Below are 57,671 nucleotides of genomic sequence, written 5' to 3'. Positions count from 1 at the left end.
TCGCCCGACCACGATGACACATACGCGGCCCCGAGTCCCATGGTCAGCATGCCGTGCGCGATCACGTCGGGCAGGCCGGCCAGCTTCGCGCTCGTCTCGTCCCAGTGGATGGGATTGGCATCGCCGGCGACACCGCCGTAGTTGACCAGGTCGCCGCGGGACAGCCGGATGTTGTGCAGCGGGAGTTCGTCGCCGACGCTCAGCTCGTCGAAGTTCCGGGCCCCCGGCGTGCGTCCGGTGTCCTCGGCGGTCCGGACGTCGGCGTCGGGACGTACCGTCTTCACGTATCGGTCCGCGGCTTCGTCATGACTGAAGATGTTGACGTCGTGCATCATCACCTTGCGGACGGCGTTGCTCAGTTCGGGATCGACATCCTCGGCGGTCACACCGACGACGGTCGTGTGCATCGTGTGCACTCGTTCGCCTGCCGCGTCCGTCATGGTGTTGGTCACGGTGATCAGGTCTTTGCCCGCGATGCGGCGGACACTCGTCAGCTCGACATCGGTCGTCAACTCGTCTCCGGCGACGATCGGACGGTGCTGCTCGAAGACCTGCTCGGTCTGCACGTAGGTGTCGTATCCGACGATGACCGATTCGAAGAGCTCCCGGTTTGCCGCCATGGCCGGGATGGAGGTGAAGGTGAGCGGTGTGACGAGACCTGAATAGCCCAGTGCCTCAGCGGATTCGGGTTCCCAGTGGGCGCCATGGTAGTCCTGCACGGCACGTGCGTACTCGCGCACCTTCTCGCGCCCGACCTGGTACGAGCCGTCGAGGACGTAGTAATGACCGACGCGGGATTCGATCCCGGCGGGCTCGTCGGTGGCCGTGGCGGTGGTCGTCGGAGTTTGCGTCACCCCGAACACGCTAACGGTGTGCGCATTCGAGTCCAACTCCGGAGTAACTTTCGGCGGCGATGTCAGCGTCGCAGCCCCTTGTCGTGGGCGTACTCGGCGGGTCGCCCGGAGGTCTGCCAGTCGTGCCAGTTCTCCCGGTGGCGGCACATCGTCTTCTCGTGCAGTCGGCGAAAGCGGGGAGAGAGGCGACGCACGGTCTCGACGATCATCACCGCGGGGAGGCGGAGGACGATGACGAGGACTCCCGGAACCGGACTGGGCATCCGGTAGCGCAATCTCGTCATGGGCAGCATGTAGATGCTCGAATACGCCGCATACATCGCCGCGTTGTATCTGCCGCGCAGCCGCTCGAGGCCCGTGGACCCGCTCTTCGCGAAGGCTGCGGGGAACGACTCGATGAGCTCGGCGCCGTCGTCGCCCGCGTCGTGGCTGCGGGTGGAGGTGACGAATGCCAGTAGCCGAAGCGAATCGGCAATCGTCTCCGGGTACCACTGCGTCCGGACGCCGAGTAGGTGACCGAGATAGCGCTGGTAGTGCAGGAGGACGCGGATCTCGCGGGGCGTCGTCTGTACTCCGGTCAGCCACAGAGCCATCGCCGGCACCACGCTGCCGCCCAGCAAGGTCAGCAGTTGATAGGACTGACTGATCGGATCGCCCCAGCGCTGCCGGTCCCATTCGGGGTGTTCGGCGACGGTGCGTCGAACCCACACGTGCATGACGCGTACCCGCATCGCCGTCGCACGGCCCTGCGATCCCGGCGTGAGCAGCGCGCCGGGCTGCGAGACGTCGATCCAGAAGCGTGAGGTCTCCAGGAACCGGCGCAACGCGTTGTCGCCGGCGTAACCGCCGGCCAGCGAGAGGGGCTTCGCGACAGCGGCTTCGGTGTACATCTCGAGAGTGATCCCCCCGGCGACACTGAACAGGCCGGTGCCCCACCGACGCCAGATCGCCTCACCTTCGGCGATCAACTCGGGGTCGACCCACTCGGGAACGGTCTCGAACTCCTCGAACAGATCGACCAGGGCCGGTGGGGGATTCTCGACGCTGTCGAGGCCGTCGGTGAGTGCCTGATCGAGAAGTGCTCGGGCCGCGTCCCCGCCGAGAGTGCCGTAGACCTCGTCGACGAAGCGTTCGGCCACCGGATCGGTGCGGAACATGTCCTCGGCGAAGGTGCGGAGGTTCTCCTGTTCTGGGAAGAGATCTTTGTGGGTGACCTGCCGGACCAGTGCCCGGACGCGTCGCAGCCGCCGGTTCGACATCGCGGACTCATAGGCGACCGCGGCGGGAAATGCAGGAGCGTCGGATGGCAGCGAGGTGGACACATGAACTCCTGACGAGTGAGACGGATTCTCCTATGTGTATCACTCGCCCGGGAGGGGGTGTGGGGCGGTCGGCCCGTTGACTTCAAGTGAACATGAAGTTGCACCGTGGAGTGGACATGCCGCACACCCCGAGGAGACACCGATGCGCCGCATTCTGCCTGACCTGTGGGAAACGAGCTCCGACAGTCCATTTCCCGGATTGACCACACATGCCTACCTGTGGACGTCGAACCGAAACGTCCTCTTCTATTCGGTCGCGTCCGACGCCGAATTCGACGAACTGGACCGGCTCGGAGGGGTCGACCATCAGTATCTGTCGCATCAGGACGAGGCCGGGCCGCTGTTGGCCGCGATTTCCGAACGCTTCGGGTCGACGCTGCACGCCCCGGCTGCCGAGGCCGACCGGATCGGTGTTCACACGCGGATCGGGGTGATGCTCACCGACCGGCACACCGACGACAACGGTGTCGAGGTGATCCCGACGCCCGGTCATTCCCCGGGGAGCACGAGCTACGTGGTGCAAGGCGCCGACGGCGACCGCTACCTGTTCACCGGGGACACGCTCTACCGCGGCCCGTCGGGGCGATGGGCCGCCGGTTACCTACCGGGCATCAGCGATGCGGAGGAACTCACGGCGAGTCTGGACCTGCTCGCAACACTCGTACCGGATGTCGTCATCTCCAGTGCGTATGCGGGGGACTCGGCTGTGCACCGCGTCGACGCGGCGACCTGGACCGCAGACGTCGCAGAGGCCGCTCGCGGCCTGGAGTCGGCGGCCGGCCGGAACACCTAGTCGAACAGCCGGCGGAACAGATTGGTCTCGGCGAGATCGACCAGTTCATCGCCGCGACCGGACAGCACGGTGCGCAGGGCGTAGAGCGTGAAGCCCTTGGCCTGGGCGGCGGTGATCGCCGGCGGGATGGACAGCTCCTGCCGAGCGGTGACGACGTCGAGCAGTGCCGGACCGTCGTGGGCCAGGAACTCGTCGACCGCGCCGGCGAGATCGTCGGGTTGCTCAACCCGTCGGCCCCGGATGCCGACCGATTCCGCGAGCGCGGCGAAATCGGGGTTCTCCAGATCGGTTCCGAAGTTGACGAATCCGGCAGCTTTCATCTCGACCTCGACGAAGTTCAGTGACGAGTTGTCGAAGACGACGATCTTGACCGGCAACCGGTTCTGCGTGATGGTCAACAACTCGCCGAGCAGCATCGCGAGCCCGCCGTCGCCGGCGAGCGCGATGATCTGACGGTCGGGGAAGGCGGTCTGCGCCCCGATGGCCTGGGACACCGCGTTGGCCATCGAGCCGTGGGTGAACGAGCCGATCAGGCGACGGGCCCCGTTCATCTCGAGATAGCGTGCCGCCCACACCACCGGTGACCCCACGTCGGGGATGAAGACCGCGTCGGCACTCGCCTTCTCGTTGATGAGGCGGGTCAGATACTGCGGGTGGATGGGTGCACGGTTGCGGTCGTTGTCGGCCAGGTCGTCGAGGCGCCGCCGAGCTTTGGTGTAGTGGGCCAGCGAGGTCGACAGGTGTTCGGAGTCGCGCCCGCCGGTGATCGACGGCAGGAGCGCCCGGGCGGTGTCGCCGACATCGCCGACGAGCGGCAGGTCGACGGGGCAGCGTCGACCGATCTGTTCACCGCGGATGTCGACCTGGATGATCGTCGCCTTCGACGGATAGAACTGCTCGTAGGGAAAGTCGGTGCCGAGCATGAGGAGGGTGTCGCACTTCTCGATCGCGCGGTACCCCGACGAGAAGCCCAGCAGTCCGGTCATTCCCACGTCGTAGGGATTGTCGTACTCGATGAACTCCTTGCCGCGCAACGCATGCACGACGGGGGCCTGGAGAACCCGGGCGAGCTCGACGACCTCGTCGTGCGAACCCTGCACGCCGGCGCCGGCGAGTATCGTCACTCGCTCGGCGGCGTTGAGAGTGTCTGCGGCACGAGCGATCTCGGCGTCGGTGGGACGTGTGACGCGAGGGATGCGGCGGATGGGTGCGCCCGCCCGTCGTTTCGGGCACGGCGCCAGGAAGGTCTCGCCCGGGATCACCAGGACCGCGACGTCCTGCTTCTCGACGGCGGTGCGCAATGCGATGTCGAGTAGTCGCGGCATCTGTTCGGGGGTGCTGACCATCTCGCAGAACGCACTGCACTCCCGGAACAGCTGCTCGGGATGGGTCTCCTGGAAATAGCCGGTGCCGATCTCCGTCGCCGGGATGTGGGCGGCGATCGCGAGGACGGGGACCCGACTGCGGTGCGCGTCGAACAGTCCGTTGATCAGATGCAGGTTCCCCGGCCCGCAGCTTCCCACGCACACCGCGAGTTCGCCGGTGAGCGCGGCTTCGGCAGACGCGGCGAAGGCTGCCGACTCCTCGTGCCGGACATGCCGCCACGAGATGGAGTCGTGTTTGCGGAGGGCGTCGGTGAAACCGTTCAGCGAATCACCCGGTAACCCGTGGACACGGCGGACTCCCGCACGCTCGAGTTCCTCGACGATTCTCTCTGCGACAGTGGTCGGCATGACGATCCGTTCGGTCGGGTCCGTGTGACCCGACTATAGACGCGGGTGGACGACCGCCGACTCCTCCGGAGTTCGGCCCACACTGATTCTGCGAGGTCGCTCCGCTGCCGAGGCGATGTGAGAATCGACGGCATGCCACGACGCGGTGCCCCCCTGGAGAAGCTCGGATTCCTGACCATCGGACGCTTCGACGGCAACGATCCCCGCCCCGGTCATCTCGAAACCCTGCGGACGATCGAGCTGGCCGAACAACTCGGCTTCGACAGCGTGTGGGTGCGCAACCGTCACCTCCAGTACGGCATCTCCTCGCCCGTGGCCCTGCTGGCGGCCGCCGCGGTACGCACCAGCCGCATCGAGCTGGGCACCGCCGTGATCCCGCTCGGTCTGGAGAACCCGCTGCGACTGGCCGAGGACCTGGCAACCGTCGACATCCTCAGTGAGGGCCGACTCAATCCGGGTGTCTCCGTGGGTGTACCGATGCGCTACGACGACTACAAGACGGCGCTGTATCCCGAAACCCATGGACTGGAGAACTTTTCGAAGGGGCGGGTGGTGCGGCTCCTGAACAACCTGCGCGGCGAGCCGGTCAGCGACTTCGAGGGGACCGTCGGGATAGAGACGTTCTCCCGGCGCGTGCAGCCGCACTCGCCCGGACTGGCCGATCGGGTCTGGTACGGAGGCGGGCTGAGCTCTGCGATCTGGGCGGGTCGGCAGGGGATCAACTATCTGACCTCCTCGGTGGTGACCGTCGAGGGAACGAGGTCGCGAGATTTCGCAACCATTCAGGCCGAACACATCGACGCCTACCGCGCCCATCACGTCGATCCCGGCCGAGCGCGGGTGTCCCAAGGATTGGTGGTGATCCCCACGGACTCGGCCACCCCGGATCAGGTGCGGAAGTACCGGGCCTATGCCGACAGCCGACTGGAACGCACGTTCACCCCGCAGGGTCCGCGCGGTCTGTTGTTCTCGCCGGATCACGTCGGACCGTCCGACGAGATCGCCGAGAAGCTGTACGAGCACGCGGGATTCCAGCGCGCCACCGAGGTGGCCTTTGCGTTGCCGTTCTCCTTCGACGAACCGGACTACCTGCAGATCGTGGGCGATCTCGCCGGTCGGCTCGGTCCGGCGCTCGGATGGGCACCGGCCGGGTGAGGTAGGGGAAGTGGTAGCGAAAGTGCGTGCTACATGCCGTTTTTCGCTACGAAATCCCGGTCGTCGTCGTGGGTTCGACCGGTTGCCGCAGGAGAGTGCGGAGTTTGTCCGGCGCAACCCGGCGGAAGTCGCTGAAGTAGATCTCGTGGTGATGGCCACTCATCCGTAAACCGTTGTCGGGGATGAACTCATCGTGCATCTCGGCCAGCACCGGGCCCTCGTCGTCGAAGGAACCGTGGTGAAGTGTCTGTACGCACAGCCCCTCGGCGAGGGAGGCGGTGCGTAGATCGTCGAGCCGTGGAGGCGGCTTCTTCGCGCCGACCTGCGTGACAACAGTGTCGAGCAGTTCGTCGTCGATCCAGTCGGGGATCATCAGCATGAGAGTCCAACTCCAGCGGCCCTTGTCGCGGGCACCGGTGAACACTGTCATGTCCGCGGCCCACCAGAGCCCCTCGAGCGGCGGTACGACGTAGTCACGACCGAGTTCACGGCTGCTCGCGAACTTCAGCTTGTAGGCGACCGGGTACAGCGTCTCGATCGTCGCAGCGAATTGCGGCGAGGTGTTCGGGTCGCCCGCGCCGTCGATCATCAGATAACGCATCGTCGGCACGTCGAGGACGCGGATCGCGCCGCGTCGCGCCCGGTAGGCGTCCAGGGTCTTCTTGAAGTCGATCTTCTCGGGCACGGGACCGACCCTAACCGGGGATGCGGCGCCGCTCATAGGTTCGGAGAGCGAGGAAGTAGGAGATTCCGCCGATCACGAGACTCCAGACGATGGCGGCCACAACACTTCCGGTGGGGACCGTGGCGTCGGTGAGGGTGCCGCGCAGGACTTCGATGACGGGGGTGAACGGCTGATACTCGGCGAACTGCCTCAGACCGGCCGGCAGGGACTCGGCCGGTACGAAACCCGTACTGAGAAACGGCAGGATCGTGAGGAACATCGGTGTGTTGCTGGCGGTCTCCACGCTCTTGGCCGCCAGTCCGAGAAACACCGACAGCCAGATCAGTGCGATGGCGAACACGGTGGTCACCCCGAGCGCGCCCACCCAGTCGAGTGCGTCGGCCGACGGCCGGAATCCGATCGCGACGGCGACGGTGAGGACGACGACGATACTGAACAGCGCCTGTACGAGGCTGGCCACCACATGGCCGGTCAGGACCGCGGAGCGGGCGATGTCCATGGTGCGGAACCGATTGATGATCCCCGCTGTCATGTCCATGGCCACGACGATGGCGGTGCCCTGCACCGCCGAGGCGACGGTGACCAGCACGATTCCGGGCACGACATAGTCGAGATAGGCGGCCCGCCCGCCGGCGCCGGACTGCGTGATCATCCCGGCGCCGAGCTGGCCGCCGAACACGAAGACGAAGAGCAGCAGGAAGACGACCGGGATCCCGACCAGCATCACGGTGAGCACCGGAAACCGGATGAGCCGACGAACATTGCGGCGCACCATGACCCGCGAATCCGCCACCGCGTCGGCAATTGCCGTCATGACGCCGCTCCGGGCTGATCGGCGTCGGTGGCCTCGGGAGCGGGGTTGCCGGTGAGGGCGAAGAACACGTCGTCGAGGGTCGGGGCGTGGACACCGACGTCGGAGACCGAGATGCCGGCGGCGTCGAGCCGGTTCAGAGTGGTCCGGACCGTGGTGACGGTGTCGTCGGTCGCGATGTCGAGGCGACGGGATTCGGTGACGCGACGCGCCTCCGGGAGAAGCGAAGCCGCCGCGTGAAACGAGTCGTGGTCGGCGAAAGTCAGGCGCACCTCGGAATCGTGCACCCGGCTCTTCAACTCCGCGGCGGTTCCCTCGGCCACTATGTGCCCATGGTCGAGCACGGCGATACGGTCGGCGAGTTGGTCGGCCTCCTCGAGGTACTGCGTGGTGAGGAAGATGGTGACGCCGTCCGCAGCGAGCCGGGAGATGGTCTCCCACAGCATTCGACGGCTCCTGGGGTCGAGGCCCGTGGTCGGTTCGTCGAGAAAGATGACCCGGGGGATCGACACGAGCGTCATCGCCAGATCGAGTCGGCGTCGCATCCCACCCGAGTACGTCGACACCGGGCGGTCGGCAGCCTCGACGAGGTCGAACTGTTCGATCAATTCCTGCGTTCGTGCCCGTCCACTGCGTCGCCCCAGTCGGCGCAGGTCGGCGATGAGCGCGAGATTGTCCCGCCCGCTGAAGAGTTCGTCGACGGCAACCGACTGACCGGTGACGCCGATCATCGCCCGGACGGCCCTGGTGTGTGCCACCGTGTCGTATCCGCCGATGGTCACCGTTCCCGCGTCCGCGGTGAACAGCGTCGACGCGATGCCGACGGTCGTGGTCTTGCCGGAACCGTTGGGGCCCAACAGTGCGGTCACGCCACCCGCGGGCACGTGCAGGTCGATGCCGTCGAGAACGCGGTGCTCGGCATAGCTTTTCGTGAGTCCGCTGATCTCGATGTCGGCGGCGCCGGTCAACCGATCGGTTCCGTCGTTCGGTCGATCATTTGTCTTGGGCGTCGAGCCGGGCGGCGACGTCGGCAGGGAAGCCGCCGGTGGCCACCGGACCCCAGCTCGTCGGCGTGATGCGGATCAGCGACTTTCCCTGGGTCCGCATTGCGGCGCGGTACTCCTCCCAGTCGGGATGCTCACCGGAGATGCTGCGGAAGTAGTCGACGAGTGCGTCTTCGGCGTCGGGCATGTCGAGGACCTCGGCGTCGCCGTCGACCTGCACCCAGGCGCCGTTGAAGTCATCCGAGAGCACCACGACGCCGGCGACCGGGTTGCGCCGGAGATTCGTCGCCTTGGCCCGACCGGGGTAGGTCGAGATGACGATGCGACCCTGCTCGTCGACCCCGCCGGTGACCGGAGACATCTGCGGACTGCCGTTGGATCGGACCGTGCTCAGGATCATGTGGTGACGCGGCCGGATGAACTCGAGGAGTTCGGCACGGTCGACGCCATCGGCTTTTGCGACTGTTCTGGCCATGCCGCTGACTTTACGCCGGAGCCCGGACTCTCAGGGCCGAGCCGTTACGGCTCTGGACTCAGTCGGGCAGCGCGGCGATGAGGCTCGCCTGGACGGCGTACACCGGGGCCGTGGACTTGCCGTCGACGGTGAGGGCGTCGTCGGTGTTGACCACGATGATGATCGTGGTGTCGGAGTCGTAGTCGTGGAACAGCGAGGTGTTGTATCCGGGGAAGTCGCCGTCGTGCCCCCACCACCCGTCGCGATTGCCGATTCCGATGCCGTATCCGGAGGTGGCGGTGTTCGGCGGGGGCGAGGTGAGGATGGAGTCCCGTCGCAGCTGCTGAGTCGCGGGATCGAGGACGCCCTTCCCGGTGAACAATGCCGCACCCCAGGTCTGCAGGTCGTCGATGGTCGAGATGACGGCGCCCGCGGTGGAGGCGAACGAGGGATTCCAGCGCGTGGAATCGACCGTCTGCCCCTCGGGCTGTCCTTGATCGGTCAGTCCGTCGAGGTGCGGATCGGGGATCTCGACCGACCCGCCGGGCCAGGACGACTCGTCCATCCCCAGGGGCGTGAAGATCCGGTCGGCAAAGACCTCGCCGATGGGTTTCGCGAGCACCTTCTCGATGACCAGGCCCAGCAGGACGTAGTTGGTGTTCGAGTACTCCCAGCCCCGTCCCGGTGCGAAGCTCGGCGGTAGTGACTTCGCGGTGTCGACGAGTTCGGCAGGGCTCCACACGGTCTCGGGATCGGCGAAGAACCTGCGATCGAAGGCCTCGGACGCGGTGTACGACGGTATGCCGCTGGTCATGTCCGCGACCTGTCGCAGCGTCGCCGAGCCGTTGGGTGCGTCCGGGACGTACTTGTCGATCGGGTCGTCGAGGGACACCCGGCCCTCCTGCACGAGTTGCAGCAGGAGTGTTGCGGTCATCGTCTTTGTGAGTGATCCGATGCGCGTGTGATCGGCGGGCTCGATGGGATCGTCTCCGCCTGCCGCGCGCACACCCGATGTCCCCGTCCAGATTCCGGCCGGCGAGATGACCCGGGCGATGACGCCGGGGAGATCGCCGGCGGCCCGCGTCTCGTCGATCGCCTTCTGGAAGGCCGCCGCGGTGTCGGCCGGCACCGATGTCGACTGTCCTGAACCCGAGGTCGACGCCGAGGACCCCGCACCCGATGCCGTCTCCGAGGGCGAACACGCGGCGAGGCCGAGTGCTGCCGCCACGCCGAGGGTTGTCATACGGAGGAGGACCGTGGCGCGCACAGGCTTTCGGCTCATCTGCACACTGTATCGGCAGACCGGCGCGACGAGGCGATTTGCCACAAAGCCGTGAGGTTCCGCGACGAGTTCTCAGATGCGGTGTGCCAGCACCGGTGAGACCGGGTAGATGTCGACCGCCGTGGCGAGTTTCGCCGCGACCGCCCGTTCACGCGCAACCGCGTCGAAGCCGTGGCCGCGCGGCCGTTCCGGAACGGACGTACCGGAATCGACGACGGTCCAGTCCGAGCCGGCCTCGATGAGTGACCGGTGCTTGGTGGAGTAGTACCCCGGCATCGCCACGACCGCGACCCCGGGATCGCCCGCCGCCGCGGCCATGAGGTGCGGATGGAAACGAGTGCTGATCCAGGTGTTCCGATGTCCGGCGGGCAGCCCGTCGCTCCAGACGTCCCGGAAGTTGAGCACGGTGGCGCCGGCCAGACGCGAACCGAGGAGGTAGGGAACCTCGTTGTCGTGCCCCGGGATTCCCTCGACGACGGTGACGGCCGAACCGGGCACATCCCAGGCGTCGAGCGTCGAGCGCACGAAATCGGCCAGGGCCTCTACGCCGGTGGCCCGCGGCCCGGTGAACCTCTCGGTGAGGTCGGACTGCAGACAGAGCACGACACCGTTCTCGGCCGGCGGATCGGTCGATCGGTACAGCGGAGGCCGGGGCCGGTGCAGTGCCAGCCACGCGTCGTCACCGGAATGCCGCGCGGCGACGACACCGTCGAGTGCGTCGTACGACGCGGTGTCGCGCACGTCCACGACGTCGAACCCGGCGAAAGCCTCGGTCAGGGCGGCCCATGCCCTGCCCTGTAGGGCGGGAACGAGCCCCTGACCGGTCGAGGCAAGGCGCGCACCGGACCGCCCGGCCACGGCGGCGGCGGCGACGAAGAGCGAAACGTGGTGCGGCCACACGGTGTTGAGGTAACCACCGCCGAGCAGGTGGATGGTGGTCGCCGAGTTCAGGAGGTCGACTCCCGCGGTCAGACGCGGAGCCAGACCGGTGTCGAGAGCGGCGGCGGCGACCCACTCCCACGGCGCCTGCGGTTCGGCGTCCGCCGCGTACGTGGTCAACTGCCACAGGGTGTCGACGACCAGCATGTTCGGGTGGGCATCACGCAGCAGCGTCGTGGCCGTGCCGGGGCTGTGACAGTCGAGTACGACCGTGGCGTTGGGGCGCATCCGAGCCAGGTGTCGCAGCCACGTCCTCGCGATGAGTTCGTCGCCGTAGTTCGGATGACCGGCCGGGGCCACCAGGTAGATCACCTCGCCGGTGCCCATCTCGCGGCCGAGGCGGGAATCCACCGTGCGGTGCCGGACCGCGGTGCCGATGCGGTCGGCCAGGATGCCCGCGGTCCGGAACAGCGGGCGGGAGGTCGCCAGTCTACTGGTCACGATCCCCAAGATTACGTCGTGACCGGGCCACGGCCCCGCCCGGACGGCGGGGCCGTGGCCGGTTCGCGAGCCCTAGCGGAACGTGCCCTCGAGATAGGCGAGTGCGGCCTTGGTGTCGGTGATGGGGCCGCGGTATCCGACGTAACCGTCGGGCCGGATGACGAACACCGTCGAACCGTCCGGGAGGTAACCGTCGGCGAACAGACCATCGGTGTCGCGGAGCAGCGGCAACACGGTGCTCCCGACCTGTGCCGTCGGGGCCGCGACCACGTGGATGTCGAAGCGGCCGTGCGCCTTCGCGGAGATCTCGTCGGCGAGGGATTCGAGGACCGCGACGTCCCCGGTGCCCGCGGCCGCGTCGGCGTACAGGACGAGCGAGTGGTCGACGCCGCCCAGCACGCCGAACAGCCGCAGTGGGTGATTGACGGATTCGCGGCTGAGGCCCGCCGCATCCGGCGCGCGTTCGCCAGCCCGGGGTGCGGCCGGCGCGGTGGGTACCGCCGACCCCGCGACGATGGGACTGTCGGCGTAGGAGATCAGCAACTGGGCCTCGCGCCGCATGATGAAATCCATGTCGGTGCCATCGGCGCCGATGCCCTCGCGGGCGTCGCGGACGGTGCGTCCCACGACCTCCTCGCCGACCGGACGACGCTCGAGGTCGTAACTGGCGAGAAGTCCGTCCGAGGCGACACCGGCAACGGCGAGCGCGAGCTTCCACGCGAGGTTGTGCGCATCCTGCACCCCGGTGTTCATTCCCTGCGCACCCGTGGGCGGATGGATGTGGGCGGCGTCGCCGGCGACGAATACGCGTCCGCGACCATAGGAGTCGACGATGCGATGACTGATCCGGAACACCGATGACCATCGCAGGTCCGACACCGTCGCGGGTTCCGGTGCGAGCCGATCGATCACGGCCTGGATGTGGGACAGTTCGGGCGCCCTCGTCCCCTCGAAGCCGTGCGCCACACCGTCTCCGCCGGTGGCCGGGGCGACCGCCAGCTCGTCGGGGACGAGCATCGACATCCGGTAGCGGCCGCGGCCGGGCAGCGGGATGCACACCAGCTGGTCGTCGGTGGTGCCGTCCTCGGTCTGGTGCATCGACCGGATGGCGTATCCGCGGGGCATCGACCAGTCCACCACGACGTCTCCGAGCATGTACTGCTCGGTGAAGGCACCGCCCTCGAAGGTCAGCCCGAGTCCTTTGCGCACCACGCTGTGCGCGCCGTCGGCGCCCAGCAGATAGCCCGCACGGACGGTGGTGTCCCCGTCCGGACCCGTGAGCGTGACGGTCACCCCGTCCGCGTCCTGTTCGAATGCCGTAACGGCTGTGGCTCGCTCGATCTCCGTGCCCAGACCGGAGAGTCGCTCGCGCAGGATGCGTTCGGTCGCGTACTGGGGGAGCAGGTGGAACCGGTAGGGGACGTCGGGCGGTGTCGAGAGGTCGACGCGCGAGACCTGACTTCCGTTGACGTAGACGAGCTGTCCGCGCATCTCCAGCCCCGCGTCCAGTACCTGTTCCACGACACCCATGGTCTCTAAGACCTCGAGCGTTCGGGGCTGGATGCCGACGGCCTTGGCGTACTGAGGGGGTTCGAGAAGGGGATCGACGATCCGCACGCGGACTCCGCGCCTGCGGAGTTCGACGGCGGCGGTCAGGCCGATGGGTCCGGCACCGGCGATCAGGACATCGACTTCGGTCATGGAATCCTCCCGTGGTCGGCACTCGCCGACACTCAGAGGATTATCGGTCGATCGGGCACCGACATGGTGCGAGAACGGAGAAATCGGACGCCGAACCGCTGTCGAGCTGACCGGCGGGCTACCTCGGGATGGCGTAGGGGCCGATCGCCCGGGCTCCCAGTCGCTGTACTCGCACACGCAATTCGCGGTCGGCGGTGACCACGATGCGCTCCCGTCGCGGATCGGCATCGGCCACGACGTCGACGATCGTGTCGTCACCCGTGCCGGGTGCGTCCACGACCCGGACGTGTTCGCTCGCCTCGACTCCGCGGGCCCGACCCTCCACCACCAGAACCACCTCGAGCGGTCCCGGCACACCCTCGAGACCGGCCACCGCGACGGGCTCGAGTCGTATCCGCAGCCGGTCGGCGGCCCCGCGACGATCGCGCCACCACCCGTCGGGCACCGATCCGACGACGTTGGCGCCGTCAACGATCAGCAGTGGCCGGCTGCCGGCTCGGTGCCCGGAGGCCGGACGCGTGTCGCTCGACGATCTGGATCGGGGTCGGGGCGGGTCGGACATGGGGATCATCAGCGCATACGTCGGACCCGGACGCAAGTGTGGCCGGTGTGAACGATCATCCCCGTCAGACGTCGCCGTGGCAGAAGCGGTCCGCCGGATCGAGGGCGGCCTTGATCTCGGCGAGCCGCCGTCGGTTGGCCGGGCTGAATGCCTCGCCGGAGCGTGCCACCCGTTCGGAACCTGAGGTGAAGTTGAGATAGGCGGCTCCGGTCACGTAGGGCGCGAGCTCGGTGCGCGCCATTCGCAGCGTCGATTCGACCGCCAGGGCCACCTGCGGATCGGGAACTGCCGCAACGAGTTCGAGGAGGAACTGTCCTGCCCGGCCCCGATCGTTGGGCGCATGTTCTGCTCCCCGGGCGATCGCTCCGCCGGCGTGGCGGATCTCGCCGCACACGATCAGCGGCGCCGACGCCGGCGCGGGTCGGACCCGACCTGCGACGATGTCGACGGCCTCGTCCGGCAGTTCGTCGAACCATTCGGTGGTGACCATCACCGGCATCGGCTCGGTGGGATCCATGCTGACCGCGTCGATCGCGGCGAACGGCAGGACGTCCCACTGGTCGACGACCGGTGTGCGCCAGGCGCGCCACTCGTCGACGACCGCGCGACCGGCGTCGAGGTCCCCCGACCAGCAGCCGCGCACGACCGCGAAGCTCCGGCCGCGGAGTGGCTCCGGGACGTCATCGGTCGGCGGGAGGTTCAGGATGGCGACGGCGGACGTCAACTCCTCCGACTGCGCCGGGGCCCACTCGCGGAAGCGACGGATGATCTCCTCGGCGTCGGCGGCCGGGTAGAACAGGTTGCCCGCGTACACGGTGGACACCTCGACCAGCGCGATCTCCATGGACGTCACCACGCCGAGACCACCTGCGCCGGCACCTCTCAACGCCCAGAAGAGGTGGGGGAAGCTGGTGTCGGAGACCCGCATCGGCGTGCCGTCCGGGGTGACCAGGTCGAAGGAGAGCACGTGGTCCGACGAGAGGCCGAAGCGCCGACCGAGCCAGCCGAAGCCACCGCCGAGGGTGTAGCCGATGGCCCCGACGCCGCCGGCCGAACCCATCAGCGGCGCCAACCCGTACGGGGTCGTGGCGTCGAGAACCGTCCGCCACGTAGCCCCTGCGCCCAGCCGGGCGGTCCGGGAGACCGGGTCGACGCTCACCGAGGACAGTCGGGAGGTGTTGATCAGCAATCCGCCGTCGGCGGGCCTCCCGGTGCCGTGACCCGTCGCCTGCACGGCGACGCGAAGGTCCTCCTCGGTGGCGAACCGGACCGTCTCCACGACGTCGAAGTGGTTCGCGGGAACCACGATCACAGCCGGACGGTGTACGTCGAGCCGGTTGAACCCGGACCGCGCAGCCAGGTAGCCGACGTCACCGGGGCCGTAGACATCGCCGGCGATCCGGTCACGAAGTTGCGCGAGGACCGAGGTGCGGGTTCGGACGGTCAGGCGTTCGGTGTTCTCGGGTGGGGAGGAGGCGGGAGTCGCGGTCATCGGCAGGTCCTCGGTAGCGGCCGGATCGCTCCGGCAGGATTCGTCGGTCTCCCGGCGCACGCCGGATTCCCGACAAGGGTCACCGAGCGGCCTTGACGACGACTTGGGACGGACTTGAGCGCTCAGGCCGGTGCGGTGAGTCCCCAGGTCGACGTCAGCCCGTCGATCCTTTCGACCAGCCCGTTCGCCTCCTGCCTGAGTGCGGTGTCGCGCGCGGCGGCGAGGGTCGCACCGACCAGAGACGCCGGACGACCGTTGGCGTATTCGTAGCGTGCGCGGACGACGAGTCGGTGTGCGTCGGCGTACCGTTCGCCGGTGCGGTCGGCGAGGTCCGCGGCCCGGTCGAGGAGGGTCGCGGCGTCGGTGAGCTTGCCGGCGACCACGAGGACCTCGGCGTGCAGACCCAGCCAGTAGCCCTCACCCGTCCGCGGGTGATCCTCCATCCCGGTGTCGTCGGCCCCGAGCCGGTCGATGTGGGCGAGGGCTTCGTCGATGTCGCCGGTGAGTGCCCGCGCCCACCAGTACATCCGTTCTCCGCCGCGACGGAGGTAGGCGAGCGCACCGGCGTTCTCGGAGGTGATGGCCAGACCGGCGTCCAGAACCCATCCGGCGTCGCCGAGCATCGACGCGGCGCCGACCGCGAAGATGGCCATGCCGAGTTGCGACCGTGGATCGGGATGGGCGTCGGCCATCGTCGCGAACAGCGCGCGGCCGGAATCGGTACCGAGATGAGCGGTCGTCGCCCAGGCGCGGAAGCCGCGTGCCATGACGAGCTGATCGTCCCGAAGGCCCTCGACATCGACGTCGATCGGTGCGTAGGTCTCCAGGATTCGATATGCCGCACCGAAATTCCCGCGGTGGAACTCGTCGATACCGGCGGCGTGCATGCCCAGATGCGTGACGACCGGATCGTCGGATCGTTCGGCGCGCCGCCGCAGATCCTCCGCGAGGCGGTGACCGGTGTGCGCGTCGGCGATCTGGATGTGGGCCGCGCAGCGCGCGTAGTCCAGGGTGGCGAGCAGGCGTGTGTCGCCCAGTGTCGAGGCGAGTGCTCGGGCCCGCTCCTGCAGGTCGGGATCGGCGGCGAAATACCCGTGCGCGGCCACCTCGCCGGCCAGCTGCGTGGTGATCGCGATGAGTTCGGCCCGTTGGTCACCGGTCGCGCGGGCAAGCGTCGCAGCATCTCCGAGGTGCCTGCGAGCGCCGTCGAAATCATAGGTGCGCAGGGCGATGTTCCCCGCCGTGAGCAGAGCGGTGGTGGTGCGCTCCCGATCGGCCAGCGGTCCGGCGGACCACAGATGTCGGGCGACTCGCGTCACCGCATGCGGCGTTGAGTTGCCTGCGAGGGCGTCGGCGATCGCGAGATGCAGACGCCGAGCGCGCATCGCGGTGATCCCGTCGGCAACGGCCTCCCGGATGATGTCGTGACTGAAACCGAATCCGAACGGATCGTCCGGTCCGAGATCGATGACCCCCGCATCGCCCGCGGGCTCGAGGAGATCCAGTGCCTCGTCGACCGGCCGGTTCGCGGCGGTCGCCAGTAGAACGAGGTCCACGCGGGTCCCGATGAGCGACGCGAGTTCGAGCAGTTCGGTCGTGTCCGTGGACAATCCGACCAGTCGCTGGCGCACCACGTCCCGGACGCCGGAGGGGACCGCGCTGCCCGCGATGGATCCGCGGTCGGCCAAGATGCGGGCGAGTTCGCGGACGAAGAACGCGTTGCCTCCGGTCCGTCGCTGGATCGACGACACGGTCGCGACCTCGGGCCACTGTCGGGTCTCGCGCCGGATGAGTTCGGAGATGTCGTCGCCGCCGAGCGGGCCGACGTGGATGCGACGGTGTTCCGGGAGTCGGGCGAGCGTCGCCAGGGTGGCGGCGACGACGGGCCGGGCAGACGGCGAACGGAGCGAGGCGAAGAACGTCACGCCGGTGGTCCGCCGGGTGGCCATGTGCGCGAACAGCTCCAGCGACGCACCGTCGGCCCACTGCAGATCGTCGAGCACGATGATCAGCTTGGACGTCGCGGCCACCCCGTCGAGGAGGTCCGCGGCCTGGTCGTAGAACTGGAATCGCGCTGCCGCGTCGGGCATCTGCCGGGGAGGCGGGATCACGTTGACGCCCTCGGTCACCATCCGGCCGAGTGAACTGTCGAGGAGCCGCTCCCGGTCGGCGGGATCCAGCCGGGGCAGCACCGCACCGAGGATCTGCACCCAGGGCCACATCGACGGGGCCGCCGGGTCATCGACGCAGCGACCCCAGAGGACCCGGAGATCGGCGGCGCCCTCGGCCCGGCGGCCCGCTTCGTCGATCAGCGCGGTCTTTCCCGCACCCGGCTCACCCTCGACCACGACGACGCCACCGTGCCCCGACATCGACGCGAGGACCGCACGATGCAGTGCGGCGAGTTCGTCGGTCCGACCGACCATCGACGGCGCGTCGTCGGGTCCGCCGTCCTCGACAGCATCGTCGTCAGCCCGGCCGGTTGGGCGTGGCGGGCCAGGCGTGGGGAGGTCCGGAGCACTCGCGGGAGCGGGCGCGCGACCGGCGGTCGGCACGTCGAGATGCGGAGCGTGATCGAGGATGTCGCGTTCGAGGGTCCGGAGTCGTGGCCCGGGGTCGACGCCGATCTCGTCGGCCAGGATCCGGCGAGCAGTGGCGATCGCACCGAGCGCGTCGGACTGGCGACCGAGGCGGTAGAGCGCGGTGGCGAACAGCACCCAGAGCCCCTCGTCGAGTGGAGAACGCTCGACCTCGCTCTCCAGCTCGGTCACGAGCAGACGATGATCGCCGTCGGCCATCCGGGCCTCGAAGGACATCTCTCGCGCGGCCTGCAGCATGCGGTCGAGGTGATCGGCGGCCTCGTCCCGGAACGCAAGCCCCTCGAACTCGGGGAGCAGCGGGCGATAGTCGTCGAGCACTGTGCGCAGCAGCGGCGCGGCCCCGGCCGCGTCGCCTTCCTGCATCAGGGTGCGCGCGGCGACCACGCGGGCGGTCAGCCGGCGGACGTCGACCTGTTCGGCGGACGTGGGGAGGCTGTAGCCGGTCCCGTGGGTGAGCAGGACCGTGGAGGGAGTCCGTGGTCTCCGATGTGGTTCGAGGGCCTTGCGCAGACCGGAGATGTAGGACTGGAGTGACACTTCGGCTCGTTCGGGAGGCGAGTCTCCCCAGATGCCCTCGATCAGACTGTCGGCACGCACCGGCGCGCCCTCGGCGAGGATCAGCTGAGCGAGTGTCGCCCGCTGCTTGCGCGTGCCGAGTTCGACGGGGTCGGAACCGATCTGAGCTCCGAGGCCGCCCAAGACCGTGTAGGAGATTTCGAGCATCAGCGTGAGTGTAAGTGGTGACCGCACCTGCAGGGCGGGTAGTGGCGAACGTGGCCGGCGATCCGCGCGCGAGCAGCTCGGAGCTGTCGGTGGCCGGGAGTAGCTTGGCAGCCATGAGTCTCGCATTGGGCATGATCACCGTCGACACGCTCGCACCCGCGCCCCTGGCGACGTGGTGGGCCGAGCAGCTCGACGGCCGCATCGTCGAGGACAACGACGGGTACTTCGTCGTCGTCGCGGTCGGGGAGGGCGCACCACTGTTCGCGTTCCAGCAGGTCGAGGACCCCACACCCGGGAAGAACCGCCTCCATCTCGACCTGACGACCGACGATCTCGAGCCGGAGGTCGACCGGCTCGTGGCCGCCGGCGCAACCAAGATCGCCGATCGTGAGATGCCGGGTTTCGCGTGGGTCACTCTGGCCGACCCCGACGGCAATGAGTTCTGTGTGTCGGCCCGACACGACGCGGAGGTGGCATCCTGACACGCTGCCGCTCCGACCGGCCGTACGCCGGGTGGCTCTGATGGGATTCACCCGCGCCGAACTCCTCGGCTATCAGAATCGCACCGTCGACGACCTCGTCGGCGACGATTGCCGACTGCTGTTCGTCGGGATCAACCCGGGTCTGTGGACGGCGGCCACCGGAGCGCATTTCGCGCGTCCGGGCAATCGGTTCTACCCGGCGCTCGCCGGGGCCGGCATCGTCGACCACGTGATCGACGCATCGCGCGGGATGTCCGAGGCCGATCGGACCCTGCTGCTCGACCGCGGTGTGGGAATCACCAACGTCGTGCCGCGCGCCACCGCGACCGCCGCCGAGCTGACCGTCGACGAGTTCCGCGAAGGCGGTCGCCGTCTGCGCGAGCGGGTTCGCGACATCAGCCCCCGCGTCGTCGCCATCGCCGGGATCACCGCATATCGCAGCGCGTTCGGGCGCCGCGATGCCGTGCCGGGACGGCAGGACGAGGAATGGGACACCGGCACAGGGGCCGGCGCCGAACTGTGGGTGGTTCCCAACCCGAGTGGACTCAACGCCCATGAGACGGTGGAGTCCCTGGCTGCCGCCTACCGCCGGGCCGCGGTCGCCGCCGGGGTCGTGGAAGACCTCAGAAGTCCTCGGAACTGATGACGCGGCGCCGTACCGACAACAGCTCGACCTCGGGGTGACCGGCCGCAGATCGTTCGACGGCGTCGAGCACGTCGACGACGTGCCCGCGGTCGGCGGCCACCGCGCTGACCCCGATCACGGTTCGACGATGCATGTCGAGATGACCCACTTCGGCGGCCGACACCGTATACCGCTTACGGAGATCGGCGATGATCGGTCGTACCACCGACCGCTTCTCCTTCAGCGAGTGCACGTCACCGAGTAGATAGTCGAACTCGCAGAACCCGATCCACATCAGTGGTCGGTGCGGATCAGCGTCGCCACGTGATCGGGTACGTACTTGGACAGCGAGCGCGGGGGCCGGTGATAGTTGCCCGACTCGATGGGATGTTTGGGCAGGGACACGCGGGGACGCGGGACCTCCGCGTAGTCGATGGTGGACAACAGGTGCGAGATCATGTTGAGCCGCGCATGCTTCTTCACGTCGGACTCGACGACGAACCAGGGACTCAGGGCGGTGTCGGTGTGGACCATCATCTCGTCCTTGGCACGCGAGTAGTCCTCCCATCGATACACCGACTCGAGGTCCATCGGACTCAGCTTCCATTGCCGCACAGGGTCGTTCATGCGTGACCGGAACCGTTTGAGCTGCTCGTCGTCGGACACCGAGAACCAGTACTTGCGCAGCAGGATGCCGTCGTCGATGAGCATCTGCTCGAAGATCGGGGTCTGACGCAGGAACCGCGAGTGCTCCTCGGGCGTGCAGAACCCCATGACCTTCTCGACGCCGGCCCGGTTGTACCAGGACCGGTCGAACAACACGATCTCGCCGGGCGCGGGCAGGTGGGCGACGTAACGCTGGTAATACCACTGTCCGCGTTCACGATCCGTCGGTGCAGGCAACGCGGCGACTCGCGCGATCCGCGGGCTGAGGTACTCGGTGATGCGTTTGATCGTTCCGCCCTTGCCTGCGGCGTCGCGGCCCTCGAAGACGACCACCACGCGAGCGCCGCTCTCGCGGACCCACTCCTGGAGCTTCACGAGCTCGGTCTGCAACCGGAACATCTCGGCCTCGTAGACCTTGTTCGGGACCTTGGCCTGCTTCGGTTTGTCCTTCTTCGACATGAGCAGAAAGACTACGGGGTCGCGACGGCCTCGCGCTCGGATTGCAGCTCGGCGACCGATGCGTCTATGCGTGCGCGGGAGAAGTCGTTGATGTCGAGGCCCTCGACGATCTGCCACCGGCCGTCGACCGACCGCACCGGGAACGAGCAGACGAGTCCGTCCGGGACGCCGTACACACCCGGAGACGGCAGCGCCACCGACGTCCAGTCGTCCGCGGGTGTGCCGAGCACCCAGTCGTGCACGTGGTCGATCGTGGCGTTGGCCGCCGAGGCCGCCGACGACGATCCGCGGGCCTCGATGATCGCGGTGCCACGCCGGGCGACGGTCGGGATGAAGTCGTCGACGAGCCACTCGCGGTCGGCGGCGATGTCCGAGCCGCTGCGGCGGCCGACCCGAGCATGAAAGATGTCGGGGTATTGCGTCGCGGAGTGGTTGCCCCACACGGTGACCCGACTGATCTCGTCGACGCTCGCGCCGGTCCGCCGGGCGAGCTGCGCGATCGCACGGTTGTGGTCGAGGCGGGTCAGGGCGGTGAACCGGTCGGGCGGTACCTCGGGCGCGTGCGCGGCGGCCACTGCCGCGTTCGTGTTGGCGGGATTGCCCACGACGATCACGCGGATGTCGTCCGCGGCAACGTCGTTGATGACCGAACCCTGGGCGGCGAAGATGTCGGAGTTGGCGGCGAGAAGGTCGGCGCGCTCCATGCCCTTCGTGCGTGGACGGGCGCCGATGAGCAGGCCGAAACTCGCGCCGTCGAATGCCTTGCGCGGATCGTCGAGGACGTCGACCGACTTGAGGAGGGGGAACGCGCCATCGTCGAGTTCCATCGCGGTGCCGACCGCGCCGGAGATCGCCTGCGGCAACTCGAGCAGTCGTAGGGCGATGGGCTGGTCGTGACCGAGCATCGCGCCGGCCGCGATGCGGAAGACGCTGGCGTACCCGATGCTGCCAGCGGCTCCCGTGACGGTCACGGTCACGGGAATCCGCCGGTTCACGACGGCTTCTCCGTGAGCAGGACCTGCGCCGCGGGGCCGACGAGGACGAGGGCGTGGCCTACCGAATACCAGGTCAGCGGTTCCTTGGTGAACTCGGTGACCCAGGCATCGGCCTCGGCGCGGGGCCCGGGACAGGCCATCATCGTCGAGGCGAGCGATCCGAGACGCAACAGGGAGTTGTCGACGCGGAGATCGCCGATGTGTCTGTTGCACCCGGCCGAGAGGGCGATCCGGTTGGCGGCGGGAAAGCTGACCTCCAGCGGTCCGCCGCCGGGGATCTGCTCTCCGGTCACAGCGGTCGAGGTGTAGGTCTTGCCGACGAAGCCGGGTGCCGGCGGCGCGGCGGACGCGGAGCCGGTGCCGACGAGCGTCGTGCCGAGCGCGACGATCACCACGCTGAGCAGCAAGGCCATGCGTAAGCTTATGCGGTGTTCGCGGGCTGGGGAACGGTCGCGCGCGGGTCGACGTCCCGCCACGGGTTGACGTCTCTGCGCCGGATGACGGCGTTCGCCGGAGCTCACGTGCACAACGGTAGCCGACCGGACAGGGGTATGGATATGACGAATGTGGGTGCTTCGTGGTCCCGGTGACGTGTCGGACCGAGTACCTGACCGGTCGCCATCATCGATCGGCCACCGCGGCCTGGGTCCTCATGGTGGCCGGAATGGTCGCGCTCGTGGCGCTCAACATCGCCGGGGTCGACGGTGTGGTCACGTCGGCGGTGGTCGGCGCGGCGATCGTGGCGTCTCTGCTCGGCGCGGCCTATGGCCGGCTCGGTGAACGGGGTGCCGTCCTGCTGACCGTCGACGACGACACGGTCTACTTCGGCAACGAGGACCGCACGCTCGTCAGCTATCCGCTGGCGTCGCTGGTCACGGTCGCGGTGGGCGGACCGGCGGACGCCACCTCGGACATGATAGGCGGGCGGGCCCGGCACCTGACGGTGATCGGGCAGAAGTATCTGAAACTCACGTTCGCGACGCGAGACGGTGAGCCCGTTCCCGCTGATCGGACCCCGCGTGACCGCACGGACGAGCCCGACACCGCGCCGGAGACGGACTTCTGGCGTGTCGCCATCGTCGAGGGTGACCCGGCATCCGCGGAGATCCTGGCCCGTCTCCGGCGGCACGCGCCCGAACGGATCGCCACCACGAAGAAGACCTCGACGCCGACCGGGCGACAGTCGCGGTCTGCGGCGGCGTCGCCGGGCGAGCCGGTCGATCTGACCCGACCGTCATCGGGCGGGCCGCGGATCGTCGACGCCGGGTCCGACGAAGCGGCGCAACGGTTGTGGGAGGAGGCGGCGCGGCGCCACGACGAAGTCCTCGGCGCCTATGGCACCTACGAACTCGATCCCGCCATGCTGCTCCGGTACCCGGCGGTGACCGACGTGACCGTCGAACAGACGCAGACCTTCCATCTCGCGCTCGACGAGGCGATGGCCCTGCGCACCGACGACTACCCGGGCAACCGCTCGCGTGCGGACGCGTATCAGCAGTCGGTCGCCAGATTGCGGCGGGCCTGGATCGCCTGCGAGAAGAACGGCCGGCGGGTGGGCGCGAGCTACCTGGAGCAGACCGACCAGGACGACCTCGATCGCGCGCTCAAGCTCTACAACCACGCTGCGGCCAGCTCGACCCCCGCCGAGCAGGCCACCTACTACGGCCGGGTCCGCGACATCGTCAGCACGATGACCGATCGCGGAGTGCTGCACCCTCCGGAGGCTGCGGTGGCCGAACTGCAGGCGGTCACGCGTCGGGCGCTGGAAGCGGGTACGCCGAAGGCGTGAGTTCGGGGCGGTCCGAACGTCCCGGTCAGGCCGGCGTCAGTACCGGCCTTCCTTGATGAAGCGTCCGTCCAACGTGTAGACCGCCTCGGCGTCGTCGGTGTTGACGATCTCCATCCGGATGACGAATTGCTGATCCTCGTCGATGCGATTGCGTTCGACCTCGACGCCCACCGCGTTGCGGTCGTACTTCGGGACCGAGGCACGTCGCATCAGATCGGCTCGCACCCGGTCGAGCACGTCCGCCGAGATGCTGTCGAACCGGAAGCCCTCGCTCCGATAGCGGCCCGCGCTGGTGCTCGCCACCGGGAATTCGCCTGGGGCGACGGCGACTTCGCCGCCGCGGTCGCCGAGCCGGTACCGGACCAGGACCCCGCCCGAGTTCTGGATGACGCTGGCGGTGACCGGGGACACCCCGTCGGCGATGCCCTGGATGATGAACTCCTCGATGACAGGCGCGTTCAGCGGGACACGCGCAGCTGCCAGTTCACGGCGCGCCAACTCGACGGACCTGGCGAAGTCCGCAGGGTCGAAGAACTCGGCGACGGTGCCGTCGGGGGTCGCCTGGACGACATAGTCGTCGGAGATGTCCTCCCCGGGTTCGATGGTCCCGGTGATCAGCACGGGGCCGTCCGCTCCGCGACGTTCGATGACCATTCGCTCGAGTTCTGGTTCGGTGGAGTGGGGCCGGACCGCCGCGATCATGGGGTCGGCGAGTGAGCCGAGGAGGTCCGGGTCGATGGCGGCTGCGTCGAAGGTCTTGTTCGCCCGGTCGGAGTTGGGCACGACCGACGAGTTCGAGTACCCATCACCGATGTTGATGTTCGTTGCGCGGCCGGTGGCCGGATCGAAGACGCGTGCGTAGTCGGACGACGAGTCGACCTGATAGTTGAGTTGCAGCACGTTGCGCAAGCCTTGTGGGCCTTCGTATTCGACGATCGCGTCCAGCATCCTGCGGTGCCGGTCGGCAAGGCTCGCCTCGACCTCTTGGGGGGACATGTCGTCGCCGGAATCGAGCGCGGAGTCGAACCCGGAGAGCGAGGGTCCCTCGACGTGCCAGCCACCGGCGACCCCGAACAGCAATGCTCCGGCCACGACAAGGGTGACCGCCGGGTACACGAGCGCCCAGCGCCCGGGCTGGTCGTCGAACTCGGGGGTGTCGGGTTGATCGCGCGGCGGGAGTGCGTCCGATGGCAGCGTGGTGAACGGGGTGTCGGTCAGCGACTGGAAGTTGCCCTTGGTCATCGAGGTGATCCAGCGGGCTCGGTAGGTGGTGTCGTTCGGGGGGTTGATGGTGGCGGTGACCATCGTCGGCTGGAGGTCCTCGGCGGTGAGGCTGCTGCGGGTGAGGGCCTCGACCTCGACCTGTGGTGCATCGGGGGAGGAGGTGGCGCGCCGGAACTCGGGCAGTTCGGACACCCGGGACGCGCGCGGGCTGACCGCGATTCCGACGAAGACCAGCGGGATTCCGAAGAACAGCGCCACCCACCAGTCGTTGAACGCACCCAGACCGACCCCGGTGGCCACCAGCAATCCGGCGAGCACAGCACGTATGAGACGCCAACGAACCCTGTTCCGGCGAGTCCTGGTCATGGGCCGTCCTTAGTCCTCGAGCCGAATCGGGTGGACTGATCATAATGTCGGCGGCCTCGGTCGACCAGCGGCCGCGTACCGTTGTTGCTGACCTGACCGCCGGGAGGCGGCGGGTCGCGACGTAAACCGGGAACGATCAGGAGAAATGTTTCGGTGGGAAAGCTGAGCAACAGCATGTGGCGCCTTCTGGGTGCCCAGTCGACTCGCAACCAGTCGAAGTCGTTGGGTGTGATCAAAGACGCCGAAGCCCACACCGACTGGGCCGCCGAACTCGCCGACGACGCGTTCAGCGGGGAGGCCGAGAAGCTCGACATCGCGGAGAAGCCCGCGGACCGCGCGAAGTTCCTCGCCCTGGTTCGTGAGGCCGCCGACCGGGCCATCGACCTTCGGCCCTTCGATGTCCAGCTGCAGGGCGCCCTCCGCCTCCTCGAGGGCGACATCGTCGAGATGGCCACCGGTGAGGGCAAGACGCTCGCCGGTGCGATCGCCGCGATCGGCCATGTGCTGCAAGGACATCAGGTCCACGTGATCTCGGTCAACGACTACCTGGCGACTCGCGACGCGGAGTGGATGAAGCCGCTCTTCGACGTCTTCGGCATCGCCGTCCACGCGGTGTCGGAGAACTCGAGCCGCGAGGAACGCCGTCTCGCGTACGCCGGCGACGTCACCTACGGTTCGGTCAACGAGATCGGTTTCGACGTCCTGCGCGATCAGCTCGCACAGTCCGAATCCGATCTCGTGTCTCCCAAACCCGACGTCGCGATCATCGACGAGGCGGACTCGGTGCTCGTCGACGAGGCACTCGTCCCACTGGTGCTCGCCGGTTCGACCGAGGCGGAGGTGCCCGACGCGGCGATCCACGACGTCGTGTCGCGGATGAAGAACAAGCACTACGAGGTCGACGCCGAGGGCCGCAACGTCACCCTCACCGACGAGGGCGCGGTGTTCGTGGAGGAAGAGCTCGGCGGGATCGACCTCTACAGCGAGGAGCACGTCGGCACGACGCTCGTGCAGGTCAGCATCGCGATGCACGCCCACTATCTACTCGAACGCGACATCCACTACATCGTTCGCGACGGCGGGGTGCACCTCATCAACGCCTCGCGCGGCCGGGTGGCGCAGCTCCAGCGCTGGCCCGACGGCGTACAGGCCGCGGTCGAGCTCAAGGAAGGTCTCACCCAGACCGACTCGGGCGAGGTCATCGACACCATCACGGTGCAGGCGCTCGTCGGCCGTTACCCGAAGGTGTGCGGTATGACCGGCACCGCGCTCGCCGCAGGCGAACAGTTCCGGCAGTTCTACGAGCTGCGGGTCTCCCAGATCCCGCCGAACACACCCAACGTCCGGACCGATCTGCCCGACCGGGTCTACGACACCAAGGCCAACAAGGTCGAGGCGATCGTGGCCTACGTCAAGGAGATCCACGAGACCGGGCAACCCGTCCTGATCGGCACCCACGACGTGGCCGAGTCCGAAGAGCTCGCGTACTTCCTCGACAAGGCCGGGGTGGCGTCGGTCGTGCTCAACGCGAAGAACGACGCCGAAGAAGCGAAGATCATCGCCGAGGCGGGTGCGCGAGGCGCGGTGACCGTGTCGACCCAGATGGCCGGACGAGGCACCGACATCCGCTTGGGCGGTTCCGTGGACGACGAGGACGCGCACGACGAGGTCATCGAACTCGGTGGACTGTGCGTCGTCGGAACGGGCCGCCACGACACCGAACGTCTCGACAGCCAGCTTCGCGGCCGCGCCGGCCGCCAGGGCGATCCCGGCACGTCGGTGTTCTTCTCCAGCCTCGAGGACCCGGTGGTCACCAAGAACCTGGCGTTCAAACGGGATCCGGTGTCGCCCAACGAGGACGGTTCGATGGGCAGCAAGGGCATCGACCTCATCGAACAGGCCCAGCGGATCGCCGAGGGCGTGATGCTCGAACTCCACGCGAACACCTGGCGCTACAACAAACTGGTCAACCAGCAGCGCGACATCATCGTCGACCGTCGGATGCAGATCCTCACGACCGACGCCGCGCTCGACGAACTCGCGGATCTGGAGCCGGAACGCTACGCACAGCTGACCGGGGAGAAGGCCACCAGCACGTCCGAGGGTGACAAGTCCGAAGGTGCCGAGACCGACGCAGCCGAGACCGACGCAGCCGAGACCGAGTCCCCGGTGGTGACACGGGTACCGCGTGAGGTGCTGGCGCAGGCCGCGCGCGAGATCGTGCTGTTCCACCTCGACCGCGCGTGGGCCGACCATCTCGCCTTCGTCTCCGACGTCCGTGCCAGCATCCACCTGCGGTCGCTGGGCAAGGAGAGCCCGCTCGACGAGTTCCACAGGCTGATCCTCGCCGAGTTCGCCGACCTGCCCGGTACGGCCCTCACGAAGGCGCGGGAGACGTTCCGGGAGGCCGACATCACTCCCGACGGCGTCGACCTCGGGTCTGCGGATCTGCACCGCTCGACGACCACCTGGACCTACATGGTCCACGACAATCTGTTCTCCTCAGGCGGAGCGAAAACCTTGCAGGGCATCATCGGGATCTTCCGGTGACCGAGCCGGAGGCGGCGACCACGCCGGCTCCGGACCGGATCGTCACGGTCCCGAACGCGCTGAGCGTGCTTCGGCTTGCTCTCATTCCGGTGTTCGTGTGGCTGCTCCTCGTCGAAGAGGCGGATGGGTGGGCGTTCGCCGTCCTCATGTTCTCCGGCTTCTCCGACTGGGCCGACGGCAAGATCGCGCGGCTTCTCGATCAGTCGTCGCGGATCGGTGCGCTGCTCGATCCGGCGGCCGACCGGCTCTACATCGTGATCATCCCGATCGCGTTCGGCATCCGGGAGTTCCTGCCGTGGTGGCTGATCGGAGTGATCATCGCGCGGGACGTCCTGCTGTTCGCGTCCGCACCGCTGTTGCGTTCGCGCGGTGTCTTCGCTCTCCCGGTGCTCTACATCGGCAAGGCAGGCACGTTCGCGCTCATGAGTGCATTCCCGTGGCTCCTTGCCGGACAACTCGATTCGATCGTGGGGACCATCGCATACCCGGTCGGTTGGGCGTTCATGATCTGGGGTGTCGGACTGTATGTCTGGTCCTTCGTCCTGTACTGGTATCAGACGATCCTGGTGATGCGGCTCATGCCGCCGCGTCGCCCGGCAGGCGCCTCGGCAGACAGTAGGGTCTGACCGAGAACGAAAGGGGTTCGCGTGACCGACAGCAAAGTGCCAGAGACCTTGCACTACACCGCGGAACACGAGTGGATCGAGCGGCTCGGGCCGACGACGGTTCGTGTCGGCATCACCGACTACGCGCAGGACGCACTGGGCGACGTGGTGTTCGTCCAGCTGCCCGAGGGCGGTGCGGAGGTGACGGTGGGCGAGTCGTTCGCCGAGGTCGAGTCGACCAAGAGTGTGTCGGACATCTTCGGCCCTCTCGCAGGCACCGTGTCGGCGGTCAACGACGCCCTCGACGCGTCGCCGGAGCTGGTCAATTCGGATCCGTACGGCGAGGGCTGGCTGGTCGAGATCGAGGCGGCCGACGAGGAGACCCTCGACGAACATCTGGGAGAGGTACTCGACGCCGCGGGGTACCGGGCCGTCATCGAGGGGTAGTTCTCGACGGACGCGAGCGGCCGGTGCCCCGATCGGCCCGGCTGACGGCTCCCGGAACGATATGATCGTCGGTGCCGGAGTCGACTCGCTCGCCGGTGCGATCGGCATGACCGGTACGGTTACGGCAGTGGGAACGAGGCGCGACGTGACATCGATGCTCACGATCTCGCGCCGAGAACTACCCGGCCGCACAAGTCATGTAGATTCGACCGGCCATCGAGGCGACAGCCGACGGGATCCGTCCCGGGCAGCGCCCGCGGTCTGAGAAGACGTGGTTGACGACACTGCGGTTGGCACTGACGACGACGAAGGAGAAGTGGTGAGCGAAAACGACAGGGACTTCGAGGCGCCGGTGGAGACCACATCGGTGTTCCGGGAGGAGTTCATCAACGAACTCGACGCCGGGACCAGCACCTCGAGTGAGCCGACCGACACGGGGGTCGAGCGACTCGCTCCCGGCACGGCGCTGCTTGTCGTGAAGCGAGGACCCAACGCGGGGTCGCGGTTCCTGCTCGACCAGGCGACGACGTCGGCCGGCCGGCACCCCGACAGCGACATCTTCCTCGACGACGTGACCGTCAGCCGCCGTCACGCCGAGTTCCGCCTCGGCGACAACGAGTTTCAGGTCGTCGACGTGGGCAGCCTCAACGGGACCTACGTCAACCGGGAACCGGTCGACACCGCGTCGCTGAGCAACGGCGACGAGGTGCAGATCGGTAAATTCCGCCTGGTCTTCCTCAGCGGACCCCGCGACGAAGCAGACGCCTGACACCCGTGACGGCGTCCACGGCCCCCCGCGGCGAAGGATCGATGTCGATCGGCACCGTCCTCGCCCAGTTGCGTGATGACTTCCCGGACATCACGATCTCGAAGATCCGATTCTTGGAGTCGGAGGGTCTGGTGACCCCGGAACGGGCACCGTCGGGATATCGAAGGTTCAGCCAAGCCGATTGCGACCGGCTGCGGTTCGTGCTGACCGCCCAACGGGATCGGTACCTCCCGCTGAAGGTGATCAAGGAACAGCTGGATGCGATCGACAACGGAAACGGCGGCTTCGGTCCCGGCGGGACGCGGGTGTTGTCCGCGGCCCGCGGGACCGTGGCGCCGGCCACCGATTTCGGTGCGCGTGCCGGCCGCGTCTCTCGCGAGTCGTTGATCGAACGCACCGGAGTCGATTCGGCTTTCGTCTCCGAACTCCAGCGCAACGGTCTGCTGACCACCGGGCCGGCCGGGTTCTTCGACGAGGATGCGGTCCGCCTCGTCGAGGCGGCGGCCGCCCTGGCCAGCTATGGCCTGGAGACGCGTCACCTGCGGGCGTTCAAAGTGTCCGCGGATCGCGAGGCGGGCCTCGTCGCCCAGATCGCCAACCCGATCGCCAAGGGCAAGGGCACCGGTGCGCGGGACCGCGCCGAAGAACTCGTGCGCGAGATCGCCGCGTTGTCGGTGACCCTGCACACGCAGTTGGTCAAGGCTGCCGTCAAGGGTGCGCTGGACTGAGTTCGGCACGTCGTCGGCACCTGGGGTGCTGGTGGCCGCACCGGACTGAACAGCCACGATCGTCCGAAGGCGCCGCGAGTCGGCCGCCGCTGTCAGCTCAGTCGGTGTAGCGTCGAGGTCACTGAATCGAGCGCCGTACAAGGCGTCTGGGAGGTGCGAGATGAGCGAGATGCGTGTGGTGGGCATCAGGGTCGAACCCCCGCAGAGTCAGCCGGTGCTGTTGCTACGCGAGGTCGATGGCGAACGCTACCTGCCGATCTGGATCGGGCAGAGTGAGGCGGCTTCGATTGCGTTGCGGCAGAAGGGGATCGAACCTCCTCGGCCTTTGACGCATGACCTGATCGTCAATCTGATCAAGGATTTCGGACAGACTCTGCTCGAGGTCCGGATCGTCGACATGCAGGAGGGCACCTTCTACGCCGAGATGATCTTCACCGGCGATCTGCGGGTGTCGGCGCGGCCCTCGGATTCGATCGCGGTCGCGATGCGGGCGGAGGTCCCGATCATCGCCGATGAAGAGGTTCTCGCCGAGGCGGGTCTGCTGATCCCGGACGACGAGTCCGACGAGGCCCCCGAGGCACAGGCCGAAGGGGTCAAAGAGGACGAGGTCGAGAAGTTCAAGGAGTTTCTCGACAACGTGTCCCCGGACGACTTCAAGGCAAGCGGCGCCTGACCGGTCCGCCCGCCTCCTCGTGCGATCGCCGACTCGTCACCGCAGGGCCGGAGCGCAGATCACGGAACGGACACCACCCGGTCACCATTCGTCTCGATCTCAAGTTGAGGTTGAGTGTCGTGGCGAGTCGCGTTGATCCACCGACATCCGCCGCATAGCGTCATCAGCAACATCGAGCACCGGACACGGGCCGATGAGGATGATCGGTCGACCCGAAACAGCCTGGACCGCGTAGTGTGGACGTGGACGTCAGGCACTGTGGTGCGGCGTCCGATCCGAGCTTTGCGAGGGAGTCAGAAGTGGGCGATCGTCCGGTCGACAACGAAACGACGTCGAGCGACCAGTCACCCGATCGTCCGGTGACCGAGCGTTCAGACGCCGTCCCGACCCAGGGCAGTCTCGGTGACATCGCCCCGGGCCTGTTCCCGGACGACACCGTGCCCGACGAACTGGTCGGCTACCGCGTGCCGAGCGCATGCCAGATCGCCGGGATCACCTACCGCCAGCTCGACTACTGGGCTCGTACGTCGCTGGTCGTTCCGTCGATCCGCGGTGCGGCGGGTTCGGGCAGCCAGCGTCTGTACTCGTTCAAGGACATCCTCGTCCTCAAGATCGTCAAGCGGTTGCTCGACACCGGTATCTCCCTGCAGAACATCAGGGTGGCCGTCGATCATCTGCGCAAGCGCGGCGTCGAGGACCTCGCCAGGATCACACTCTTCTCGGACGGTACGACGGTGTACGAGTGCACCTCGGCCGAAGAGGTCGTCGACCTGCTGCAGGGCGGTCAAGGCGTGTTCGGCATCGCGGTCAGCGGCGCCATGCGCGAACTGACCGGCACCATCGCAGACTTCCCCGGGGAGCGGGCCGACGGCGGTGTCAGCGAGACCGCACCCGAGGACGAACTCGCCGCGCGGCGCAAGAACCGCGCCCGTCGCACCGGCTAGTTCGCCTTCCGCGTAGACTGGCCCGGCGTCGCTACGCCGCGGGAGAGCGCCTCAGGCAGATAATGCCGACGGCCGCCGAAGGAGCAACACCTCTCCGTCAAACTCTCAGGCACCCAGGACCGCGGTGGTGACGACGTCTCTGGAAAGTGACGATTCGTCGTCCGCCCACGGTGAAAGGTCGCCGCGCAGAGTTGCGCGACACCGAATCTCTCAGGCGTCACATCGGCTGCGGCCGAAGACATGACAGAGGGGGAGGGCCAGCAGCCGGTGCGTGCACCGGCGCCTGCGAGAGGTTGCCCTCCACCGTGTCCACCACTGAAGCGACCCCGTCCGACGCCCCAGAAGGATCCAACCCGGACCCGTCCTCTGCCGCCTCCCAGGTCTCCGCTGCCTTCGTCGACCGACATGTCGGACCCGACGCGGACGAGACCCGGCGCATGCTCGAGGCGATCGGCGTGGCCTCCCTCGACGATCTGGCGCACCGCGTGATCCCCGCGGTCATCGCCGACGAACTCGACTCCGATGTGCTCGGCGCGCTGCCTGAGCCGTTGAGTGAGAGCGCGGTCCTCGAACAGCTCGGCGACCTCGCCGCGCGCAACACCGTGGCCCGCTCGATGATCGGGCTCGGCTACTACGGCACCCACACGCCCGGCGTCATCTTGCGCAATGTGCTGGAGAACCCGGCCTGGTACACCGCCTATACGCCGTACCAGCCCGAGATCAGTCAGGGACGTCTCGAGGCGTTGCTCAACTTCCAGACGATGGTCGCCGACCTCACCGGTATGGAGGTCGCGAACGCCTCCATGCTCGACGAGGCCACCGCGGCCGCCGAGGCGATGACGCTGATGCGCCGTGCCGGCAAATCGAAGTCGCCCCGGGTGATCGTCGACGCCGACCTGTTCCCGCAGACTCGCGCGGTACTCGACACACGCGCCGAACCGCTCGGCATCGAAGTCGTCGAGGCGTCCTTGCACCCCGATCTACCCGGATGCGGACTGCCCGACGGCGAGTTCTTCGGCGTGATCCTCCAGGTTCCCGGCGCGTCGGGTCGGGTGGTCGACGCGACCGCGATCATCGACGCGGCGCACGAGCGCGGAGCACTCGTGGCTGCCGGCGCCGATCTCCTGGCGATGACCCTCCTCACGCCGCCCGGCGAGCAGGGCGCCGACGTCTGCTTCGGCACGACGCAGCGCTTCGGCGTGCCGATGGGCTTCGGCGGGCCGCACGCCGGCTACCTGGCCGTCGGATCGAAGCAGGCCCGGCAGCTTCCCGGCCGTCTGGTCGGGATCTCCAAGGACGCCGACGGCAACCTGGCCTACCGGCTCGCGCTGCAGACGCGCGAACAGCACATCCGCCGTGAGAAGGCCACGAGCAACATCTGCACAGCGCAGGTTCTCCTGGCCGTGATGGCCGCCATGTATGCCTCCTACCACGGCGCCGAGGGGTTGCGCGCGATCGCGCGACGCACCCACGCGGCAGCCGCCCGCCTCGCCGACTCGGTTGCCGCCGGCGGATTCTCGGTGGCGCACGCGAACTTCTTCGACACCATCGAGGTGCACGCGCCCGGTCAGGCCGACGCGATCGTGGCCGGGGCGCGCCGCGAGGGCATCAACCTCCGGCGGATCGACTCCGACAGCATCGGCATCGCCTGCGACGAGACCACCACCGACGCCGACCTCGATGCGGTGCTGCGTGCCTTCGACGTCGCCGGCGTCACGCCGCGTGCACTCACACAACCGATCGAGAACCGCACCAGTGAGTTCCTCACCCACCCGGCGTTCAACCGGTACCGCACCGAGACCGCGATGCTGCGGTACCTCCGTGCCTTGTCGGACAAGGACATCGCCCTCGACCGCAGCATGATCCCGCTCGGCTCGTGCACGATGAAGCTCAACGCCACCACCGAGATGGAACCCATCACCTGGCCCGGCTTCGCCCAGCTCCACCCGTTCGCGCCGTCCGACGACACCGCGGGAATCCGAGAGCTCATCACCACGCTCGAGGGATGGCTCGTGGCGGTCACCGGATACGACCGCGTCAGTCTGCAACCCAATGCGGGATCGCAGGGCGAGTTCGCGGGACTCCTGGCGATCCGTGGGTATCACCTCAGCCGCGGCGACGTGGACCGGGACGTCTGCCTCATCCCGTCGAGTGCCCACGGCACCAACGCCGCGTCGGCGGTCATGGCGGGGATGCGGGTCGTGGTTGTCGGCTGCCGCGACAACGGCGACGTCGACCTCGACGATCTGCGCGCGAAGATCGCCGCCAACGAGGGTCGGGTCGCGGCGATCATGATCACCTACCCGTCGACGCACGGCGTCTTCGAGCACGATGTCCGCGAGGTCTGCGGCGCCGTCCACGACGCGGGCGGACAGGTCTACGTCGACGGCGCCAACCTCAACGCGCTCGTCGGTGTCGCCCGCCCGGGCCACTTCGGTGGCGACGTCAGCCATCTGAACCTGCACAAGACCTTCTGCATCCCGCACGGTGGCGGCGGACCCGGCGTCGGACCCGTCGCGGTCCGGCATCATCTCGCCCCATTCCTTCCCGGACACCCGCTCGCCGACGAGCTGCCCGGGTCGTCGACCATCGCCGCCGCCCCGTACGGCTCGGCGGCGATCCTGCCGATCACGTACGCCTACATCGCGATGATGGGCGCCGACGGCCTGCGTCGGGCGACGCTGACGGCGATCACCGCTGCCAACTACGTCGCAAAGCGGCTCGGCGAGCACTACCCCGTGCTCTACACCGGCGAGGACGGCTTCGTCGCACACGAGTGCATCCTCGACCTCCGGGCCATCACCAAGGCGACCGGCGTCACCGTCGACGACGTGGCAAAACGACTCGCCGACTATGGTTTCCACGCCCCGACCATGAGTTTCCCGGTTGCGGGGACGTTGATGGTCGAGCCGACCGAGAGCGAGAACCTCGACGAGATCGATGCGTTCTGCGACGCGATGATCGCGATCCGCGGTGAGATCGAACTCGTCGGACGAGGGGAGTGGCCCGCCGAGGACAACCCGTTGCGCGGCGCACCGCACACGGCAGAGTCGCTCGTCGGCGAGTGGGATCATCCGTACTCCCGCGAACTCGCGGTCTACCCGCAGGGACTGCCGTCCGCGGGAGGTCGGGCCAAGGTGTGGCCGGCCGTCCGACGGATCGACGGTGTGTACGGCGACCGCAACCTCGTGTGCAGCTGCCCGCCCATCGAGGCCTACAGCAGCTGACCCCACCTCTCGTCGAGGTCGGGACGGTCTAACCGCCGGCGGTTCCTGACGGCACCGCCGACGCGGTCGAGCTCGCCGGCACGCTGGCCGGCCCGTAGACCAGCCGGTTGACGGCGACGATCGCCCCGTTCTCGGGCGTGGGCATCGGATCGGGTGTCAGTGGGAAGGTGACGGTCGGGGTCGCGGTCGGCATCGGGGCGTCGCCGCGGAAACCGAGCTCGGTCAGCAGCTGCAGCTGCTCGGGCTCCGAGGCGAACTCGATGAACTCGGCGACGGCGTCGGTCGCCGCCTCGGTCACCTGGGGACCCGACAGCCGGATCACGGGATAGTCGGCGATCGGCGTCGGACCCGACGGGATCAGTTCGGCCAGCCGTGCGCGTTCGTCGCCACGGGTCATCTGGAACAGCCGCTGTTCGGTGATCGGTACGACGTGGATCTCGGCCCGAGCCGCGTCCGGGGCGTCGGCGATGGTCGTCGCCGCGCCCTGTGGCGTCCCGTCCGGGGAGACCGGGGCGCCCTCGAGCATGGCGCGGACGCTGGAACTCACGCGCGGCGACTCGGCGTCGACCGTGGTCAGCGGACCGGTGGTCCGGGTGACGCGCGTCGCGACCGCCTGGGCGGCCAGCGCGCTGGCGTCGGACTGCGCACCGATCGGCATCGCCATCCGCAGCGATCCCCACCCCTGGAGACCGAAGTCGGTGAGCGAGTTGTCCCGCCGTTGCAACGTGGGGATCTGGGACCAGTCGAGCCGCCCGCTCAGGACGCTGTTGAGTTCCGGCGAGACGGCCAGGACGACCGGCGTCGAGACCAGCGATCGGGTGTTGCCTTCGATCGCATCGGGTTTCGCCGCCGACAGGTCAGCCGACCACACCGACGACTGCGGCACCCAGGCAGCCGGATGGGCGCCCATCGACTCGGTGTCCCACGAGCTCGACAGAGCGTCGAGGGTGATCTTCGCGTCACCCGGACGGACGTCCACGGTGACGCACTTGTCGCGGACGACCGGATTGGTCTCGCCGAAGTTGCGGGCTACCGCGGCCAGCCCGGGAGCGATGTCGGGATCGGCGACGATCGGGACCGACTCGCGACCTTCGACACACTGCGCGGCGGCTTCCTCGGCCTGGCGGTCGATGCGGTCTCCGAGGTCCTGCCAGGTGACGACGACGGCGGCGACGAGAAGGATCGACAAGAGGGCGGCGACGACACCTCGGCTCACGCCGCGGCTTCGGATGCTCTCCCCGCCGCTACTCCGGTGATGTGCCAACGCCGATGCCCTCCCTGCTCGGTGCGTCCCTTGCCCGGCCGGCCGTGGCGACCCGGTGCGCAGTGCAGGGTACGACGATACGCCGTGCCGATCCACAGCGGTTCGGCACGGTCGTATCGCCTACGTCTGAACCGGGCGGTCAGCCCGCCGGGTTCGCCGCTTTGTACTCGCGGCGGCGGCGGTGCAGGATCGGCTCGGTGTAACCGCTCGGCTGCGTCGTCCCCTCGAGGATCAGCTCCTTGGCCGCCTGGAAGGCGATGTTGGAGTCGAAGTCCGGAGCCAGCGGACGGTAGGTCGGGTCACCGGCGTTCTGGCGGTCGACGACCGGGGCCATCCGCTCGAGCGAAGCCACCACGTCGGCCTCGTCGACGATGCCGTGGCGCAGCCAGTTGGACAGCAGCTGGCTCGAGATGCGCAGCGTCGCACGGTCTTCCATCAGCGCGACATCGTGGATGTCGGGCACCTTCGAGCAGCCGACGCCCTGGTCGATCCATCGCACGACGTAGCCGAGGATGGACTGGCAGTTGTTGTCGAGCTCCTGCTGCTTTTCCTCGTCGGACCAGTCGGTCTTCGGGGCGAGGGGGATGGTGAGGACGTCGTCGACGGACGCGGGATCGCGCTTGGCGATCTCGTCCTGGCGCTCGAACACGTCCACCTGGTGGTAGTGGAGTGCGTGCAGGGTGGCCGCGGTCGGCGACGGGACCCACGCGGTCGTGGCACCGGACTTCGGATGCCCGATCTTCTGCTCGAGCATGTCGGCCATCAGGTCGGGCATGGCCCACATGCCCTTGCCGATCTGCGCCTTGTGCTGCAGGCCGGCGTGCAGGCCGGTGTCGACGTTGAAGTTCTCGTAGGCGCCGATCCAGGTCTGCTGCTTCATCTCGCCCTTGCGGACCATCGGTCCGGCCTCCATGGAGGTGTGGATCTCGTCGCCGGTGCGGTCGAGGAAGCCGGTGTTGATGAAGACGACGCGCTCCTGGGCGGCCTTGATGCACGCCTTGAGGTTGACGGTGGTGCGTCGTTCCTCGTCCATGATGCCGACCTTGAGGGTGTTCTCGGGCAGGCCGAGAACCTTCTCGACGCGGCCGAACAGCTCGACCGTGAACGCGACCTCGTCGGGGCCGTGCATCTTCGGCTTCACGATGTACACCGAGCCGGTCCGCGAATTCTGCAGGCCTTCGGCCTGTGAACCCTGGGGCCCGCTCGCTTCGCTCCCGGCGCCGCTGAGACCGTGGATGCCGATCAGCGAGGTGACCAGGCCGTCGAGGATACCCTCGGGGACCTCGTTGCCGTCGGCGTCGAGGATGGCGTCGTTGGTCATCAGATGGCCGACGTTGCGGACGAAGAGCAGCGAACGGCCGTGCAGATCGAACGTGCTGCCGTCGGGGGCGGTGTACTCACGGTTGCCGTTGAGCACACGCGTGAAGGTCTTGCCGCCCTTGCTGACCTCTTCGGCGAGATCGCCTCTGTTGAGGCCCAGCCAGTTGCGGTAACCGATGACCTTGTCCTCGGCGTCGACCGCGGCGACCGAGTCCTCGAAGTCCATGATCGTGGTGATGGCGGACTCGACCACGACGTCCTTGATGCCTGCCGGGTCGGTGGAACCGATCGGCGACGACGGGTCGATCTCGATGTCGAGGTGGAGTCCGTTGTTGCGCAGCAGGATCGAGGTCGGCGAAGCCGCGTCCCCGCGGTAGCCGACGAACGCGGTCGGATCGGCGAGAGTCGAGCTCTTGTCCCCGTCCAGCGTCACCTGTAGCGCACCGTCGTGAACGGCGAACGATCGCACGTCGGTGTAGCTGCACTGTTCCAGCGGCACCGCCTTGTCGAGGAAGTCCTTGGCGTACGCGATGACCTTGTCGCCGCGGACCTTGTTGTAGGACGAACCCTTCTCGGCTCCGTCGGTCTCGGGGATCGCATCGGTGCCGTACAGCGCGTCGTAGAGCGAACCCCAGCGTGCGTTGGAGGCGTTGAGGGCGAAGCGCGCGTTGAGGACCGGGACCACGAGCTGCGGCCCGGCGGTGTCGGCGATCTCGCGGTCGACGCCGGAGGTCGTGATCTGGAAGTCCTCGGGCACCTCGACGAGGTACCCGATCCCCGTCAGGAACGACTTGTACTCGTCGAAGTCGGCGGAGCCGGGGGTGAGGTCGGCGTCCTTGTGGTCGCGATGCCAGGTGTCGAGCTTGGTCTGCAGTTCGTCGCGGACCGCGAGCAGCTCACGGTTGCGAGGGGCGAGGTCGGCGATCACCGATGCCGCGCCGGCCCAGAAGGCGTCTGCCTCTACACCGGTACCGGGCAACGCCTCGTTGTTGATGAAGTCGTGCAGGACGGTAGCGACCTGCAACCCGTTGACGGTGATCCGGTCAGACATGGCGGCCTTTCTCGAGCGAATGACGACGCATACATGCTACTCGTCGGTAACGGCGGACGGCAGGCGCCTCCCGCCACATACGGTCGCGAGGTCCATGAGCTCCGTACAGATGGTGAGCAACCGCGACCGCAGCCTCATTCCGACCTCGGCGATGGCCGACTGCTCGCGTACGTACTCGGCTCGTCCAGCAGGTGTCTCGATGCGGACCGGCTCATACCCGAGATCGCGGAGGTCGTAGGGACTCGCGCGCATGTCGAGGTCGCGCGCGCGCAGGGCGAGGGCGAAGCAGTCGAGCGTCAGGTCCGACGGAACGAGGGGCGCGAGGGTGAAGCAGTAGCGGTAGAGGTCCATCGTCGCGTGTAGGCAACCCGGTTGCTCGTGCTGGATCTGCGAGGCCCGCGTCAAGGTGGTGTCGTTGCGCGGCCGCGCCGGATCGGTGAAGAACCGGAAGGCGTCGAAATGCGTGCACCGTAATGGCATGGATTCGACGACCGCATCGGTGCCCGCGGGCCCCAGTCGCAGCGGCACGTCGTGCCGGGTGTCGTCGGCGCGGTAGACCATCGCCCACTCGTGCAGGCCGAAGCACCCCAGCCGGGCGGGCCGTCGGGCGGTGGTCTCGAGCATGTCCACGGCCGCGGCGAGTGCGTCGGTTCGGTGCCGGAGGTAGGCCTCGGCGACGCGCACGCCACCCTCGGCCTGCTCGTAGCCGCGCAGACCGAGGAACTCGTCGGCACCCTCGAGGATCGCGCCGTAACCGGGATGCCAGCGCAGCACATGCGCGGGACGCGACGAGTAGTAGGTGAACAGGAAGTCGATCACCGGATGCCTGGCACCCCGACGCCGTGCGTCCAGGTAGGGGCCGATCAGGGCGTCGACCGCTCGCCGATGCTCGTCCCGCCGCGATCGCCACTCTGCGGGCGTGAGGACGGAGGCGTCGAGAACAGGGCTCGGGGAGCGCACCCCCAGGGTCTCCATCGCACTCACACGCGATGGGTCTCGTCGCGGACGTTGCCGACGAATTCCTCCACCAAATCGGCGAGGGGAACGATGCCGATGGTCCGGCCACTGTCGTCGACCACGGCGCCGAGATGCGAACTGGTGCGGCGCAGTACCCCGGTGGCCTCGTCGAGCGGCGTGGTCGAGTCGATGACCGGCAGAGGTCGGATCTTGTCGACGCCGATGATGGTGTCCGATCCGACGTGCTCGTCCAGGATCTCGTCGAGTACGTCCTTGAGGTGCAGGTAGCCGGTGAACGTGCCGTCGGGCCCGCGGACGGGGAATCGGGAGAATCCGGTGTCGGTGACCGCCTTCTCCACGGCGCCCAGTGTCGGCCCGATGCCGCCTGTCCCGGACACCTGCACGCCGACGCTGCGCATCTGTTCGAGCGGGATCATCACCTCGGACACCGTGCGGCCGATGGACTGCAGGGCCCTGGTGAGGCGCTCGTGCTCCTCGGCGTCGAGGAGACCTTCCTGCTTGGATTCGCCGACCATCTCGGCGAGCTCGCCCAACGACACCGTCGATTCGAGTTCGTCCTTCGGCTCCACGCGGAGCAGTCGCAGCGAGATGTTCGCCATCCAGTTGTAGAAGGCGATCAGCGGCCGGACCAAGCGGATGAACAGCAGATGCGCCGGCACGAGGAGCATCGCCGACGACTCGGGGCCGGCGAGCGCGATGTTCTTCGGCACCATCTCACCCAGCAGGATGTGCAGCACCACCACCAGTGACAGCGCGATGGCGAACGAGATCGGGTGCAGCAGCGCGTCGGGGACGTGTACGAGATGCAGGGGTTCCTCGATGAGATGGGCGACGGCGGGTTCACCCACCCGGCCCAGCAGGATCGAGCAGATCGTGATGCCGAGTTGCGCGCCCGCCAGCATCAGCGACAGCCGTTCGCCGGCGTAGATGACGGTGCGCGCGCGGGTCTTCCCGCTCTCGGCGAGAGCTTCGAGGCGGTCGCGCCGTGCCGAGATCAGCGAGAATTCGGCGCCCACGAAGAACGCGTTGCCCGCGAGGAGGACGACGGTCAGTCCGACCGCCCACAGATCACCACCCATGTGGGCCCTCCTGTGTAGACGGTGCGTGAGTGTCTTGTTCGGCGGGTGCCGGGGCGTCACCGTCGGCGGGAGCGGGCCGGATGGCGACGACGTCGACACGACGACCGTCCATCTGCGTCACGGTCGCGCGCCAGGTGACCTCCGGGCCACGCTCGGAGGCCTGGGCGGTGTCGCTGTCGGACTCGCCGACGAACGGACGCCGTGGGAGGTCCACCACGTCGTCGGCGGTGGGAATGCGCCCGAGGCAGTACATGACGAGTCCGCCCAGTGTGTCGTACGGGCCGTCCGGTGCGTGGTACCCGGTGGCGTCGTAGAGCTCGTCGATGCGTAGCAGTCCGGCGCACAGAAAGCCGTTGCCGTCGACGGCCACGTCGGCGCGTTCGTCGTCGTGTTCGTCGGTGACATCGCCGAGGATCTCCTCGATGAGGTCTTCGGTGGTGACGATCCCGGCGGTGCCGCCGTATTCGTCGATCACCACGCACAACTCCATGCCGTCGGCGCGGATGCGCTCCATCAGTGCGTCACCGTCGAGGCTGGCCGGCACGCGCGGGACCGGCCGGGCGATCGAGGTGACCGACGTGGTGGCCTGCCGCTCCGGCGCGACGGTGAAGGCCTGCTTGATGTGCACGACGCCGACGAGGTCGTCCAGGTCGCCGTCGATGACGACCGGGAACCGGGAGTGGCCGGTGCGCGACGACGCCATGACGAGATCGCGGACGGAGTCGGCGCGGTCGAGGCAGTCGATCGTCACCCGGGGCGTCATCAGGTCTTCGGCGGTGAGTTCGCCGAAGCGCAACGACCGGTCGACGAGCGTCGCCGTCTGCTGATCGAGCGCGCCTCGACGAGCCGAGTTGCGGACGAGCGAGACGAGCTCCTGAGGTGACCGAGCGGAGGCGAGCTCGTCGGTCGGTTCGATGCCGAGGCGGCGCACGATCCAGTTGGCGGTGCCGTTGAGCCCGTTGATGGCCCAGCGGAAGACCGCGGAGAACACGGTCATCGGGCCCGCGGTCGCCCGCGCCACCGCCAGCGGCTTGGCGATCGCCAGGTTCTTCGGGATCAGTTCGCCGAGCACCATCGACAGCGATGTCGCGATCACCAGGGCGAGGATCAGCGAGGTCGCCGAGACCACCGACTCGCTGGTCCCGAGAGCGGTCAGCGGCGGACGGAGGATTCGGGCGAGGACCGGTTCGGCGATGTAACCGGTGATGAGCGTCGTGATCGTGATTCCCAGCTGAGCGCCCGAGAGCTGGAACGAGAGGGTGGAGTGCGCGCGCTGCACCATTCGCGATCGCCGATCCCCGCGGTCGGCGACATCGGCGGAGATGGTGGAGCGTTCCAGCGCGGTCAACGAGAATTCGGCCGCCACGAACAGCGCCGTCCCCAGCGTCAGCGCGATGAACCCGACGAGACTCGCGACCAGCAGCAGGATCTCCACGTCACCACCCGCCCGGCAGGGGGCGGCCTTCGGCGAAACCGGCGGGCGACTGGATGCCGAGCACCACCTTGTCGTGCAACTCGCGCAGCGTCCGGGCGCCGGTGTAGGTCGCCGTGCTGCGAACACCCGCGCAGATGTGATCGATGAGATCCTCGACGCCGGGACGCTCCGGGTCGAGGCGGATCCGCGAACTCGAGATGCCCTCCTCGAACAGGCTCTTCCGTGCGCGGTCGTAGGTGCTGTCGCCGCTCGACCGCGCGGCGACAGCCCGCTTCGAGGCCATGCCGAAGCTGACCTTGTACGGACCCCGCGCGTCCTCGAGCAGGTCGCCCGGGGATTCGTGGGTGCCCGCGAACCACGAGCCGACCATCACGTTCGACGCTCCGGCCGCCAGGGCCAGTGCCACGTCGCGCGGGTGGCGGACGCCGCCGTCGGCCCACACCGCCGCACCGTGTCCCGCTGCGACCGATGCGCATTCGGCGACCGCCGAGAACTGGGGGCGCCCGACGCCGGTCATCATCCGGGTGGTGCACATCGCCCCGGGACCGACACCGACCTTGATGATCGACGCCCCCGCCTCGATCAGGTCGAGGGTGCCCTCGGCCGACACGACGTTGCCGGCCGCGATCGGGACGCCGAGATCGGCGTCGATGACCGCGGACAACGCGGTGATCATCCGCTCCTGGTGGCCGTGCGCGGTGTCGATGACGAGCAGGTCGGCACCGGCCGAGACCAGCGCGCGGGCCTTGGACACGACGTCGCCGTTGATGCCGACGGCCGCGGCGACGCGCAGCGCACCGGAGGAGTCGACGTTCGGCGTGTAGATGGCGTGGCGCAGGGCGCCCACGCGGTTGAGGACTCCGGCGAGCCGACCGTCGGGTTCGACGAGCACGGCCAGGCCGAGGTGCAGATCGCCCAGCGCGTCGAAGACCTCGCGGGGCGGGGTGTCGACGGGGAGCGTCACGATGTCGGGGTCGGCGACCTCGCGCACGCGGGCGAACCGGTCGACGTCGCGGCAGCGTTTCTCGGTGACGACGCCCACCGGCCGGCCGTCCTCGATCACGACGGCCGCGCCGTGGGAGCGCTTCGGGATCAGCGCGACCGCATCGGTCACCGACGCCGCCGGGTCGAGGGTGACCGGGGTGTCGGCGATCAGATGCCGCGACTTCACATAGGCGATGGACGCGGCCGCCGCCTCGATGGGCAGATCCTGGGGGAGGACCACGAGCCCACCGCGGCGGGCCACCGTCTCGGCCATCCGCTTACCGGCGACCGCCGTCATGTTCGCCACGACGAGCGGAATCGTGGTGCCGCTGCCGTCGGACGTCGACAGGTCGACGTCGAATCGCGAACTGACGTCCGACCTGCCCGGGACGATGAACAGATCGTCGTACGTCAGATCGTGTGTCGGCCGGTGGCCTTCGATGAATCGCACTGGGGTTCGCAGGCTCCTATTCGGTCACTTCCGAGCGGTCACCGCTCCACAGCGTGTGGAACGTGCCCTCCTTGTCGATGCGCTGATAGGTGTGCGCGCCGAAGTAGTCGCGCAGGCCCTGGGTCAGCGCGGCCGGCAGGCGTTCGGCACGCAGTCCGTCGTAGTACGACAGCGACGACGCGAATGCCGGCACCGGGATACCGAGCAGGGTCGCGGTCGAAACCACCCGGCGCCAGCTGTCGATGCCGACCTCGACGGCCTCGCGGAAGTACGGTGCTAGCAGCAGGCTCGGGAGAGCGGGATCGTCGTGGTAGGCCTCGCGAATCCGGTTGAGGAACTGCGCACGGATGATGCAGCCGCCGCGCCAGATGGTGGCCAGGGCCCCGCGGTCGACGTCCCAGCCGTATTCGGCGCTGCCGGCGGCGATCTGATCGAAGCCCTGGGCGTAGGCGACGACCTTCGAGGCGTAGAGGGCGGTCTTGATGTCGTTGACGAAGGTCTCGCGGTCGGCGGGCGCCGAACCGAGGTTCCCCGACGACAGGCCGCGGGCGGCGACGCGCTGGTCGGTGGCGCTCGACAGTGCGCGGGCGAAGACGGCCTCGGCGATCCCGGTCGTCGGGATGCCCAGGTCGAGGGCGGACTTCACGGTCCAGCGCCCGGTGCCCTTCTGGCCCGCGGCATCGACGATGACGTCGACCAGCGGCTTGCCGGTCTCGTCGTCGACCTGGCTGAGGACCTCCGCGGTGATCTCGATCAGGTAGCTCTCGAGTTCGGTGGTGTTCCAGTCGCGGAAGACGTCGGCGATCTCGGAGACGGGCATGTCGAGCGCCTTGCGCATGAGGTCGTAGGCCTCGCCGATGAGCTGCATGTCGGCGTACTCGATGCCGTTGTGCACCATCTTGACGAAGTGGCCGCTGCCGTCGGGCCCGATGTGGGTGCAGCAGGGCTCACCGTCGACCTGGGCGGCGATCGACTCGAGGAGCGGGCCGAGGGACTCGTACGATTCGACGGGACCGCCCGGCATGATCGACGGGCCGTTGAGCGCCCCCTCTTCGCCACCGGAGATCCCGGCGCCGACGAAGTTGAGTCCGCGGGCCGACATGGCGGCCTCGCGACGGATGGTGTCGGTGTAGAGGGCGTTGCCTCCGTCGATGATGATGTCGCCGGGCTCCATCGCGTCGGCGAGCTCTTCGATCACCGCGTCGGTCGCGTCGCCCGCCTTGACCATGATGAGCACGCGGCGCGGACGCTCGAGGGCGGCCACGAACTCGGCCACGGTCTCGGTGCGGACGAAGTCGCCGTCGCCGCCGTGGTTGTCGAGTAACGCGTCGGTCTTGGCGATGCTGCGGTTGTGCAGCGCGACCGTGTATCCGTGGCGGGCGAAGTTGCGTGCGATGTTCGAACCCATGACGGCCAGGCCGGTGACACCGATCTGGGCCTTCGCGGAGGGAGACGATGAGTCGACGTTGTTCATGCCGACAGCCTATTGCCTTTGTGTCCGAACCGGTGATCTGCCTCCACGTGTGACCGCGGTCCGACGATCACGGGGGAGTGATGGCGTCAGAATGCCGACATGAGGCGGTTGAGCTCGGTCAGCCACGGGATCGCGACGGCGAGCGTCGGGAGGACCAGGATCGCGGCTGCCGCGATGTAGGCGCCGGCGGCGACGACCCGGGCGGGACGGTCGTCGCGGAGACGGTGGACGCGAGTCAGGGTGGTCGGTCCGCCGACCGCCATCGCACCGCGCGGTGCCACCGCATCGGCGCAGGCGACCAGGGCGCGACCGAGAGTGGTGGGGGTGGTCGCCCGAACGGCCTGGTCGTCGGCCAGTGCCTCCACGAGGAGCTCGGTCGCGCCGAGCGCGGAACTGCTGCGGACGAATCGGGGGAACGCCTCGTGGAGCGCGATGAAGGCCTCGAGCACCAGGTCGTGCCGCGCGCGCAGATGAGCGCGCTCGTGGGCGATCACCGCGACCAGCTCATCGCGTGTGAGGCGATGGACCACGCCTTCGCTGACCACGACGCGCTGGCGGAGTCCGGGCAGGCAGTAGGCGAGCGGCTGCTCGACGTCGATCATCCGGACGTCGCGCGCGTACAGCGGGTTGTCGGCGTCGTCGGTCCGGTCGCAGCGGTCGAGGATGTCGATGAGCTGGCGGTGCGCGTTGCGGCGGGCGCGGGTGCGCACCCCGACGCGGATCACCGTGTAGAACAGCCGCGCGCCGACGAGAAGGGTCAGGATGAAGACGCCCACACAGAGCAACCACAGGGGCCAGCCGAGCCGTTCGATCTCGCGGACCGGATGCGTCGTGGGGGTACCGTCCGGTCCGATCACGAGGATGTTCGCCGCGATCGCCAGGCCACAGCTGAACGCCGACAGCACGGCGGCCAAGGCAATGGCCTGCCACAGCGTCATCGCCGCGCGTGGGGCTCGGATCGGCCAGCGGGCCCGGGACAGTGCCTCGGGTACGGGTCCGGCGAGCACCAAGCTGACGATGCCGAAGAGCAAGGCGGTCATCTGGTGATTCCTAAAAGTGGGCTGCGAGTGGTGATGCGGCGAATCTAACCGGTGTCGCTCGTTCCGCGTGCGGCTTCGAGCTCATCGAGTGCGGAACGAAGTGCGGCCGCTTCGTCGGCACCGACGCGTCCGACGAAGGACACCAGTGCGGCATGCCGCGAGCCCGGTGCATCGGCCTCGCTGAGGGCGTCGACCATCAGGCTCGCGACCAGGTCCTCCCGCGGATGCGTGGGGACGTACTTGTGGGCCCGGTCGTCGCGGATCTGGGTCACCAGGTTCTTCTTCGCGAGCCGCTGCAGAACCGTCATGACGGTCGTATATGCGAGGGAGCGATCCCGCGACAGGGCGGCATGAACCTGCCGCACGGTCTGCGGGGTCGAACTCTCCCACAACGTGTCCATCACAGCGCGTTCGAGGTCGCCCAGGCCATTCATCTTTCGCATTTTACTGCTGTGCCTCCGTTTATGGGTCCGCTGGATACCCAGTTGTTGCCTGCCGGTGTGTCGAGCGGCGCCCACTTGGAGTGGCACGTCTCTGACGTGGCCTTTTTCGCGGCGCTTGACACGTTGGTAAGGCTAGCCTACATTAAGTGTCACGTCGGACCGCGCGAGAGTCCTGAGGGCTGCAGAGACCCCCGGTCCACGGCACGGAAGGCCCCGCATCTCCCAGAGGTGCGGGGCCTTCTGGGATCCATGGGTCGACAACGATCGGCGATCACCCCGGGTTCCCGGCCGAGTCCCGGACTGCTGTCGCTGTCACCGGACCCCGCATGCGAATGTGGACGGCATGACTGCGAACAGTGCTGACGACGTTCTCCGGGATTCATTCGGCAAAGGACTCGACGGAGTCCTGGGGCTCCAGATCGTCGAGGCCGGGCCCGATCGGATCATCGCCACGATGGAGATCACCGCCAGTCATCATCAGCCGTTCGGGATCGTGCACGGCGGGGTCTACTGCGCGATCGGCGAGAGCGTCGCCAGCATGAGCGGCTTCCTGTGGCTGCAGGACTCCGGGATCGGCGGGACCGCCGTCGGGGTCAACAACAACACCGACTTCCTCCGGTCGGTGAGCACCGGCACCGTGACCGCCACGTCGACCCCGATCCACCGCGGTCGCCGCCAGCAGCTGTGGGCCGTCGACATGGTCGACCAGGACGGCGTCCTGCTGGCCAAAACCCAGGTCCGGCTTCAGAACATCGAGGTCAAGTAGGCCGTTGAGGCCCACGTCACGCTGACGCCGCTCGGCGCGCCGACCCCGTCCCGTCATGGCAGGATGACTCCTACTGCCCGGCCGGACCCACCGAATCGACCGTCCGGCCGACCACTCTCGAGGAGCGATCTCGGTGCGACTGTCGCCGCATGAACAAGAACGGCTGTTGATCTCGTACGCGGCCGACCTGGCCCGGCGGCGGCAGGCGCGCGGATTGAAGCTCAACCATCCCGAGTCGGTCGCGCTCATCACCGACCACGTTCTCGAAGGTGCGCGGGACGGGCGTTCGGTGGCCGAGTTGATGACCTCGGGGCGCGACGTCCTCCGACGCGACGACGTCATGGACGGAGTGCCGGAGATGTTGCACGACGTCCAGGTGGAGGCGACCTTCCCCGACGGCACCAAGCTGGTCACCGTGCACGACCCGATCGCCTGACACCCGACCGCGGGACACCGTCGGGTCGGTCCGTGCCGGACCCCGCCCGTCCACGAACGCAGCACTCCAGAGAGGACCGAGATGCCGGGTACGCATGTCACCGGCCCGCGATCGACACTCGTGCCGGGTGAGGTCATCGCCGCCGAGGGGACCATCGAACTCAACGCCGGAGCCGACGCCGTCGAAGTGCGTGTCGTCAACTCCGGTGACCGCCCGGTGCAGGTCGGTAGTCATGTGCACTTCCCGCAGTCGAACGACGCCCTCGTCTTCGACCGTGCCCGCGCACACGGCCGCCGGCTCGACATCGCGGCCGGCACGGCCGTCCGGTTCGAGCCGGGGATCGAGATGACCGTCGGCCTCGTCCCGCTCGGCGGTACCCGCGAGGTGTACGGGATCTCCCTCGATCCTCCTGGCGCCTGTGGCCCGGTCGACGCCGTTCACAGCGACGAGAGCGAGTGACGCATGGCCATCCTGGGGCGCGACCGTTACGCGCAGTTGTTCGGCCCGACCACGGGCGACCTGATCCGGCTCGCCGACACCGACCTGCTCATCGAGGTCACCGACGACCTGTCGGGCGGACCGGGACGAGCGGGGGACGAGGCGGTCTTCGGCGGCGGCAAGGTGATCCGAGAATCGATGGGGCAGAGCCGGGCGACACGCGCCGATGGTGCCCCCGACACGGTCATCACCGGCGTCGTGGTGCTCGATCACTGGGGAATCATCAAGGCAGACCTCGGGATTCGAGACGGCCGCATCGTCGCGATGGGGAAGGCGGGCAACCCGGACACGATGGACGGGGTGCATCCGGACCTGGTCATCGGGCCGTCGACCGAGATCATCGCGGGTAACGGCAAGATCGTCACCGCCGGCGCCATCGACTGTCACGTGCACTTCATCTGTCCCCAGATCATGGACGAGGCGCTGGGCAACGGCATCACCACCGTGGTCGGGGGCGGTACGGGACCGGCCGAGGGCAGCAAGGCGACCACCGTGACACCCGGCGCCTGGCACCTGGCGTCGATCCTCGCCGCGACCGACCACTGGCCGATGAACATCGCTCTCCTGGGCAAGGGCAACACCGTCAGCGCCGAGTCGATGCATGAGCAGATCCGCGCGGGCGCTTCGGGTTTCAAGCTGCACGAGGACTGGGGTAGTACGCCCGCGGCCATCGATGCCTGCCTACGTGTGGCCGACGAGACAGGCGTGCAGGTCGCCCTGCACTCCGACACCCTCAACGAGGCGGGTTTCGTGGAGACGACGCTCGGCGCGATCGCGGGCCGGGGCATCCACGCCTATCACACCGAGGGTGCGGGCGGCGGTCACGCGCCGGACATCATCACGGTGGCGGCCTATCCGAATGTGCTTCCGTCCTCGACGAATCCGACTCGTCCGCACACGGTCAACACGCTCGACGAACACCTCGACATGCTGATGGTCTGCCATCACCTCAACCCGACGGTGCCCGAGGATCTGGCTTTCGCCGAGAGTCGGATCCGTCCGTCCACGATCGCCGCCGAGGACCTCCTGCACGACCTGGGCGCCATCTCGATGATCGGCTCGGACTCGCAGGCGATGGGCCGGATCGGCGAAGTCGTGCTGCGAACGTGGCAGACCGCGCACGTGATGAAACGCAAACGTGGCTCGCTCCCCGGCGACACCCGGGCCGACAACAATCGCGCACGGCGCTACGTCGCGAAGTACACGATCTGCCCGGCCCGTGCACACGGTTTCGACGACGAGATCGGCTCGGTCGAGGTCGGCAAACTGGCCGACCTGGTGCTGTGGGATCCCGCGTTCTTCGGCATTCGGCCCGATCTCGTCATCAAGGGCGGCGCCATCGCCAGGGCGGCGATGGGAGACGCCAACGCGTCGATCCCCACTCCGCAACCGGTCTTCCCGCGCCCGATGTTCGGTGCCGCACCGAAACTGGCGGCCGCCACATCGGTCAGCTTCGTGGCTCCGGGTGCCGACGCCGACCTCGCCGGCCGGATCGGGATCGACCGGCGGCTCGTGCCGGTCAAGAACACACGCGGCGTCGGCAAGGCCGACATGGTCAACAACGACGCGTGCCCGACGATCGAGGTCGACCCCGACACGTTCACCGTGACGGTCGACGGCGAGGTGTGGGAGTCCGAACCCGTCGCCGAACTCCCCATGGCGCAACGGTATTTCCTGTTCTGATGCGATCCGACGAGACCACCCCGGTCGCTCCCGCGCCGCTGGCGATGATGCTCGCGCTGGCGGATTCCCGACTACCGGTGGGCGGGCACGTGCACTCCGGTGGCGTCGAGCAGGCCATCGCCGACGGATTCATCCGTACCGCAAGCGATCTCGCTTCTTTTCTGTACCGCCGGGTGACCACCAGCGGACTGGTCGCCGCATCGGTCGCCGCGTCGGTGGCCGACGGTGCCCTCGGTGTGTCCGACGCCCAGCATGAGACCGATGCGCGGACACCGTCATCGGCGGCGCGGAAGGCGTCGCTGGCGCAGGGACGGGGGATGGTGCGGCTGGCGCGCCGGATGTGGCCGGACGCCGACTGGTCGGCCCACCGGCCGGCGACGCACCTGCCGGTCATCAGCGGATCGATCGGTGCGATGTCCTCGCTGTCGGGATTCCACACCGCGCTGATCCTCGTCTACACCACCATGAGCGGGTCGGCGACCGCCGGTCAGCGTCTGCTCGCACTCGATCCCGCCGACGTGTCGATCATGATCGCCGAGCTCGGCGCCGAATGCGAACGGGTCGCTGCCGAGGCCGCGGTCGGCCTGGCGGACCTGTCCGATCCGGTCCTCGACATCTTCGCCGAACGCCACGAGCGGCAACCGATGCCGCTCTTCATGTCCTGATCCCCGCACCACGACCAGACGTCGCGCAATCGCACGTCACGAACCGAGAGGAGTACCCATGCCCCCGCATCTCATCGACGGGCAGCCGCACACCCACGACCACGACCGGCCACGCCGCAAGCGCGAGCCAGGTGAGGCGCTGCGTATCGGCGTCGGAGGTCCGGTGGGGTCGGGTAAGACCGCGCTGGTGGCCGCACTCTGCCGGCAGCTCCGGGACGAACTGTCGGTGGCCGTGTTGACCAACGACATCTACACGACCGAGGACGCCGACTTCCTGCGCCGCAACGCCGTTCTACCCGACGAACGGATCACCGCCGTGCAGACCGGCGGATGCCCGCACACCGCCATCCGTGACGACATCACCGCGAATCTCGACGCCATCGACGACCTCGTCGAGGCGAACCCGCCGCTGGACCTGATCCTGGTGGAGTCCGGCGGTGACAACCTGACCGCCACCTTCTCGACGGGCCTGATCGACGTGCAGATCTTCGTCATCGACGTCGCAGGCGGGGACAAGGTCCCACGCAAGGGCGGACCCGGTGTCACGTTCTCGGATCTGTTGGTGATCAACAAGATCGACCTGGCCGAACGCGTCAACGCCGACCTCGACGTCATGCGCCGCGACGCGGCGAAGGTCCGTGACGGCCGCCAGACCGCCATGATCTCGCTGACCGAGGATCCCGCCGCGACCGACGTGCTGGCGTGGGTCCGGACCCAGCTGGCGGCCCCGGTCGCCGCCGGGTGACCATGCGCACCGAGGTCGACATCGTCGCCACCGTGGACCGCGGGGTGCGTCACCGCGCGGTCGGTGGCCTGGGCGTGCGGGTCACCTCTCCCGGCCACGTACAGCTCATCGGTACCGCCGCCACGCCGCTGGGTGGTGACGAGATCGTGGTCCGGATCGAGGTCGAACCCGGTGCGCATCTGCATGTGGGCAGCGTCGCCGCGACCATCGCCCTACCGGCCCGCGAGCGTGTGGACTCCTCGGCGAGGTGGGAGATCACCGTGGGTACCGGCGGCCGCCTGCGCGTCGATCCGCAACCCACCGTCGTCGCCGGCGGCGCGTTTCACCGCTCCGACATGTCCGTGACCCTCGCGTCCGGTGCCACCCTCGATCTGCACGAGCACATCCAGATCGGGCGGGCGGCGACGATGACGGACGCAGTACTGGTCGATCGTGATCGGGCGGGCTCTTGGATCGGGGGTCTCCGAGTGGACGTGGACGGGCAGGTGGTGCTGGTGCATCGGCTCTCGCTGGGTCATGGCACACCTGCCGGTGCGGCCGGCCACCGCGCTGCGAGCAGCGTCTTCCGCTACCCGGACGACCGGCTCGGCCGGGTCCACGCGACCGAATTCGCCGCGCGCCTGCAGCTGGCCGGCGGCGCGAGTCTGACCACCGCCCTCGGGACGTCGGTCACCGCGGCCCGAGGGCTGGCCGACGACCTCGAGATCGAGTCATTGGCCGTCGCGACGTAACCCTCCGGCCGTGACCGTCGGGTTCAGCTGGCCTCGGCCTCGGATTCCTTGCCGTCCGCGTCCTTGCCCTCGGTGGGTACCGAACCCGTGGTCTCCGCACGGGTCGACGCCGAGTCCACGGTCCCGGCATCGGTCTTCGCGGGTTCCGAGTCCGAGGTCGTGCCGGCCTTCTCCAGAGCCGACAACTGGCCGATCGCGGTGCGCGCGTACACCTGCTGCTCGGTCACCGCGAGCTGCGAGCGGCCGCGCGTGGTGAAGGCGAAGAACCAGTTGATCAGCGTGTTCAACCGGTTCCGGAAGCCGACCAGGTAGACCAGGTGCAGCGCCAGCCAGCCGAGCCAGGCGAAGTAACCCTCGGTCTCGAAGGTCTTCTTGATGCCCGGGATCGGGACCTGCATCACCGCGGAGTACCGCGAGATGGTCGCCATTGATCCCTTGTCGTAGTAACTGAACGGTTTGCGCTGGTCGGGGGTCTGCCCCTTCAGCTCGGCCTTGATGGCGTCCGCTGCGTAGCGACCGCCCTGGATCGCGCCCTGCGCGACACCCGGCACGCCGTCTACCGCCATCATGTCGCCGACGACGAAGACCTCCGGATGGCCGGGGATGGTGAGGTCGGGGAGCACCTTCACCCGTCCGGCGCGATCGAGTTCGACGCCCGACTGCTCGGCGAGCTGCTGGCCGAGGGGACTGGCCTGAACGCCGGCCGACCACACCTTGCACTGCGATTCGATGCGGCGGGTGGTGCCGTCCTTCTCCTTGACGACCAGGCCGTCGTAGTCGACGTCGACGACCATCGCGTTCAGCTGGATCTCGACGCCCATGCGCTCGAGCCGGGCCGCGGCCTTGCCACCGAGCTTCGGACCGAACGGCGGCAGGACGGCCGGCGCGGCGTCGAGCAGGATCACCCGGGCCTCGGTCGGGTCGATGTTGCGGAAGGCGCCCTTCAGCGTCTTGTCGCTCATCTCGGCGATCTGCCCGGCCAGCTCGACACCGGTGGGGCCGGCGCCGACGACGACGAAGGTCAGCAGCTTGGCGCGTTCGGCGGGGTCGTGGGAGAGCTCGGCCTGCTCGAAGGCGCCGAGTATGCGGCCACGCAGTTCGAGGGCGTGGTCGATCGTCTTCATGCCGGGTGCGTACTCGGCGAAGTGGTCGTTGCCGAAGTAGGACTGGTCGGCTCCGGCGGCGACGATCAGGTCGTCGTACGGGGTGACCGTGATCCGTTCGAGCAATCGGGAGGTGACCGTCTTGGCCTCGAGGTCGATGTCGTACACGTCGCCCATGAGGACGGCGGTGTTCTTCTGCTTGCGCAGGACCACGCGGGTGGCCGGGGCGATCTCACCCTCGGCGACGATGCCGGTCGCCACCTGGTAGAGCATCGGCTGGAACAGGTGATGCGTCGTCTTGGCGATCAGCGTGACGTCGACATCGGCCTTGGCCAGTCGCTGGGCGGCGAACAATCCACCGAAGCCCGAACCGATGATGGCCACTTTCCGGCGGGTCGTGGTTGCTCCAGCGGGGGCCTGGACGGCGGGGCTGCTCATCTCCAGACATCTCCTTCTAGGTCGTTGGGCGACGGTCGTGCGGACTTCGGCGGACCCGGTGCGGGTCGCCACCCGAGGGAACCGGGTGGCACCTGAGCCGGAGTACGACCGTGCATGTTCTCAACGGTAGTCAATGATGATCCGGCAGGCGCGGCCAGTGGGGTGTTGCGTTCACGCAGTGAGACCGCCGGCCGACGACCATCGTTGTGATCGCTCCTGCCAGTCGGCGCGCAGGAGCTCGTATTCGACCTCGGAGCGGTCCCGGTCCGGGTGGATGGTGAGGAGTTCGGCCGAATCCGCCGCGTCGTCGCACAGGTGGATCGCGCAGAGCGTCATGCCCAGCTTCTCCATCACCCGCCGTGACGACGCGTTGCGCGCGACGGTGCTAGCGAAGACCCGCTCGGTGCCGAGGTGGTCGAATGCGAACGCGACGAGGGTCAATGCCGCCTCGGTGGCCAGCCCGCGCCCCCACACCGTGCGGCGTAGGCGGTAGCTCAGCTCGAGTTCCGCACGGCAGCTGTGGCGCGGAGTACGCAGCGAGATCCACCCGAGGAAAGCTGTCGTGGCGGGGTCGCAGAGAACCCAGGTGCCCGTGCCGTACTTCCGGTGCTCGGTCTCGGCACGGGGGACCATCCAGTCCTCGATCACCGCACGTGGTGTCGCCGCGCCGCCGCTGACATAGCGCATGACCTCGGGGTCGCTGTCGAGGTGGACCAGCTCGTCGACGTCGACGGTGGACACCGGGCGCAGACGAGCCCGTGCCGTGTCGATGTTCACCCGAGCCCCTCACCGCGCGCCTGGGTGCGCGCACCGATCTTCCGCGTCTCGTCCTGCCCCCGGCGAGTGAGTCTACGGTCTGGCCGACGGTGACTCCTGCAGTTCGTCGTACGCGTGTCCCGCACTAAGATCTGCGCCGTGGCCCTCGACCCCGACGCTCTCGACCCCGACTCTTCTGAATCCGACTCTTCTGCGTCCGACTCTTCTGCGTCCGGTTCCGCTGAACCCGACTATCACCTCGACATCCCGGTCGCGCTGCGGTGGGGCGACATGGACATCAACAACCACATCAACAACGTGCAGATCGCCCGGATCTTCGAGGAAAGCCGGGTGCGATCGTTCTTCGACTGGATGCCCGACCGGCCGCGGAAGTTCTCGTTCCTCGTCGCGCGTCAGGACATCGAGTTCTCCGCCCCCGTCCACTATTCGGTCGACCCGGTCAACGTCCGCACCTGCATCGGGCGGGTCGGTCGGTCGTCGTTCGTCCTGGCCCTGCGCCTGTTCGATCAGTCCGGGATGCTGTGCGCCACCGCCGAGACCACGATGGTCGTCGTCGACCCGGACACCGGCCGACCGACCCCGATGTCCGACGAGGTACGCGCGTTGCTCGCCGCGCGTCTCGGGCAACCGGTCGAATTCCACGCACCGCGGACGAAGGTCACGGGCTGAGCAGGCCCGGGCCCGGAGGCACACTCATCCGATGCTGATCCTGCACCGTGCCGAACGCACCGACACGCTGGCCGATGCGCTGGCCGAGGTGCTCAGCCACCCACTGGGCGATCCGATGCGTCCGGAGATCGTGTCGGTCCCCGCTGCGGGAGTCGAGCGCTGGCTCGCCCAGCATCTGGCACGGCGGTTGGGAGTCGGGACCGGCGACGACGGTATCGCTGCCAACATCGACTTCACCGGGCCGTCTCGTCTGGCGGACACCGTCGTCGCGGCGGTGCTCGGTGGCGGCCGCCTGCACACCGCAGCCTCGCTCACGGCGCCGGATGACCCGTGGCGCGCGGCCGAGCTGACGTGGCCGGTGCTGCGTGTCCTCGACGACCGTGTCGACGATCCCGCCCTCGACGTCATCGCCCGTCACATCGGGGCCGGCGACGCGTCGTCGCCCCGGATCGGACGTCGCTATGCCACCGCGCGCCATCTGGCCGAACTGTTCGACCGGTACGGGCGGGCCCGCCCGTCCCTGATCGCCGACTGGGCAGCCGGTCACGACCTCGACGGTGCGGGCCGGCTCCTCCGGGACGACCTCGCCTGGCAGCCCGAGTTCTGGCGCGCGGTCCGCGACGAGATCGGCCGCCCCCATCCCGCCGAGGAGCTCGCCGCCGTCTGCGATCGGCTGCGCACCGACGCCACGGCCGGCGGGTTGCCGGAACGGCTGTCGGTGTTCGGGCCGACCCGGATCACCGAGTCGTTTCGTCAGATCGCCGCCGCCGCAGCCGTCCACCACGACGTGCACCTGTACGTGCCGCATCCGAGTCCGCGGCTGTGGGACCGACTCGGGGACCTCGTCGAGCGCGATTCCGGCGACGCGGTCCCGCCGCGCCGCGCGGAACGCGAGGTCCCGGAGCTGCGAAACCCCCTGCTGGCCGGACTCTCCCGGGATCTGCAGGAACTGCAATTACGGCTCGCGCCGATCGTGGACCGAGATCTGCACCATGCGCCGGGGACGCCGGTGGTCGCCGACACCGCGCTGCACGCCGTTCAGTCGGGGATTCGTGATGACCTCGGCCCGGGACCCGACTCCACCGTTGCCGTCGCGCCGTACGGCGGCGGAGGGGGTGACGACGTCGCATCATCGCAGCAGACCGCCGCGGACCCGTCGGTCGAGGTGCACGCCTGTCACGGGCCTGAGCGGCAGATCGAGGTCCTGCGGGATCGGCTGCTTCACCTGTTCGCCGCCGATCCTGAGCTGCAGCCGCGCGATGTCCTCATCATGTGCCCTGATGTCGAGACCTTCGCGCCGCTCATCCGCGGGGCGTTCGGTCAGGCGGGTCTGCCGCATCCCGCGTTCGACCTGCGAGTCCGGCTCGCCGACCGCGGCATCCGCCACGTCAATCCGATCCTCGACGTGATCGTGGGCGTCGTGGAACTCGCCGCGGGCCGGGTGACCGCCGGTGATGTCGTCGACCTCCTCGGTTCCCCGCCGGTGCGAACCCGGTTCGCCATGACCGACGACGACCTCGACCTGATCCGCGAATGGCTGGCGCACAGCAACGTCCGTTGGGGTCTCGGTGCGGCCGAGCGGGCCCGGTTCGGTCTCGAACGGTTCCGGCAGGGCACGTTCGATTCGGGCCTGGATCGCATCGCCCTCGGTGTCGTCGCCGAGGAGGCAGACGACGAATGGCTCGGCACCGCACTCCCGCTCGCCGGAGTCGAGAGCACGGGAATCGATCTCGTCGGTCGGTTCGACGAATTCCTCGACCGCCTCGGCAGGGTGCTGGCCGAACTCCGGGAAGCCGCCCCCGCGCACCGCTGGGCCGAGACGCTCATCGATGCCGTCTCGTCCCTCACAGCCACTGATCCGGTCGACGATTGGCAACGCGCGCAGGCCATCCGGATGCTGAGCGAGGGTTTCGGGGACAACCGGCCGGTCGAGCCGGACGAGGTCCTGCGCCTGGCAGACGTGCGGGACCTGTTGTCTGCGTTGGTCGCGGGCCGACCGACTCGCTCGAACTTTCGCACCGGCGAACTGACCGTCTGCACGATGGTGCCGATGCGCTCGGTCCCGCATCGGGTGATCGTGCTCCTCGGTGTGGACGCGGAGGTCTTCCCGCGCGTCCAGCGGATCGACGGCGACGACGTGCTCGGCGTCGATCCGCTGGTGGGAGAGCGTAATCCGAGGGACGAGGACCGGCAGTGCTTCCTCGATGCGATCTGCGCCGCGCAGGACGCGCTCCTCGTCTTCTACAGCGGTGCCGACCCGGTGTCGGGCCGGCGGATCCCGCCCGCCGTGGTCGTGAGTGAGCTGGTCGACATGCTCACCGGCCTGACCGGCAAAAGCCCGGTTCGCCGGCACTCCCTCCACGGATTCGACGCCCGGAACTTCACTCCCGGTGCGGTCCCGGGCATACCGGGCCCGTTCAGTCACGATGCGTCGATGCTCGCCGGGACGAAGGCGATGCGCGGGCCGTCGCAGCGTCCGGTGGTCGCGGCTCACGAGGTGCTGCCGGCGCCGGAACGCACCCCTGACTCGGAGGACATCGA

At 68.3% G+C, this 57,671-nt stretch carries 51 protein-coding genes and 1 riboswitch (2 of these 52 running past the window's edge); of the genes, 22 read left to right on the top strand and 29 right to left on the bottom strand.

The genetic code is table 11. The annotated features are described in order from the left end of the window. Together ACFW3F_RS05120 and ACFW3F_RS05115 are read right to left on the bottom strand one after the other, a co-directional pair. Positions 1 to 854 carry the 5' portion of a fused (3R)-hydroxyacyl-ACP dehydratase subunits HadA/HadB gene (locus ACFW3F_RS05120; protein WP_388054954.1) on the bottom strand. 199 nt of this gene lie to the left of the window's left edge, so only the first 854 of its 1,053 coding nucleotides appear in the window; its start codon is at positions 852 to 854; its stop codon lies beyond the left edge, outside the window. Between the two features lie 62 nt (positions 855 to 916). Continuing rightward, a complete protein-coding gene (locus tag ACFW3F_RS05115; protein ID WP_388054952.1) occupies positions 917 to 2,176 on the bottom strand; it encodes an oxygenase MpaB family protein in 1,260 nt (419 codons plus the stop codon). Between the two features lie 142 nt (positions 2,177 to 2,318). Between ACFW3F_RS05115 and ACFW3F_RS05110 the strand changes: the two genes are divergently transcribed. Next, on the top strand, positions 2,319 to 2,969 hold the full coding sequence (locus tag ACFW3F_RS05110; protein ID WP_388054950.1) for an MBL fold metallo-hydrolase: 651 nt from the start codon (positions 2,319 to 2,321) through the stop codon (positions 2,967 to 2,969). Here ACFW3F_RS05110 and poxB read toward each other — a convergent pair. Next, a complete protein-coding gene (poxB, locus tag ACFW3F_RS05105; protein WP_388054948.1) occupies positions 2,966 to 4,702 on the bottom strand; it encodes a ubiquinone-dependent pyruvate dehydrogenase in 1,737 nt (578 codons plus the stop codon). The genes ACFW3F_RS05110 and poxB overlap by 4 nt on opposite strands. A gap of 132 nt (positions 4,703 to 4,834) precedes the next feature. Here poxB and ACFW3F_RS05100 point away from each other — a divergent pair, with 132 nt between their 5' ends. Further along, on the top strand, positions 4,835 to 5,857 hold the full coding sequence (locus ACFW3F_RS05100; protein ID WP_388054946.1) for an LLM class flavin-dependent oxidoreductase: 1,023 nt from the start codon (positions 4,835 to 4,837) through the stop codon (positions 5,855 to 5,857). Positions 5,858 to 5,903: 46 nt separating this feature from the next. Here the strand turns inward: ACFW3F_RS05100 and ACFW3F_RS05095 are convergent, their stop codons facing one another. The 10 genes from ACFW3F_RS05095 to ACFW3F_RS05050 form a co-directional block, all read right to left on the bottom strand. Then, complete coding sequence (locus ACFW3F_RS05095; protein WP_388054944.1) at positions 5,904 to 6,542, bottom strand: GyrI-like domain-containing protein; 639 nt, start codon at positions 6,540 to 6,542, stop codon at positions 5,904 to 5,906. Positions 6,543 to 6,552: 10 nt separating this feature from the next. Next, the gene (locus tag ACFW3F_RS05090) at positions 6,553 to 7,356 is read right to left on the bottom strand and encodes an ABC transporter permease (protein WP_388054942.1); all 804 of its coding nucleotides are present in this window, start codon (positions 7,354 to 7,356) and stop codon (positions 6,553 to 6,555) included. Next, on the bottom strand, positions 7,353 to 8,321 hold the full coding sequence (locus tag ACFW3F_RS05085) for an ATP-binding cassette domain-containing protein (RefSeq protein WP_388054940.1): 969 nt from the start codon (positions 8,319 to 8,321) through the stop codon (positions 7,353 to 7,355). The genes ACFW3F_RS05090 and ACFW3F_RS05085 overlap by 4 nt, the downstream gene beginning before the upstream one ends. A gap of 25 nt (positions 8,322 to 8,346) precedes the next feature. Next, positions 8,347 to 8,832 carry a PPOX class F420-dependent oxidoreductase gene (locus tag ACFW3F_RS05080; RefSeq protein ID WP_388054938.1) on the bottom strand — a complete coding sequence of 162 codons (486 nt, stop codon included), beginning with the start codon at positions 8,830 to 8,832 and terminating at the stop codon, positions 8,347 to 8,349. Positions 8,833 to 8,890: 58 nt separating this feature from the next. After that, on the bottom strand, positions 8,891 to 10,093 hold the full coding sequence (locus ACFW3F_RS05075; RefSeq protein ID WP_388054936.1) for a serine hydrolase domain-containing protein: 1,203 nt from the start codon (positions 10,091 to 10,093) through the stop codon (positions 8,891 to 8,893). Positions 10,094 to 10,165: 72 nt separating this feature from the next. Then, the gene (locus ACFW3F_RS05070) at positions 10,166 to 11,473 is read right to left on the bottom strand and encodes a polysaccharide pyruvyl transferase family protein (protein ID WP_388054934.1); all 1,308 of its coding nucleotides are present in this window, start codon (positions 11,471 to 11,473) and stop codon (positions 10,166 to 10,168) included. Between the two features lie 72 nt (positions 11,474 to 11,545). Then, the gene (locus tag ACFW3F_RS05065) at positions 11,546 to 13,174 is read right to left on the bottom strand and encodes an FAD-dependent monooxygenase (protein ID WP_388054932.1); all 1,629 of its coding nucleotides are present in this window, start codon (positions 13,172 to 13,174) and stop codon (positions 11,546 to 11,548) included. A 118-nt stretch (positions 13,175 to 13,292) separates the two neighbouring features. Next, positions 13,293 to 13,736 carry a hypothetical protein gene (locus ACFW3F_RS05060; protein ID WP_388054930.1) on the bottom strand — a complete coding sequence of 148 codons (444 nt, stop codon included), beginning with the start codon at positions 13,734 to 13,736 and terminating at the stop codon, positions 13,293 to 13,295. Positions 13,737 to 13,800: 64 nt separating this feature from the next. Beyond that, on the bottom strand, positions 13,801 to 15,228 hold the full coding sequence (locus ACFW3F_RS05055) for an FAD-binding oxidoreductase (protein ID WP_388054929.1): 1,428 nt from the start codon (positions 15,226 to 15,228) through the stop codon (positions 13,801 to 13,803). A gap of 122 nt (positions 15,229 to 15,350) precedes the next feature. Next, positions 15,351 to 18,551 (bottom strand): BTAD domain-containing putative transcriptional regulator, encoded by a 3,201-nt coding sequence (locus tag ACFW3F_RS05050; protein WP_388054927.1) that lies wholly within the window; start codon positions 18,549 to 18,551, stop codon positions 15,351 to 15,353. Between the two features lie 113 nt (positions 18,552 to 18,664). Between ACFW3F_RS05050 and ACFW3F_RS05045 the strand changes: the two genes are divergently transcribed. Then, positions 18,665 to 19,033 (top strand): VOC family protein, encoded by a 369-nt coding sequence (locus tag ACFW3F_RS05045; protein WP_388054925.1) that lies wholly within the window; start codon positions 18,665 to 18,667, stop codon positions 19,031 to 19,033. A gap of 40 nt (positions 19,034 to 19,073) precedes the next feature. Then, on the top strand, positions 19,074 to 19,676 hold the full coding sequence (locus ACFW3F_RS05040; protein ID WP_388054923.1) for a mismatch-specific DNA-glycosylase: 603 nt from the start codon (positions 19,074 to 19,076) through the stop codon (positions 19,674 to 19,676). Here ACFW3F_RS05040 and ACFW3F_RS05035 read toward each other — a convergent pair. Genes ACFW3F_RS05035 through ACFW3F_RS05020 form a run of 4 tightly spaced genes read right to left on the bottom strand, consistent with a single transcriptional unit; the run spans position 19,657 to position 22,191 of the window. Further along, positions 19,657 to 19,953 carry a DUF503 domain-containing protein gene (locus ACFW3F_RS05035; protein ID WP_388054921.1) on the bottom strand — a complete coding sequence of 99 codons (297 nt, stop codon included), beginning with the start codon at positions 19,951 to 19,953 and terminating at the stop codon, positions 19,657 to 19,659. The genes ACFW3F_RS05040 and ACFW3F_RS05035 overlap by 20 nt on opposite strands. Then, positions 19,953 to 20,783: a polyphosphate kinase 2 gene (gene ppk2 / locus ACFW3F_RS05030; protein WP_388054919.1), complete on the bottom strand. Its 831-nt coding sequence runs from the start codon at positions 20,781 to 20,783 to the stop codon at positions 19,953 to 19,955. Before ppk2 ends, ACFW3F_RS05035 begins: the two co-directional genes overlap by 1 nt. A gap of 11 nt (positions 20,784 to 20,794) precedes the next feature. Continuing rightward, positions 20,795 to 21,778, bottom strand: a complete 984-nt coding sequence (locus ACFW3F_RS05025) for a malate dehydrogenase (protein WP_388054917.1) — start codon at positions 21,776 to 21,778, stop codon at positions 20,795 to 20,797. Continuing rightward, entirely contained in the window at positions 21,775 to 22,191 is a 417-nt protein-coding gene (locus tag ACFW3F_RS05020) for an META domain-containing protein (RefSeq protein WP_388054915.1), read from the bottom strand. Before ACFW3F_RS05020 ends, ACFW3F_RS05025 begins: the two co-directional genes overlap by 4 nt. A 164-nt stretch (positions 22,192 to 22,355) precedes the next feature. Here ACFW3F_RS05020 and ACFW3F_RS05015 point away from each other — a divergent pair, with 164 nt between their 5' ends. Further along, positions 22,356 to 23,567 (top strand): hypothetical protein, encoded by a 1,212-nt coding sequence (locus ACFW3F_RS05015; RefSeq protein ID WP_388054913.1) that lies wholly within the window; start codon positions 22,356 to 22,358, stop codon positions 23,565 to 23,567. Positions 23,568 to 23,603: 36 nt separating this feature from the next. Here ACFW3F_RS05015 and ACFW3F_RS05010 read toward each other — a convergent pair whose 3' ends face one another. Next, positions 23,604 to 25,157 (bottom strand): hypothetical protein, encoded by a 1,554-nt coding sequence (locus ACFW3F_RS05010; RefSeq protein ID WP_388054911.1) that lies wholly within the window; start codon positions 25,155 to 25,157, stop codon positions 23,604 to 23,606. A 153-nt stretch (positions 25,158 to 25,310) separates the two neighbouring features. On the opposite strand from ACFW3F_RS05010, the gene secA2 reads away from it, so the two are divergent. The 8 genes from secA2 to gcvP all read left to right on the top strand — a co-directional run bounded on the left by secA2 (position 25,311) and on the right by gcvP (position 35,100). Next, positions 25,311 to 27,707 carry an accessory Sec system translocase SecA2 gene (secA2, locus tag ACFW3F_RS05005; protein ID WP_388054909.1) on the top strand — a complete coding sequence of 799 codons (2,397 nt, stop codon included), beginning with the start codon at positions 25,311 to 25,313 and terminating at the stop codon, positions 27,705 to 27,707. Beyond that, a complete protein-coding gene (locus ACFW3F_RS05000) occupies positions 27,704 to 28,333 on the top strand; it encodes a CDP-alcohol phosphatidyltransferase family protein (RefSeq protein ID WP_388054907.1) in 630 nt (209 codons plus the stop codon). The genes secA2 and ACFW3F_RS05000 overlap by 4 nt, the downstream gene beginning before the upstream one ends. Positions 28,334 to 28,354: 21 nt before the next feature. Continuing rightward, the gene (gene gcvH / locus ACFW3F_RS04995; protein WP_388054905.1) at positions 28,355 to 28,759 is read left to right on the top strand and encodes a glycine cleavage system protein GcvH; all 405 of its coding nucleotides are present in this window, start codon (positions 28,355 to 28,357) and stop codon (positions 28,757 to 28,759) included. 316 nt (positions 28,760 to 29,075) lie between these two features. Continuing rightward, a complete protein-coding gene (garA, locus tag ACFW3F_RS04990; RefSeq protein ID WP_388054903.1) occupies positions 29,076 to 29,528 on the top strand; it encodes a glycogen accumulation regulator GarA in 453 nt (150 codons plus the stop codon). A gap of 41 nt (positions 29,529 to 29,569) precedes the next feature. After that, the gene (locus tag ACFW3F_RS04985; RefSeq protein ID WP_388054901.1) at positions 29,570 to 30,256 is read left to right on the top strand and encodes a MerR family transcriptional regulator; all 687 of its coding nucleotides are present in this window, start codon (positions 29,570 to 29,572) and stop codon (positions 30,254 to 30,256) included. Positions 30,257 to 30,416: 160 nt separating this feature from the next. After that, complete coding sequence (locus ACFW3F_RS04980) at positions 30,417 to 30,929, top strand: bifunctional nuclease family protein (RefSeq protein ID WP_388054899.1); 513 nt, start codon at positions 30,417 to 30,419, stop codon at positions 30,927 to 30,929. Positions 30,930 to 31,228: 299 nt separating this feature from the next. Next, positions 31,229 to 31,873 carry a MerR family transcriptional regulator gene (locus ACFW3F_RS04975; protein WP_388054895.1) on the top strand — a complete coding sequence of 215 codons (645 nt, stop codon included), beginning with the start codon at positions 31,229 to 31,231 and terminating at the stop codon, positions 31,871 to 31,873. Positions 31,874 to 31,902: 29 nt separating this feature from the next. Further along, positions 31,903 to 32,005: riboswitch (glycine riboswitch) on the top strand. 173 nt (positions 32,006 to 32,178) lie between these two features. Next, positions 32,179 to 35,100, top strand: a complete 2,922-nt coding sequence (gene gcvP / locus ACFW3F_RS04970) for an aminomethyl-transferring glycine dehydrogenase (RefSeq protein ID WP_388054893.1) — start codon at positions 32,179 to 32,181, stop codon at positions 35,098 to 35,100. A 28-nt stretch (positions 35,101 to 35,128) separates the two neighbouring features. On the opposite strand, the gene ACFW3F_RS04965 is transcribed toward gcvP, so the two are convergent. The 9 genes from ACFW3F_RS04965 to ACFW3F_RS04925 form a co-directional block, all read right to left on the bottom strand. Further along, entirely contained in the window at positions 35,129 to 36,364 is a 1,236-nt protein-coding gene (locus ACFW3F_RS04965) for a substrate-binding domain-containing protein (RefSeq protein WP_388054892.1), read from the bottom strand. A 139-nt stretch (positions 36,365 to 36,503) separates the two neighbouring features. Beyond that, complete coding sequence (locus ACFW3F_RS04960; protein ID WP_388054890.1) at positions 36,504 to 38,735, bottom strand: malate synthase G; 2,232 nt, start codon at positions 38,733 to 38,735, stop codon at positions 36,504 to 36,506. 36 nt (positions 38,736 to 38,771) lie between these two features. Next, positions 38,772 to 39,710: a 3-methyladenine DNA glycosylase gene (locus ACFW3F_RS04955; protein ID WP_388054976.1), complete on the bottom strand. Its 939-nt coding sequence runs from the start codon at positions 39,708 to 39,710 to the stop codon at positions 38,772 to 38,774. 5 nt (positions 39,711 to 39,715) lie between these two features. After that, positions 39,716 to 40,792, bottom strand: coding sequence for a hemolysin family protein (locus ACFW3F_RS04950; protein WP_388054888.1), 1,077 nt, complete (start codon positions 40,790 to 40,792; stop codon positions 39,716 to 39,718). Next, on the bottom strand, positions 40,782 to 42,227 hold the full coding sequence (locus tag ACFW3F_RS04945) for a hemolysin family protein (RefSeq protein WP_388054886.1): 1,446 nt from the start codon (positions 42,225 to 42,227) through the stop codon (positions 40,782 to 40,784). The genes ACFW3F_RS04950 and ACFW3F_RS04945 overlap by 11 nt, the downstream gene beginning before the upstream one ends. A 1-nt stretch (position 42,228) precedes the next feature. Then, positions 42,229 to 43,662 (bottom strand): GuaB1 family IMP dehydrogenase-related protein, encoded by a 1,434-nt coding sequence (locus ACFW3F_RS04940; protein ID WP_388054884.1) that lies wholly within the window; start codon positions 43,660 to 43,662, stop codon positions 42,229 to 42,231. 16 nt (positions 43,663 to 43,678) lie between these two features. Beyond that, complete coding sequence (gndA, locus tag ACFW3F_RS04935) at positions 43,679 to 45,136, bottom strand: NADP-dependent phosphogluconate dehydrogenase (RefSeq protein ID WP_388054882.1); 1,458 nt, start codon at positions 45,134 to 45,136, stop codon at positions 43,679 to 43,681. An 86-nt stretch (positions 45,137 to 45,222) separates the two neighbouring features. Beyond that, positions 45,223 to 46,176 carry a M48 family metalloprotease gene (locus ACFW3F_RS04930; protein WP_388054880.1) on the bottom strand — a complete coding sequence of 318 codons (954 nt, stop codon included), beginning with the start codon at positions 46,174 to 46,176 and terminating at the stop codon, positions 45,223 to 45,225. Between the two features lie 44 nt (positions 46,177 to 46,220). Next, the gene (locus ACFW3F_RS04925) at positions 46,221 to 46,619 is read right to left on the bottom strand and encodes a BlaI/MecI/CopY family transcriptional regulator (RefSeq protein ID WP_010843819.1); all 399 of its coding nucleotides are present in this window, start codon (positions 46,617 to 46,619) and stop codon (positions 46,221 to 46,223) included. Positions 46,620 to 46,962: 343 nt separating this feature from the next. On the opposite strand from ACFW3F_RS04925, the gene ACFW3F_RS04920 reads away from it, so the two are divergent. The 7 genes from ACFW3F_RS04920 (at position 46,963) to ACFW3F_RS04890 (ending at position 52,143) form a co-directional block, all read left to right on the top strand. Further along, positions 46,963 to 47,385 carry a PaaI family thioesterase gene (locus tag ACFW3F_RS04920; RefSeq protein WP_388054878.1) on the top strand — a complete coding sequence of 141 codons (423 nt, stop codon included), beginning with the start codon at positions 46,963 to 46,965 and terminating at the stop codon, positions 47,383 to 47,385. A 133-nt stretch (positions 47,386 to 47,518) separates the two neighbouring features. Then, entirely contained in the window at positions 47,519 to 47,821 is a 303-nt protein-coding gene (locus ACFW3F_RS04915) for an urease subunit gamma (protein ID WP_388054876.1), read from the top strand. 81 nt (positions 47,822 to 47,902) lie between these two features. Beyond that, positions 47,903 to 48,280: an urease subunit beta gene (locus ACFW3F_RS04910; RefSeq protein WP_388054874.1), complete on the top strand. Its 378-nt coding sequence runs from the start codon at positions 47,903 to 47,905 to the stop codon at positions 48,278 to 48,280. A gap of 3 nt (positions 48,281 to 48,283) precedes the next feature. Next, on the top strand, positions 48,284 to 50,002 hold the full coding sequence (locus ACFW3F_RS04905) for an urease subunit alpha (RefSeq protein WP_388054872.1): 1,719 nt from the start codon (positions 48,284 to 48,286) through the stop codon (positions 50,000 to 50,002). Beyond that, a complete protein-coding gene (locus tag ACFW3F_RS04900) occupies positions 50,002 to 50,667 on the top strand; it encodes an urease accessory protein UreF (RefSeq protein WP_388054870.1) in 666 nt (221 codons plus the stop codon). The genes ACFW3F_RS04905 and ACFW3F_RS04900 overlap by 1 nt, the downstream gene beginning before the upstream one ends. A 58-nt stretch (positions 50,668 to 50,725) precedes the next feature. Continuing rightward, positions 50,726 to 51,412: an urease accessory protein UreG gene (ureG, locus tag ACFW3F_RS04895; protein ID WP_388054868.1), complete on the top strand. Its 687-nt coding sequence runs from the start codon at positions 50,726 to 50,728 to the stop codon at positions 51,410 to 51,412. 2 nt (positions 51,413 to 51,414) lie between these two features. Beyond that, positions 51,415 to 52,143, top strand: a complete 729-nt coding sequence (locus tag ACFW3F_RS04890) for an urease accessory protein UreD (protein WP_388054866.1) — start codon at positions 51,415 to 51,417, stop codon at positions 52,141 to 52,143. 23 nt (positions 52,144 to 52,166) lie between these two features. On the opposite strand, the gene ACFW3F_RS04885 is transcribed toward ACFW3F_RS04890, so the two are convergent. Together ACFW3F_RS04885 and ACFW3F_RS04880 are read right to left on the bottom strand one after the other, a co-directional pair. Next, positions 52,167 to 53,684 (bottom strand): NAD(P)/FAD-dependent oxidoreductase, encoded by a 1,518-nt coding sequence (locus ACFW3F_RS04885; protein ID WP_388054864.1) that lies wholly within the window; start codon positions 53,682 to 53,684, stop codon positions 52,167 to 52,169. Positions 53,685 to 53,855: 171 nt separating this feature from the next. Next, a complete protein-coding gene (locus ACFW3F_RS04880) occupies positions 53,856 to 54,461 on the bottom strand; it encodes a GNAT family N-acetyltransferase (protein WP_388054862.1) in 606 nt (201 codons plus the stop codon). Positions 54,462 to 54,599: 138 nt separating this feature from the next. Between ACFW3F_RS04880 and ACFW3F_RS04875 the strand changes: the two genes are divergently transcribed. Beyond that, positions 54,600 to 55,130 (top strand): acyl-CoA thioesterase, encoded by a 531-nt coding sequence (locus ACFW3F_RS04875; protein ID WP_388054860.1) that lies wholly within the window; start codon positions 54,600 to 54,602, stop codon positions 55,128 to 55,130. Positions 55,131 to 55,161: 31 nt separating this feature from the next. After that, positions 55,162 to 57,671 carry the 5' portion of an exodeoxyribonuclease V subunit gamma gene (gene recC, locus ACFW3F_RS04870; protein WP_388054858.1) on the top strand. The gene runs 970 nt beyond the window's last position, so only the first 2,510 of its 3,480 coding nucleotides appear in the window; the start codon lies at positions 55,162 to 55,164; its stop codon lies beyond the right edge, outside the window.

This window comes from Gordonia sp. NPDC058843, from assembly GCF_042743165.1.
Classification (GTDB): Bacteria; Actinomycetota; Actinomycetes; order Mycobacteriales; family Mycobacteriaceae; genus Gordonia.
This window is presented reverse-complemented; position numbering and strand designations above follow the sequence as displayed.

What these genes read in the sequence shown, in the direction of transcription:
- ACFW3F_RS05110 (WP_388054950.1), top strand. Translation starts at nt 2,319, where the DNA reads ATGCGCCGCATTCTGCCTGACCTGTGGGAAACGAGCTCCGACAGTCCA.
- poxB (WP_388054948.1), bottom strand. Translation starts at nt 4,702, where the DNA reads ATGCCGACCACTGTCGCAGAGAGAATCGTCGAGGAACTCGAGCGTGCG.
- ACFW3F_RS05100 (WP_388054946.1), top strand. Translation starts at nt 4,835, where the DNA reads ATGCCACGACGCGGTGCCCCCCTGGAGAAGCTCGGATTCCTGACCATC.
- ACFW3F_RS05090 (WP_388054942.1), bottom strand. Translation starts at nt 7,356, where the DNA reads ATGACGGCAATTGCCGACGCGGTGGCGGATTCGCGGGTCATGGTGCGC.
- ACFW3F_RS05080 (WP_388054938.1), bottom strand. Translation starts at nt 8,832, where the DNA reads ATGGCCAGAACAGTCGCAAAAGCCGATGGCGTCGACCGTGCCGAACTC.
- ACFW3F_RS05075 (WP_388054936.1), bottom strand. Translation starts at nt 10,093, where the DNA reads ATGAGCCGAAAGCCTGTGCGCGCCACGGTCCTCCTCCGTATGACAACC.
- ACFW3F_RS05065 (WP_388054932.1), bottom strand. Translation starts at nt 13,174, where the DNA reads ATGACCGAAGTCGATGTCCTGATCGCCGGTGCCGGACCCATCGGCCTG.
- ACFW3F_RS05060 (WP_388054930.1), bottom strand. Translation starts at nt 13,736, where the DNA reads ATGTCCGACCCGCCCCGACCCCGATCCAGATCGTCGAGCGACACGCGT.
- ACFW3F_RS05055 (WP_388054929.1), bottom strand. Translation starts at nt 15,228, where the DNA reads ATGACCGCGACTCCCGCCTCCTCCCCACCCGAGAACACCGAACGCCTG.
- ACFW3F_RS05050 (WP_388054927.1), bottom strand. Translation starts at nt 18,551, where the DNA reads ATGCTCGAAATCTCCTACACGGTCTTGGGCGGCCTCGGAGCTCAGATC.
- ACFW3F_RS05045 (WP_388054925.1), top strand. Translation starts at nt 18,665, where the DNA reads ATGAGTCTCGCATTGGGCATGATCACCGTCGACACGCTCGCACCCGCG.
- ACFW3F_RS05040 (WP_388054923.1), top strand. Translation starts at nt 19,074, where the DNA reads ATGGGATTCACCCGCGCCGAACTCCTCGGCTATCAGAATCGCACCGTC.
- ACFW3F_RS05035 (WP_388054921.1), bottom strand. Translation starts at nt 19,953, where the DNA reads ATGTGGATCGGGTTCTGCGAGTTCGACTATCTACTCGGTGACGTGCAC.
- ppk2 (WP_388054919.1), bottom strand. Translation starts at nt 20,783, where the DNA reads ATGTCGAAGAAGGACAAACCGAAGCAGGCCAAGGTCCCGAACAAGGTC.
- ACFW3F_RS05020 (WP_388054915.1), bottom strand. Translation starts at nt 22,191, where the DNA reads ATGGCCTTGCTGCTCAGCGTGGTGATCGTCGCGCTCGGCACGACGCTC.
- ACFW3F_RS05010 (WP_388054911.1), bottom strand. Translation starts at nt 25,157, where the DNA reads ATGACCAGGACTCGCCGGAACAGGGTTCGTTGGCGTCTCATACGTGCT.
- ACFW3F_RS04985 (WP_388054901.1), top strand. Translation starts at nt 29,570, where the DNA reads ATGTCGATCGGCACCGTCCTCGCCCAGTTGCGTGATGACTTCCCGGAC.
- ACFW3F_RS04980 (WP_388054899.1), top strand. Translation starts at nt 30,417, where the DNA reads ATGAGCGAGATGCGTGTGGTGGGCATCAGGGTCGAACCCCCGCAGAGT.
- ACFW3F_RS04960 (WP_388054890.1), bottom strand. Translation starts at nt 38,735, where the DNA reads ATGTCTGACCGGATCACCGTCAACGGGTTGCAGGTCGCTACCGTCCTG.
- ACFW3F_RS04955 (WP_388054976.1), bottom strand. Translation starts at nt 39,710, where the DNA reads ATGGAGACCCTGGGGGTGCGCTCCCCGAGCCCTGTTCTCGACGCCTCC.
- ACFW3F_RS04950 (WP_388054888.1), bottom strand. Translation starts at nt 40,792, where the DNA reads ATGGGTGGTGATCTGTGGGCGGTCGGACTGACCGTCGTCCTCCTCGCG.
- gndA (WP_388054882.1), bottom strand. Translation starts at nt 45,136, where the DNA reads ATGAACAACGTCGACTCATCGTCTCCCTCCGCGAAGGCCCAGATCGGT.
- ACFW3F_RS04930 (WP_388054880.1), bottom strand. Translation starts at nt 46,176, where the DNA reads ATGACCGCCTTGCTCTTCGGCATCGTCAGCTTGGTGCTCGCCGGACCC.
- ACFW3F_RS04925 (WP_010843819.1), bottom strand. Translation starts at nt 46,619, where the DNA reads ATGCGAAAGATGAATGGCCTGGGCGACCTCGAACGCGCTGTGATGGAC.
- ACFW3F_RS04920 (WP_388054878.1), top strand. Translation starts at nt 46,963, where the DNA reads ATGACTGCGAACAGTGCTGACGACGTTCTCCGGGATTCATTCGGCAAA.
- ACFW3F_RS04910 (WP_388054874.1), top strand. Translation starts at nt 47,903, where the DNA reads ATGCCGGGTACGCATGTCACCGGCCCGCGATCGACACTCGTGCCGGGT.
- ACFW3F_RS04905 (WP_388054872.1), top strand. Translation starts at nt 48,284, where the DNA reads ATGGCCATCCTGGGGCGCGACCGTTACGCGCAGTTGTTCGGCCCGACC.
- ACFW3F_RS04900 (WP_388054870.1), top strand. Translation starts at nt 50,002, where the DNA reads ATGCGATCCGACGAGACCACCCCGGTCGCTCCCGCGCCGCTGGCGATG.
- ureG (WP_388054868.1), top strand. Translation starts at nt 50,726, where the DNA reads ATGCCCCCGCATCTCATCGACGGGCAGCCGCACACCCACGACCACGAC.
- ACFW3F_RS04890 (WP_388054866.1), top strand. Translation starts at nt 51,415, where the DNA reads ATGCGCACCGAGGTCGACATCGTCGCCACCGTGGACCGCGGGGTGCGT.
- ACFW3F_RS04885 (WP_388054864.1), bottom strand. Translation starts at nt 53,684, where the DNA reads ATGAGCAGCCCCGCCGTCCAGGCCCCCGCTGGAGCAACCACGACCCGC.